This window comes from Streptomyces sp. AC550_RSS872 (genome assembly GCF_019049285.1).
Lineage (GTDB): Bacteria > Actinomycetota > Actinomycetes > Streptomycetales > Streptomycetaceae > Streptomyces.
Window position 1 is genome coordinate 113,346 of record NZ_JAGMUL010000128.1, and the last position, 57,671, is coordinate 171,016.

Genomic DNA, 57,671 nt, shown 5'->3' on the forward strand with positions numbered 1-57,671 from the left:
ACGCCAGTTCGACCGGCTGGGACATCTTCAGGTCGGCGGGGTGGAGATCTTCCGTACCTCGACGCCGGAGCCGTCACCCGACGGGATCGAGTGGACCGTCGAGAAGGACGTCACGCGGTACAGCGACACCTTCCGCCGCGACCAGGACGTCGAGATGCTCATCGGGAACGTCGTCGACGACACCTACACCGGCATCATCGACGTCAAGGTCACGCTGACGTTCTACGCCGGCCGCCCCGCCATGAACTCCACCCGCCTCGCCATGAACTCCACCCAGCCCGCCATGACCACCGCCCGCTCCGCCGCCACGCCCGACCGTGTCCTCACCCTCCGGGACGGCACCGTCACCACCCCGCGCAACAGCGAACGCATCGTCGCCGAGGTGTACGCCACCGGATCCGGCGGCGGCTGTGAGGAGTTCTGGTATCTGGCGGCGCCCGACCCGGCGCCCTACTCCTGCAAGGCCGGCGACGGACCCTACCGCGAGGTGCAGATCGAGGTCGACGGCCGACTGGCCGGAATCGCCGCGCCGTTCCCGCACGTCTGGACAGGCGGCTGGTCCAACCCCTTCCTCTGGTACGTCACTCCGGGACCGCGCGCCTTCGACGTCAAGCCGATCGAATACGACCTGACTCCGTTCGCAGGCCTCCTCAACGACGGCCGCCCGCATCGCGTCGAGGTCTCCGTCGTCGGCGTCCCGCAGGGGCAGAGCGGGTGGAGCGCACCCGTGAACGTCCTCGTCTGGCAGGACGCGAAGAGCGTGCACGTCACCGGTCGGCTCACCGAGCACAAGATCGGAGACCTGGCCAACTCCTCGACGTACACGCCCGGTTCGGAGCATCGGGTGGACACCGAGGGTGGTCACCGGCTGGCCGTCGGCGGATACGTCGACACCTCGCACGGCCGGGTGACGACCACCGTGAGGCGATCGCTCACCAACACCTCCGCGCACCGTTGGACCGACGGCGAGAACCTGGACGCACTCGACGCCGTCTGGAAGGACGACCAGTCGGTCACCGTCGACGGACGGGGACCCGTCCGCACGACCCGTACTCAGCGGACGTACACGATGGACGGCTCGATCACGATCGGCGCGGACGACCGGCTGCGTACCGTGCTGACCCTCGGTGACCGGGTCACGGTCGGGACGACCCGGGGCGGACGGCGGATCGCGTGGTCGTGGCTCGACGACACCGTCGAGGGCGACGCCTCATGGACGTTGAACGTGCCGCGCGACCAGCGGCACGCGGTCGGCACGACGAGCGAGCGCTATCGGCTGTATGGCTCGGAGGGCTGTTACGACCGCTTCCTCAGCAGCGTGCAGGGGGTGCTCACGGAGGATCGCAGGGGCTGCTGACGCGAGCGATGTGCGATGCGTCACTCGGGGAGTGATTTACACGGATGCAACACAGGGGTCTTGTGCGGGACCAACATCACCCGCAAAGTATCGGCACGGAATCCGCTTTCCGTATGGCAGAAGTCCCCCGTCCCCCATGGCTTCTGTGTGCCGCCGTCCCCAAGGAGTGCCCGTGCCGCCGTCCGTACCGTCACCGTCCCTGTCGCGACGCGTCGCACGCATGCTGCGTACCTCTCTGTTCGCGCAGGTCGCCTGCGCGCTCGTGCTCGGAATCGTCGTCGGGAAGCTGTGGCCCGGCTTCGCCGCGGATCTCCAGCCGCTCGGCGACGGTTTCATCCGGCTTATCAAGACGATTATCTCCCCGCTCGTGTTCTGCGTGGTCGTCGTCGGTATCGCCAAGGCCGGTGACCTGAAGGCGTTCGGCCGGATCGGGTTGAAGGCCCTGATCTGGTTCGAGGTCGCGAGCACGCTCGCGCTGCTCATCGGCCTCCTCGCGGCCAACGTCGTCCAGCCCGGATCGGGGATGAACGTAGACCCGTCCACGCTCGACGCCTCGGCGGTCGACGCGAAGACCGGCGGGGGTCACCTGCCCTCGACGACCCAGTTCGCCCTCGAGGCGATTCCCACCTCTTTCATCGGCGCTTTCGCCGAGAACTCCCTGCTCCAGGTGCTCGTCCTGGCCTGTCTGGTGGGTGCCGCGCTGTTGCATCTCGGCCACACCAAGGTGCCGAAGGTGCTGCCGGCCATCGAGCAGGCCCAGGAGATCATCTTCGCGATCGTCGGCTTCGTCATGCGGCTGGCCCCGATCGCCGTGTTCGGTGCGATGGCCGTCCTGATCGGCAACTACGGCCTCGGTGTCATCGAGACGTACGGCAAGCTGATCATCCTGTGCTACGCGGCCGCCGCGCTCTTCATCGCGCTGCTGGCCGTCGCGCTGAAGGTCGTCACCGGACTCAGCCTCTGGAAGTTCCTGCGCTACATCCGTGAGGAGATGCTGCTCGCGCTCGGCACCGCCTCCACCGAGTCCGTCCTGCCGCGCGTGATGCAGAAGCTGCGCAAGGCGGGTGCCCGCGACGACGCCGTGGGTCTGGTGCTGCCGACGGGCTACTCCTTCAACCTCGACGGCGCCTCGCTCTACCTGTCCATCGGCACGCTGTTCATCGCCCAGGCCGTGGGCGTGGACCTCAGCCTCAGCCAGCAGATCACCGTCATCCTGGTGCTGATGCTCACCAGCAAGGGCATGGCGGGCATCCCCGGCTCGGCGTTCCTCGCCCTGTCCGCGACCGCCTCCTCGCTGGGCGCGATCCCGGCCGGAGCCGTCGCGCTGCTGCTCGGCGTGGACCGCATCATGGACTCGATGCGCGTCGTCACCAACCTGCTCGGCAACTGCGTCGCCGTCTTCGCGGTGTCGCGCTGGGAGGGCGCGCTGGACAAGGAGCGGGCGAGGAAGGTCCTGGACGGCGAGATCGTGGTCCACCTGGAGGACGACGAGCCGCAGGCGGAGCCCAAGGGGGCGAAGGCGGAGCTCAGGAAGCCCGAGGCCCCGCAGTCGGAGGCCCCGGTCGTGGTACCCGTCCAGACGGGCAAGGAGACGGCCGAGGTGGCCTCCGAGAACGGTTGACGTCCACTCGGTTCAGCAGCACGGGCCGCGGCCATCGCTCCAGCAGTACGGAGCGATGGCCGCGGTCTCTTGTGCTCGGCACCCTCGGGTCCGGCGCCTGCCGGCTCGGCATCCTCGTGCCCGGCACCTTCCCGTCCAGCACCCCGCGTGTCCGGCACCCTCCCGCTCCGTGCCGTCCCGCTCAGCACGCGCGCGGCGCGGTCCCGTCGATCAGCGTGTCCAGCAGCTCGCCCAGCACCGACCGCTGTTCGTCCGTCAGCGGCGCCAGGATCTCCTCCGCGGCCGACCGGCGCGCACCGTGCAGCTCCCGCAGGGCCCCCCTGCCGTCGTCGGTGAGCTCGATCCGGATCACCCGCCGGTTCGTCGGATCCGGCACCCGGCGTACCTTCCCGCTCGCCTCCAGCCCGTCGACGAGCGTCGTCACCGCACGCGGAACAACCTCGAGGCGCTCGGCGAGGTCGGCCATCCGGGGCGGCGAGTCGTAGTGCGCGAGGGTGCGCAGCAGGCGTGACTGGGCCGGGGTGACCCCCAGGTCGCGCTCCAGCAGGTGGCGTTTCTGGATCCGGTGCACCCGGCGGGTGAAGCGCAGCAACTGCTCGGCGAGCGGGCCGTCGGGATCGGGGCTGGTCATGCGGGAACAATATCAGGACGACATTCATTGTGAGCATAGGTAACAATGAGCTAAGCTCCGTCAGTCCCGCATCACCACACCTCCCGAAGGAGCCCATGCACCCCGACAACGAACCCTCCTGGACGCCACCGGCCGCCGACAGCAAGCACACCGCGGGCCGCGCGGGCAGCCCGGGCAACGCGGGGCGCGCGGACAGCGCGGACAAGCCGCAGCCCCGGCAGGTGCGCCGCATCCTGAAACTCTTCCGTCCCTACCGCGGACGCCTGGCCGTCGTCGGCCTCCTCGTCGGCGCCTCGTCGCTCGTCGGCGTCGCCACGCCCTTCCTTCTCAAGGCGATCCTCGACGTCGCCATCCCCGAGGGCCGCATCGGTCTGCTCAGCCTGCTCGCGCTCGGCATGATCCTCAGCGCCATGCTGAGCGGCGTCTTCGGCGTCCTCCAGACCCTGATCTCCACGACGGTCGGCCAGCGCGTCATGCACGACCTGCGCACCGCCGTCTACGGCCGCCTCCAGCGCATGTCGCTCGCCTTCTTCACCCGCACCCGCACCGGCGAGGTCCAGTCCCGCATCGCCAACGACATCGGCGGTATGCAGGCCACCGTCACCTCGACCGCGACCTCCCTGGTCTCCAACCTCACCAGCGTGGTCGCCACGATCGTCGCGATGATCGCCCTCGACTGGCGGCTGACCGCCGTCTCGCTGCTCCTGCTTCCGGTCTTCGTCTGGATCAGCCGCCGCGTCGGCAAGGAGCGCAAGAAGATCACCACCCAGCGGCAGAAGCAGATGGCCGCGATGGCCGCCACCGTCACCGAGTCGCTCTCGGTCAGCGGCATCCTGCTCGGCCGTACGATGGGCCGCTCCGACTCGTTGACCACGGCGTTCTCCGACGAGTCCGAGCGGCTGGTCGACCTCGAAGTGCGGTCGAACATGGCCGGCCGCTGGCGCATGGCCGTTATCGGCATCGTCATGGCCGCGATGCCCGCCGTCATCTACTGGGCCGCGGGCACCGCCCTCCAGCTCGGCGGCCCACAGGTCTCGATCGGCACGATCGTCGCCTTCGTCTCGCTCCAGCAGGGGCTGTTCCGCCCGGCCGTCAGCCTGCTGTCGACCGGCGTCCAGATCCAGGCCTCGCTCGCGCTGTTCCAGCGCATCTTCGAGTACCTCGACCTGCCCATCGACATCACCGAGCGGAAGGACCCCGTCCATCTCGACGCCGTCAAGGGCGAGGTCCGCTTCGAGAACGTCGAGTTCCGCTACGACGGCGACGAAGGCAAGAGCGGCGGCCCGATACTCGACGGCATCGACCTCACCGTCCCGGCCGGCGGCAGCCTCGCGGTCGTCGGCCCGACCGGCGCCGGAAAGTCGACGCTGGGCCACCTCGTGCCGCGGCTGTACGACGTGACCGGCGGCCGGGTCACCCTCGACGGGGTCGACGTGCGCGACCTCGACTTCGACACCCTCGCCCGCGCGGTCGGCGTCGTCTCGCAGGAGACGTACCTCTTTCACGCCTCGGTAGCCGACAACCTGCGCTTCGCCAAGCCGGACGCCACCGACGAGGAACTGCGCGGGGCGGCGAAGGCGGCCCAGATCCACGACCACATCGCGGCCCTGCCCGACGGTTACGACACGGTCGTCGGCGAGCGCGGCCACCGTTTCTCGGGCGGTGAGAAACAGCGCCTGGCCATCGCCCGCACCATCCTGCGCGACCCGCCGGTACTGATCCTCGACGAGGCGACGAGCGCGCTGGACACCCGTACCGAACACGCGGTCCAGGAAGCCATCGACGCGCTGTCGGCCAACCGCACCACAGTCACCATCGCCCACCGTCTGTCCACCGTTCGGGGTGCCGACCAGATCGTGGTGCTCGACGCGGGGAGCGTGGCGGAGCGGGGTACGCACGAGGAGTTGCTGGAGCGGGACGGGCCGTATGCGGCGCTGGTCCGCCGTGACGCCCAACTGGAGCCGACGGTGTGACGTTATGCCAGGTTTGTGAGCATGTGCGGGTTACCGTGCCCGCATGCACATGAACACTCCGTCACGGAGCACGATTCGACTGACGCGCCGGGGTCGTATCGCCCTGATCGCCGCCGGCGCCGTCGTGGCCGGCACCGCCGTGGCGGTGCCGCTGCTGAGTCTGGGCGAGGACGAGGAGGCGAAGCCGACCTCGCTGGTGATCCCGGAGGGCTGGCGCGCGAGCCAGGTCTACGAGGCCATCGACAAGGCCCTCACCCTGCCGCCCGGGTCCACCAAGAAGTCCCTCGGGAAGCTCGACCTCAAACTGCCGAACGACGCCGACGGCAACCCCGAGGGCTATCTCTTCCCGGCGACGTATCCGCTGGAGCGCGCGGGCAAGAAGGCGACGCCGGACTCCCTGCTGTCGGCCATGGTCGACGCCGCCAACCAGAAGTTCAGCGGCGCCCCGATCGCCGCCGGTGCGCAGCGCAACGCGATGAACCTTTATCAGGCGGTCACCATCGCGAGCATCGTCCAGGCCGAGGCCGACACGAAGGCCGACATGGGCAAGGTGGCCCGGGTCATCTACAACCGGCTCGAACGCGGCATGCCGTTGCAGATGGACTCCACCGTCAACTACGCCCTGAACCGCCGCACGCTCAGGACGAGCGACACCGACACGCGGATCGAGAGCCCCTACAACTCGTACCAGCGCATGGGCCTGCCGCCCACGCCGATCGCCAACCCGGGCGAGGACGCGATGCGCGCCGCGATCAACCCGGCCGCGGGCGACTGGCTCTACTTCGTCACGGTCAAGCCCGGTGACACCCGCTTCACCGCCGACTACTCGGAACACCAGCGCAATGTCGCCGACTTCACCAAAGCCCAACGGAAGGCGTCCCCGAAACCGACGAAGTGAGCCATGGGGACGACATCCCCGCGGTGCGCGGCAGTCGGCCGTCGCTGGGCGCGGCCGGGTACCGGCCAGGAGCCCGGCGGGTGGTAGGCGGCAGGCAGGCAGGCGGCAGGCAGGCGGCCGCACGGCGATCGACATGCGGTCGGACGCGGGACGGGGTGGCCGGTGCGACCGGGTTGCTCGCGGGGGCGACTCGGGGCGTGGCGTGTATGCGTGCGAGGGCGGGCGCGGCCGTCACACGTGGACCAGCTTGCCCGGCGGCCGAGCCCGGCCGCCTCGGCGGGGCAGCACTTGCCCGGCGTCTCACCCCCGACGGGACGTCATGCGGCGACCGATTCGGCCCCCGACTCCTCCCGCAGCAATCGCCTGATGTCCCGTACGGCCGCGCGGCCGGCTCGGTTGGCGCCGATCGTGCTGGCGGACGGGCCGTAGCCGACCAGGTGGACGCGGGGGTCGGCGACCGCGCGCGTTCCCTCGAGGCGGATGCCGCCGCCCGGTTCGCGTAGGCGCAGGGGGGACAGATGGTCAATGGCGGCTCGGAAGCCGGTCGCCCACAGGATGACGTCGGCGTCCAGGCGCCGCCCGTCGTGCCACTCGACGCCGTTCGGGGTGATCCGGTCGAACATGGGATGCCGGTCAAGGATCCCGTCCGCGAGGCCCTGCCGGATCGCGTCGTTCAGGGGCAGTCCCGTGACCGAGACGACGCTCTTCGGTGGCAGCCCCTGACGGACCCGCTCCTCGACGAGAGCGACCGCCGCGCGGCCCACGTCCTCGGTGAAGGGACCCTCGCGGAACACGGGCGGGCGCCGTGTGACCCATGTCGTGGCGGCCGCGTACCGGGCGATCTCCAGGAGGTGCTGGGTGCCGGAGGCCCCGCCGCCGACCACGACGACCCGCTGTCCGGCGAACTCCTCCGGGCCGGGGTACTGGGCGGTGTGCAACTGCCTCCCCCGGAACGTCTCCTGGCCCGGGTAGCGCGGCCAGAACGGCCGGTCCCAGGTGCCGGTCGCGTTGATCAGCGCCCGCGTCGACCAGGTCCCCGCCGAGGTCTCGACGAGCAGCCGCCCGTCCGGGCCCTCGCGCACGGCACGCACGTCGACGGGGCGCCGGACGCGCAGGTCGAAGGTCCGCTCGTAACGGTCGAAGTACTCCGAGATGACCTCGGACGACGGCCGCTCGGAGTCGGCGTCGGTCAGTTCCATGCCGGGCAGCGCGTGCATCCCGTGCACCTTGCCGTACGTCAACGACGGCCACCGGAACTGCCAGGCGCCACCCGGCCCGGGGGAGTGGTCGAGCACGACGACGTCACGGCCCGGCTCGAAGCCGTTGCGCCGCAGGTGATGGGCGCTGGAGAGGCCTGCCTGACCAGCGCCTACGACGACCACGTCGACGGACTCGACCGTCTCGGTATTGTTCACGCTTCTACTAACAGCCTCGGAGGTGAGGATCTTCCCCGCCCCGGGCCCCGGCCTCGGCGCCCACTCGCGAACGCCACCAGGCAGGAAACCAGTCAAGACGGGCCGTCAGGTCACGAACCCTCCGAGGGGCGGGGCGCGGTGGTCGACGGCGGGAGGCCACCGTTGAACCGGGTGTCGGTGAAGCCGCCGAAGTCGACCTTGTTCGGGATCAGCTTCAGATCGGCGAAGGCGTCGACGATCTCCTGCTCGGAGGCGATGAGCGGCTTGTCGACGGCCACCGCGATCCGGGTGGCGTACGTCCGCTTCACGGCGGCCAGCGCCACGTCCTCGGGCAGCCCGGTCTCCTTCGACCAGACCTTGGCCCACTCGTCCTCATGGGTGTAGACCCACTGGTAGGCCCGCCGCAGTCGCTCCAGGTAGTCCTTGATCGCGGCGGCCTTCTTCTGGCCCTTCAGCGCACCCGGCGCCGCCACCTGGAAGGTCAGCCCGTTGGTGACGCCGTCACCGGTGGTCAGCACGCGGCCCTGCTTCCCCTTGAGCACCTGCGAGGTGTACGGGTCCCACACGGCCCACGCGTCGACCTTGCCGGAGGTGAACGCGGCCAGTGCGTCGGCGGGCTGGAGGTACTTGACCTTCACGTCGCTCAGGCTCAGCCCCGCCTCCTTCAGGGAGGCGACCAGCTGATAGTGGGCGGAGGAGCCCTGTGCCACGGCGACCGACTTGCCCTTGAGCTGCCCGGTCCCGCTCAGCTTCGAGCCGTTCGGCACGAGGATGGTGTCGCCCTTGGACGTGCCGTGCCAGGCGGCCACCACCGTGATCTTCGAACCGGCGCCCGCCGCGAAGACCGGCGGCGTGTTGCCGACCCCGCCGATGTCGACGGCCTTGGCGTTGACGGCCTCCAGCAACGGCGGGCCCGAGGTGAAGGTGGACCACTTGATCTTGTAGTCAAGGCCCTTGAGCTCCCCGGCGGCCCGCAGGATGGCCTCCGAACCACCCTTCTGGTCACCGACGTCGAGGGTCAGTGAGCCCGAGCCGTCGGTGTCGCCGCCGGTCGAGGCCGACGAACTGCCTCCGCAGGCGGACAGGAGCAGGGCCAGGGGGAGGAGCAGTGTGGCGGGGACGTGGCGACGTCGCATGACGGATCCGTTCTGTGGAACTGGGTTCGGTGGAACCGAGGGATGGGGTTTCTGTTCTGCGCGTGAGGGAGCTCAGGCGGCTTCCGCGGCGGTGTCGACGCCCAGGCGCTCCAGTAGCCCGGCGCGCAGTTCTGCGAACCGCGGGTCGGTGATGTCGCGGGGTCGGTCGAGGTCGATGTGCTGCTCGTGCGCGATGACCCCGTCGTCCATCACGAGCACGCGGTCGGCCAGGAGCACGGCCTCCTCCACGTCGTGCGTGACGAGCAGCACCGCGCAGCCGCGCCGCTGCCACAACTCGCCCACCAGACGCTGGGCCTTGATCCGGGTGAGCGCGTCGAGCGCGCCGAACGGCTCGTCGAGCAGCAGCAGATCGGGCTCGCGGACCAACGCCCGTGCGAGCGAGGCCCGTTGTGCCTCGCCACCGGAGAGCGTCTTGGGCCAGGCGTCCGTACGGTGGTCCAGCCCGACCTCATGCAGCGCCCGCTCGGCCACGGCAGGGTCCGGCTTGCCCGGGAGACCGAGCAGCACGTTGCGCCACACCTTCTTCCAGGGCATCAGCCGCGGCGCCTGGAAGGCGACGGCCTTGCGGCGCGGCACCAGCACGGTGCCCTCGATGTCCCGGTCGAGGCCGGCCAGGACGCGCAACAGGGTGGACTTGCCGCAGCCGCTGCGACCGAGGAGGGCGACGAATTCACCGGGGCGGACGTCGAGTTGCAGTCGGTCGAGGACGGCGCGGCCGTCGAACGAGCGGGTCAGTCCGTCGACGTGCACGGACTGGGGGACGGGCAGGGCCTGCGTGGTCTGCCCGGCCTGTGTGGGCCGGGGACTCACCGGCCGGTGAACGTCGGTCGCCATTGCAGCAGCAGCCTTTCGAGGGAGCGGACGATGAAGTCGGCGAGCAGGCCGAGGAAGGCGTAGACGATCAGGCAGACCACGATCACGTCGGTCCGCAGGAAGTCCCGCGCCTGCACCATCAGGAACCCGATGCCGGAGTCGGCGTTGACCTGCTCGGCGAAGACGAGCGCGAGCCAGGCGATGCCGAGCGAGTAGCGCAGACCGGTCAGGGCGCCTGGCAGCGCGCCGGGCAGCACCACGTGTCGCACGAGACCCCACCTGGACAGCCCGAGGGACTCCCCGGCCTCGATCAACTGGGCGTCCACGCCACGGATACCGGCGTAGACATTGAGGTACAACGGGAACGTCACGCCGAGCGTGATGATGGCGACCTTGGGTGCCTCGCCGATACCGAACCAGATGATGAACAGCGGGATGAGCCCGACGAAGGGCACGGTCCGCAGCATCTGCACGGGTGCGTCCACGAGGTCCTCGCCGACCCGGAACAGGCCCGAGACAAGCGCGAGTCCGGTCCCGACGAGCGTGCCGAGCGCCAGCCCGGCGGCGACGCGCTGGAGGGACGTCCCCATGGCCGAGGTCAGCGAACCGTCGGCGATCAGATCGCCGCCGACCTGGGCGATACGGCCCGGCGAGGCGAGTACGTCGGCGGTCAACGCGCCTGTGCTGCTGAGAAGTTGCCACAGGAGGAGGAGCAGGACGGGGCCGGTGGTGCGGCGCAGCCAGCGGGGGACGCGGGTGCGGCGGGAGGAGGCGGGTAGGAGGGGGACGACATCGACGGGCGGCGGCTCCTCAAAACTGGATTTGAGGGGAATATCCGCATTGTCAGCGCTGGGTGGGGCATGGCTGATGCTCATGGGTACTCCAGGGGGCGATGGGTGTGCGAGGGAGACACGTGTCATGCCACCGGGTCAGGTTCGATCAGGGCACGACGGGCCGGAGCAGGTCACGTCAGCCGGGGCAGGTCATGGCCCGGCAGGACAGATCTGGACCCGACAGGACAGATCTGGACCCGGCCGGACAGGTCAGGACCGGCCCGGTGCACGGAGAAAGCGTGGGTGAGGAGAGGAAGGGGGCGTCAGCGGCCGCGGCGACACGCGGCGGAGGCCACCCGCAGCAGGTCGATGTGACCGCGCGTGGTGAGCAGGGCTGAACGCAACATGCCGCAGAACGTAGCCAGATGACGAGGCCATGGTCAACGCTGTCTCGCGAAGTGGACCTCGTGTATCACGGCTCGGCCGTATCGTCGGAGTCTCCTCGCGCGTGAACTCCGGTGCATGGGCGAGGATGGAGTACATGTCAGACGCCTTCACCACCCGAGTTCTGAACGTCGCCTCCGGCTCCTCGGAGCGGGTCGTGGATCTCACCCGCGACTGCGAGGCCTTCCTGCGGGAGGCGGCCGCGGGCCGCGACGGCCTGCTGAACGTCTTCGTCCCGCACGCCACGGCCGGCGTCGCCGTCATCGAGACGGGCGCCGGTAGCGACGACGACCTCCTCGCCGCCCTGCACACCCTCCTGCCCGCCGACGACCGCTGGCAGCACCGCCACGGCAGCCCCGGCCACGGCCGCGACCATGTCCTCCCGGCCATCGTCCCGCCCCACGCGACGCTGCCGGTGCTGAACGGGCGGCTGGAGCTCGGGACGTGGCAGTCGGTGTGCCTCGTCGATACCAACCGGGACAATCCGGACCGGCAGGTGCGGCTCAGCTTCCTGGGCTGAGCAAAATCGTCCTGGGGCGGCCGCGAAATTTCGTGCCGGGAGACGGCGACTGATCAATTCCGGTCACTTCCGGCGGTGCTCGTCCGCGGTCCTGAGAGCCGCCACCGTTCCCCGGACGGTCGGGTGGCGGTACAGCTCCCGCAGCCGCAGGGACGGCAGACCGCGGGCCCGCAGGGCGGCACCGATCCGGACGGCGAACAGGGAGTTGCCGCCGAGCTCGAAGAAGTCGTCGTCGGGGGCCACGGGCACGCCCAGCACCTCGCTCCAGATCTCGGTCAGGATCGCGGTGAGGCCGTCGTCGGCGGCGGCCGGGGCCGTGTCCCGCCGTGACGAGCGCGGGACCGCCGGGGCGGGAAGCTTCGCTGCGTCGAGTTTGCCGTTGGGGGTCAGCGGGAGGGCGTCCAGCGCGGTGACGGTGGCGGGGAGCATGTAGTCGGGAAGGATGCCGGCGGCCCGCTCGCGGATCCCGGCGGCATCGCCTCCGGACGACAGGACCACGTAGGCGTCGATCCTGGCCGTGGCGGCGTCGGACGGGTCGTCGTGGCGCACCAGGACCGCCGCGGTGCGCACGTCGGGGTCCTCCAGCAGAACCGAGCGGATCTCGTCGAGCTCGATGCGGAAGCCACGGATCTTCACCTGGCTGTCGATCCGCCCGAGGTGGTCGAGCCGCCCGTCCGGGCGCAGGCGTCCGAGGTCGCCGCTGCGGTACATCGTGCCGCCGGTGAACGGGTCCGGTACGAACCGCCGGCGGGTCAGCTCCTCCTGACCCAGATAGCCGAGCGCCACACCGGCACCACCGACGCATATCTCGCCCGCCACCCCCGGCGGCAGCAGCTGTCCGGCCGGGTCCGTCACGTACAGGTGCCAGCCGGGCAGGGCACGCCCGACGGAGCGGGTGGCGGCGAGCGCCAGTTTCCGGGTGAGGGTCTGTTCGGTGACATGGACGGTCGTCTCCGTGATGCCGAACATGTTCACCAGCCGGCAGGACCGCTCGGGGTGCCGGTCGAACCAGGGCAGCAGCATCCGCGTGTCCAGCGGCTCACCGCCGAAGACGACGAGCCGGACGGACGCTTCGCAGTGGTCGACGCCCAGGAGCTGGGCGAAGGCCGACGGGGTCTGGCTGAGCACGGTGACCTGCTCGGCGACGAGCAGGTCACGGAAGCGGTCCGGTTCACGGGAGACGAAGTACGGTACGACGACGAGGCGTCCGCCGGTCAGCAGGCAGCCCCAGATCTCCCACACCGAGAAGTCGAAGGCGCTGGAGTGGAACCAGGTCCACACGTCCGCCTCGCCGAGCCCGTACTCGTCGCGGGTCGCGTCGACCAGGGCGATCACGTTCCGGTGCGGTACGACGACGCCCTTGGGCCGGCCGGTGGAGCCGGAGGTGTAGATGACGTAGGCGGCGTCATCGGGTGCGGGAGGCGGAGGGCTCGCGTCATGCTCCGGCGACGGCCGCCCGCCTCGCGGTTCGTCCATCAGTTCGTCCGGCGTCACCCGCACGCAGTCCGCTACGGCCGGGAACTGAGGGAGCCGGGTGATCACCACGCCCAGACCCGCGTCCCGTGCCGTGTGGGCGAGCCGGTCCGCCGGGTGGGCGGGGTCGACGGGCACATAGGCCGCGCCGGCCTTCAGTACGGCGAGCAGGGCGACGACGAGTTCGGCGGAGCGCTCCAGACACACGCCCACCCGATCGCCGGCCCTGACCCCGCGTGCTCGGAGGCCGGCTGCCGACCGGGCCGCCCTCTCGTCGAGTTCGCGGTAGGTCAGGCCCGTGTCGCCGTCGGTCACGGCGATGCGGTCCGGTGCCGCCGCCACGATCCGGGCGAGCGCTCCGGGCACGCTCACCGGCCGGCCGGCCAGGGGACGGGGCGGGCGGCCGAGCGACGCCGTGTGCGCTCGCTCCGCCGCGTCGAGGAGTTCGACGTCGGCCGGGGGAGTCCGGGGGAGGTCCAGGACCTGCCGGTGTACGTGCACGAGGTGCCGTACGAACTGGGCCGCGATCTCCGCGGAGAAGTGACTGCTCAGGTGGTCGCAGCGCAGCCGCAGACCGCCCGAGTCCCGCAGGACGGAGACGGTGAGCGGGAACGGGGGCGCGAGGCAGGGCACGTACTCGGTCTCGTCCGCACCGGGAAGTGCGGTGTCGTCGGGAAGGGCGGTGTTGTCGGTGAAGAGCAGGCCCGTGAGCGCGGGGCCGGTCGCTGAGGAGGGCTTCGACTCGCCGAGCGTGGCGGCCTCTTCGACGGTGAAGCTGCCATGGTCGGTGCCGATGACCGGCGGGGTTTCGGGGTCGTAGCGGCGCAGGGTGACGGCGAGTGCCGTGAGCCAGCTCGCCTCGTCGCCGCCGTCGTCGTCCAGGGCGACGACATGTGGGTCGCTGGGACCGTCGCCCCCTAGCCCCCAGGCGGGAGGGGACGGGGCCGAGGAGGCCTCGGGAGCCGGGCGTGCGTCGTTCGGCGCCACGGATTGTCCGGCTGCCAGCCGGTTGAGGGCCGTACGGTCCCAGCGGCCGCGCGAGGCGACGACGATCAGGTCGGACAGGCCGTCGGCGTAGCGCAGCAGGACTTGGCGCGGATCGCGGCTGGGCCGTGCGAGTTCGACGGCGCGTCGGCGCTCTGCAAGGGGGGCCGTCGCCGGCACGGGGACGTCCTCGATCCACAGCCCGGGTCGGCGGGCGGGGTCCGGGGAGTGTCCCGACCGGACGCGCAGCGCATGGCAGTGGGTCGCGTGGAGGTGGGGATCGGACAGCGACGCGGACACGGGCCGTACTCCTTGTTGTTCTGGTTGTTCTGGTTGTTCTCGTTGCTTCCCTCGGCCGGGGCAGGGGGCTCAGCGGACGCTGAACCCGCCGTCCACGGTCAGGACCGACCCGGTGATCTGCCGGGACTCGTCCGAGGCCAGGAAGACGATCGCGGCAGCCACGTCGGCGGGTTCGATCAGCGCGTTCATGGGCTGCGCCTCGACGAAGGTCTTCTCGTGCTCGTGGACGGGCACGTCCAGCGCCCTGGCGATCTCGGCGAGCATCCTGCCCTCGGCCCATGCGTCGTCGCGCACGGATCCCGGGCAGACCGCGTTCACCCGCACCTTCGTCGGCGCGAAGTCGAGTGCGGCGGCTTTGGTGAGACCGACGACGGCGTGTTTGGCGGCGACATAACCGGCGAAATGCCGGTAGCCGACGAGCCCGGCGGTGGAGGCGACGTTGATGATGCTGCCGGCGCGCCGGGCGCTCATCGCCCCGCCGACCTCGCGGATCAGCCGCCAGGCCCCGGAGAGGTCCACGTCGATCATCAGGGACCATTCGTCCTCCTCGATCTCGTGCACCGGTCTGCCCGAGGGTGCGGCGATGCCCGCGTTGTTGACGGCGACGTCGATCCGGCCGAACCGGTCCTCGGAACGGGCCACCGCCTCCCGTATGCCACGGGTGTCGCGGATGTCGGCCACCGCGGTGAGGACGGCCGCGCCGGCGTCCCGGCACAGCGCGGCGGTGTGCTCCAACTGCCCCACGGTGCCCAGCGGGTAGGGCACGCCCGGCAGGTCGGCGCAGATGTCCAGCAGGGTGAGGTCGGCGCCCTCGGCCGCACAGGCGACCGCGGCGGCCCTGCCGAGTCCGCGGGCGGCGCCGGTGATGAAGACCGACTTGCCGTGCAGACGCATCGGATACTCCCTGGGAGTCGTAGTCGTGAAGGGGGGCGGGGGAAGGAAGTGAGGGGGAAGGAAGTGAGGGGGAAGGAAATGAGGGGGAAGGAAATGAGAGGGACGGCTAGCGCAGCTTCGAGGCGATCAGGCCGACCAGATCGGGAGCGGACTCGGTCAGATACATGTGGCCGCCGGGGATCTCGACGTACGCGAAGTCGCGGCCGGACGCCTTGTTCCAGGACGCGGCGGCGTCGTGGCCGACCAGGGTGTCGTCCTCGCCCCGGACGACCGTGAGGGGAACGTCCAGCGGAAGGAGGGTGCTCGGTACGTAGGCCTCGTGCATCTCGACGTCCGCGCGCAGGGTGGGCAGGAGCATCTCGCGCATCTCCGGGTCGTCGAACGCGGGGTGTCGGTAGCCCGCGAACTCGCCGACGCGGGCGAGGAAGTCGTCGTCGGACAGGCCGGTGGCCCGTTGTTCACGGCTGCGGCCGGGATGCGGCGACCCGCTGACGAACAGGTGGGCGAGCTCGATGCCGGGCTCGGTGACCAGGCGGTGTGCCAGTTCGTAGGCGAGCACGGCGCCGAGGCTGTGCCCGAAGAGGGCCACCTTGTGGTCGCCGTCACCGAGCCGTTCCCACAGCTGGGGCAGGAGGTCGTCGAGGGCCTGGTGCACGTCCCGGTGGGGCGGCTCGTCGATCAGCCTTTCCCGGCCGGGCAGTTGGAGCGGGACGATCTCCAGCGCGGCCCCGGCCAGAGCGGCCCAGGGGCGGTAGAACGAGGCACCCGCTCCGGCGTACGGGAGGCACACCAGCTTGGTCGTGTCGGTCGGGTCGGTCGTATCGGTCGGGTCATCCGTGGGCATGGCTGCCGGTCTCTCCTTGCGGCGGGCGGGCGTTCGGGTGGTCGGTGGGTTTACCGGGCCGGTGGCTCTTCGCCCATAGCCCTGATCAGGCTCTTGGGGCGCATGTCGGTCCAGTGCTCGTCGACGTGGTCCACGCAGGACTGGCGGCTCGCAGGGCCGTGGACCACGGTCCAGCCGGCCGGGATCTCGGCGAAGACGGGCCAGAGGGAGTGCTGGCTCTCGTCGTTCACCAGGACCAGGTGCTCGATGCTGTCGTCGTCGAAGGGGTTGGTGCTCATAGCGGTTCCTCCTGTCGGGTGCGGTGGTGTCCGATGCGGTCGGACTGCTTCCGATGCCGTCGGACTAGTTGCGAAGCCGGTCGTCCAGAACCGGGCCGATGTGGTCCAGCGACCCGGGCCGCGTCATCTCTCCGTGCGTGCAGGCGACGTCGTGGTTGTCGATGCGGCCTTCGACGTACGGCTGCCAGGAGCGGTGACGGCCCTGGACCGCGTCCGGATCCTGTGCGGCGGTGAAGAACAGCAGGTCCCCGCGGTACGGCCGGGGGGCGAACTCGTCCATCAGGCGCCGGTTGTTCGCCGTCACGTCGACCAGGGCCGCCAGTTCGGCGTCGTCGAGACTGCCGGGCATGTCGGGTACGCGGCGGACCAGCTCCGCGAACCTGCTCTCGTCCAGCGGCTCCGTCTCGTCCTCGGGCACCGGCCGGCCGAGGATGGTGAGGAGGCTGCGCAGCAGCGCCGGGCGGTCGTACCGGGCGGGGCCCTGCCGGATCCAGGAGCCGGGGAAGGAGTCGAGCAGCGCGAGGAGTGCGACCTGCTCTCCGGCCGCCTGGAGGCCGACGGCGACGTCGTACGCGACGAGGCCGCCCATGGAGTAGCCGAGCAGGTGATACGGGCCGCGCGGCTGCGTCCGGCGGATGAGGGCGGTGTGTTCGGCGACCGCCTCGGCCAGGCTGCCGGCCCGGTCCTGACCCGGGATCAGGCCACGGGACTGTAGGCCGTACAGCGGGCGGCCGGGGCCGATGTGGCGGGCCAGCCCGGCGAAGCCCCAGGACAGGCCCGAGGCCGGAGGAAGGCAGAAGAGAGGTTCGAGATCGCCTCGGGTGCGGAGCGGGAGCAGGGGGCCCACCGGAGCCGTACTCGACTCAGGGGCCGTACTCGACTCAGGCGCCGTGCCCGGCTCATGGGCGGGGCCGGAGAGTCGGTCGGGCGTCCGGGGGCGGTCGCCTTCGGCCAGACGCCGGGCCAGCGCCGCCACGCTCGGGGTCTGGAAGAGGGCGCGCAGCGGCAGTTCGACGCCGAATTCGGCCCTGATGCGCGAGGTCAGGCGGGGAGCCAGCAGGGAATGGCCGCCGAGATCGAGGAAGCCGTCGTCGACCCCGACCCGGTCCGGGGCGAGGCCGAGAACCTCGGCGAAGATCGCGCGCAGGGTCTCCTCCCGCTCGGTACGGGGAGCGGTCTTCGCGGCGAGCGGCGCGTCGGGCGCGGGCAGCGCCTTGCGGTCGAGCTTGCCACTGGCGGTGTACGGGAGCGCTTCGAGGGTGACGAACGCCGAGGGGATCATGTGGGCGGGGAGGATGCGGGCGAGGTGATCGCGCAGGCCGTCCGCGCCCGCGAGCGCGCCTTGAGCGGATACGACGTAGGCGACCAGTCGTTTATCGCCGTTCCGTTCCTCCCTTACCGTGGCCGCCGCCTTGGCGACGGCCGGATGGGCGGTGAGTGCGGCTTCGATCTCGCCCAGTTCGATCCGGAAGCCGCGGAGCTTGACCTGCTGGTCGGCCCGGCCCAGGAAACGCAGGTGCCCGTCGGAGCCGCGCATCGCGAGGTCGCCCGTGCGGTACATGCGCTCCCCCGGTCCGCCGAAGGGGTCGGCGACGAACCGCCCGGCGGTCAGCCCCGGCCTGCCCAGGTAGCCGCGGGCCGGACCGCCGCCCGCCACGTACACCTCGCCGACGGCCCCGTCGGGCACGGGATGCAGGGCGTGGTCGAGGAGGTGGACGATGTTGCGGGCGAGGGGGCGGCCGATGGGCGGCCCGGATTTGTCGTCGGGGCCGGAGCCGGACTGCCAGGCGGTGGCGTAGATGGTCGCTTCGGTGGGCCCGTAGAAGTTGACGAGCCGCGCCCCGGGGAAGGCGGCCTCGACGTCGGCGCGCAGCTGTGCGGGGATCGGTTCGCCGCCGAGGGCCACAGTGTGGGGTGAGACGGCCGGTCGCTCGGCGAGCACGCCGGCCATGACCGTGGGCACGCCGCTGATCAGGCCGACGTCGCGGGGGGTGCCGTCGGTGAGCGAGAGGAGGTTCTCGACGATCTCGATCCGGCCGCCGCACAGCAGCGGCGAGAAGATCTCGAATACCGACACGTCGAAGTTGAGCGAGGTCGAGAACAGCACCTTGGCCAGCCGCTCGGGACCGAACTCGGCGTGCGTCCACTCCACGAACTCGACGGCGTTGCGGTGCGTGGCCAGCACACCCTTGGGGCGGCCGGTGGAGCCGGAGGTGTAGGTGATGTAGGCGAGGCTGTCCGGCACCGAACGGCCTGCGGGACAGTGCTCGTGACGCCCCATCAGGTAATCGTGACGCCCCGTCACCTCACTGCCCGGATCGAGCAGCGGTGTGCCCTGCGGCAACGCCCCCGCCGTCTGCGCGGTGGCGAGGACGACCACCGGGCGGGCGTCGGCGACGATGTACGCCAGCCGGTCGGCCGGGTAGGCGGGGTCGAGCGGCAGATAGGCGGCACCGGACTTCAGCACGGCGAGGACGGCGACGACCAGCTCCGCCGTGCGGGGCAGCGCGATGCCGACGACCCGCTCGGGGCCTGCCCCGAGGGCGGTGAGGCGACCGGCCAACCGCTCGGCGCGGGCGTCCAGTTCGCGGTAGGTGAGACGGGTGCCGCGGTCCAGTACGGCGTCGGCGTCCGGGGTGGCCGCGACCTGGGCCGACCAGAGGTCGCCGAGGGTACGGGCCGCGGGCGGCGCGAGCCGGGTCCGCACGGGAACTTCCCGGGGCCCCAGGAGCCCCAGGCGGCCCTGGGGAAGTTCCGGATCGGCCGCCATGGCTTCGAGGACGCGTACCAGGCGCGCGAGCGTGGCGTCGGCCCAGCCGGCGTCGAACAGCCCCGGGTGGTAGGCCAGCCGGAAGCGGGGCCGGGCGGCGGGGACCGCCACCAGGGTCACGGGGTAGTGGGTGGCGTCGCGACCGCTCGATCCGACGACACGGAGCCCGCCGCCGTCCTCGCCGGTGTCCCGCCCGTCGCCCATGGCCTCCGGGTCCACCGGGTAGTTCTCGAAGACGACGAGGCTGTCGAAGAGCTCCGGGACGCCCACGGTCCGCTGGATGTCGGCCAGACCGAGATGGTGGTGGTCGAGGAGGCGGACGTAACCGTCCTGAACCTGGCGTAGCAGAGCGCCCAGGCTCTCCTCGGGCCGCAGCCTGACCCGCGTCGGGATGGTGTTGATGAACAGGCCGACCATCGACTCGACGCCGGGTAGTTCGGGCGGGCGGCCGGAGACGGTGGCGCCGAAGACGACGTCGTCGCGGCCCGTCAGGCGGCCGAGCAGGAGCGCCCAGGCGCCCTGGACGAGGGTGTTCACGGTCACGCCGAGGCTCCGGGCGCGTGCCGTGAGGGCGGCTCCGAGCTCCGCCGACAGCTCGGTCCGCGCCTGTGCCGGTTCGGTGGCGCCGGGCACGCCCGCCGGAGCCAGCCGGGTCGGTTCCGTCACGTCGGCCAGCGCGTCCCGCCAGGCGGCCTCGGCGGCGGTGCGGTCCCCGCGGTCCAGCCACGTGAGGAAGGTGCGGTAGGGCGGGACGGGTGTGAGCACGGCCGGGTCGCTGTCGGCGGCGTACAGGGCGAGCAGTTCCCGTAGGAGCACGGAGACCGACCATCCGTCGAGCAGGATGTGGTGGTGGGTGACGAGCAGCCGGTGGCGGCGTTCGCCGGTGCGGACCAGAGTGCAGCGCAGGAGGGGCGGGGTGGCGGGGTCGAACCCGAGGGCCCGGTCCTCGTCCAGCAGTTCGGTCCACGCCTTGTCGGGGTCGGTGCCGGCCGCTCGCTCGATGAGATCGGCCTCGGCCCACGGCAGCGTCGCCCGCCGCGGGACGACCTGCACCGGCTGGCCGCCGCGGCGCCGCCGGAAGGCCGCCCGCAGGTTCGGGTGGCGGTCCAGCAGTGCCTGAGCGGCGGCGCGGAGGCGGGCGGCGTCCACCGGGCCTTCGAGTTCGAAGACCAGCTGCACGACGTACACGTCCGGGGCGTCCCGTTCGCGCTCGTACAGTGCGTGGAAGAGCAGACCCTCCTGGAGCGGGGTCAGGGGCAGTACGTCGACCGGCCCGGGCTGCGTCATGTCGTCTCGTCTCGCTGTTCGTCTCGCTGTGTTCCGGCTCAGCTGGAACCGCTGGGTCTGGTCGGAGGGCCGACTGTCGGAGGGCCGGCTAGTCGAGGCCCGCGCTCAGTTCGTCGAGCTCGTCCGGCGACAGGCCCGCGACCGACGGGCCGGTACCGTCGCCGGCCCGGGACACGAGTGCGGTGAGCGCGGTGAACCAGGACTCGGCCAGCGCCCGCACCTCCGGCTCGGTCAGCACGCCCTCGGGCCACGCCCAGTCGGCCACCAGCCGCGGTCCGGCGGCCGTGTCGTGGACGACAGCGTTGATGTCGAGGACGTGGGCAGCGGCGAGGCCGGGGTCGCGGCCGGCGCCGAGTGCCGACGACTCGGGGGCGAAGGCCCACGGCTCGGTGGCCGTGGTGCCGGGAGCACTGAACCGGCCGAGGTAGTTGAAGCCGATCGCCGGCGTGGGCGCCTTGGCCAACTCGGGTGCCGTGTCCGGGTTGAGGTGGCGCAGCAGACCGTGTCCCACACCGTGGTCGGGCAGTTCGCGCAGCCGCTCCGCGACCCGGGCGGCGGCGAGCTCGGCGGCCGGCCCGGCGGCCAGGGCGTCGCCCACGTCCACGCCCGCCAGATCCAGGTGGACCGGGTAGAGCGAGGTGAACCAGCCGACGGTGCGGGACGGTTCGCGTCCCGGCACCAGCTCCTCGCGGCCGTGCCCCTCGACGTCGAGCACGACGTCCGGGGAGCCCTGCCGGTCGGCGACGGCCAGGGCGAGGCCGGTGAGCAGGACGTCCTGGACGCCGAGGCGGAGGTGGGCCGGGACGCCGGTGAGCAGCGGTCCCGTGATCTCGGGCGGCAGGGTGAGCCGCAGTGAGCTCGTGGTGGCGGCGGTGTCCCGGTCGGGGGCGAGCGGGCGCCTGCCCAGCCGGGCGCGCGGGGCCTCGGCGATACAGCGCCACAGCTCGGCCTCGGCGACCCGCGACGGCATACGCGCCTGCCGGCCCAGCTCCAGCGACCAGCGACGGAACGACATGCCGACGGGCGGCAGTTCGGGGCTCCGTCCGGCGGCGACGGCCTCCCAGGCGGCTTTCAGATCGGGTACGAGGATGCGCCACGACACGCCGTCCACGGCCAGATGGTGGACGGTCAGCAGCAGCCGCCCGGCCCTGTCCGGTCCGGCGTCGAACCACACGGCCCGGACCATCGCCCCGGCCGCCGGATCGAGCAGTCCCACGGCCCGGTCGAACTCCTCGGCCACGCAGGCGTGGAGGTCGTCCGTGCCGGACACACCGGAGATGTCCCGGCGGTCGAGCAGGGCCGCGGCGCTGACGCCGCCGACCGGGCCGACCTCCAGTTCCGGGGTCGGGGAGAGCCGGGAACGCAGCATGTCGTGGTGGTCGAGCACCGCCTGGAGGGCCCCGGCCAGCCGCGGCAGACCGGCGCCCGCCGGGACCGTCAGCAGGACGGACTGGCTGAACCGCTGAATCGGGCCACCGCGTTCGAGCAGCCACCGCATGACGGGAGTGAGCGGGACCGCGCCCACTCCGTCGGCGTCATGGACGCCGGACGCGCCGCCCGCACCGTCGACGCGGTCATCGGCCGGCCCACGAGCCACCGCCGCCAGCTCCTTCACCGTCTGGTACTTGAAGACGTCCCGGGCGCTGATCACGACTCCGGCCTCGGCTGCCCGGCTCACCAGCCGGATCGAGGAGATGCTGTCGCCGCCGAGGGCGAAGAAGTCCTCGTCGAGGGGGACTTCGGACAGCCCGAGCAGCTCGCCGAAGAGTCCGGCGAGGATGCGCTCGGCCGAAGTCGCCGGTTCCTGTCCACCGGCGGGCCCGGCGGGCGCGTCGGCCCCGGGCGCCCGCGCGGCCCCGGGCGCCCGCGCGGGCACGGAAGCAGGCACCGGCACGGAAGCAGGCACGGGCACGGAAGCAGGCGCGGGCGACGCCTCGCGGTCCGGCTGTCCGCCGGGCGGCGGCGCCGACGCGTCGGGTCGCCGACGCCCGGCGTCCTCCGGGAGCTCCACGTCCTCGATCCGCAGGCCGGGGTCGGCGGCGACGGCGGCCAGGAAGCGGACGAGCCGCCTGTTGAGCCACTGGGCCGTGGCCGGGTCGAACAGGTCGGTGCTGTACTCGGTGATGCCGTCGATGCCCGCCGGGGTCCCGTCGCCGTGGCGGCGCTCGCTCAGGTAGAGGCAGAGGTCGAAGCGGGCCGCGCCGGTCTCGACGGGCTCGCGCACGACGCACAGGCCGGGCAGGGACAGGGGGACGTCCGAGGCGTGAGCGGTGAAGGCCAGCATGACCTGGAACAACGGGTGCCGGGCGAGGGTGCGCCGCGGACTGAGGGCGTCCACGAGGAGGTCGAACGGCACGTCCTGGTGGGCGTAGGCGGCGAGGTCGAAGTCCCGGACCCGGTCCAGGAGTTCACGGAAGGTGGGGCTGCCCGAGGTGTCGGTGCGCAGCGTGAGGCTGTTGACGAAGAAGCCGACCAGGTCGTCCAGCCTGGCGTCGGCGCGTCCGGCGACCGGCGTGCCCATGGTGATGTCGGTGCCCGAACCGAGCCGGGTCAGCGTCGCGGCGAGCCCGGCCTGGAGCACCATGAACAGGGTGCTCCGGGAGGCGGAGGCGAGGTCGGCGAGTGCGGCGTGCAGTTCCGCGTCGATGGTGAGTCCGGCACGGTCGCCGTGTCCGGTGGGCTCGGCGGGCCTGGGACGGTCGGCCGGCAGCGGCAACTCCTCCGGGGCACCTGCCAGCGCCTTACGCCAGAAGGCCGTCTGACGTTCCCGCAGACTCCCCGTCCCGTCCGCCGCCGCGCCGAGTAGTTCGCGCTGCCAGTGCGCGAAGTCGGCGTACTGGACCGGCAGCGGCCGCCACTGCGGGGCGCATCCGGTGATCCGGGCCGTGTACGCCGTCTCCAGATCGCGCATCAGGGGTGCCATGGACCAGCCGTCGACGGCGATGTGGTGGGCGAGCAGGAGCAGGACGTGTGTGTCGGCGTCGAGCTCGAACAGGGTGGCCCGAAGCGGCGTTTCGGCGGACAGGTCGAAGCGGTGCCCGGCGGCGGTGGTGAGCAGCGCGGGGAGTTCGGACTCGGTGACCGGTACGACGGTGAGGGTCGGCCGTCCCGCCTCCGGGTCCAGGATCCGCTGGTACGGAGTGCCCTGGAAGTCGGGGTGGAGGGTGCGCAGCGGCTCGTGGCGGGTCACGATGTCGGCGAGCGCCGCCTCCAGCCCCGTACGGTCGACAGGGCCGGTCAGGCGCAGGGCCCAGGGAACGGTGTAGGAGTTGCCGCCGTCGAGGCGGCTCAGGAACCACAGCCGCTGCTGCGCGTACGACAGCGGAATCGGGGCGTGCCCGCGTTCGCGCACCGTGAGTTCCGGACGACGCGGGCCCCCTTCGCTTTCGGCGATCCGCACGGCCAGCCCGGCGGGGGTCGCCGCCTCGAACACCGCCCGTACGGGCAGCGCGGCGCCCAGCGCGCTCCTGACACGGTCGGTGAGGCGCATGGCGAGCAGGGAGTCGCCGCCGAGGTCGAAGAAGCCGTCGTCCGCGCCGAACCGGTGCGGATCCAGGCCGAGGACGTCGGCGAAGAGCCCGCACAGGATCTCCTCCTGCGGGGTGCGCGGGGCGCGTCCTTCGCTCCGCACGGACGGCGCCGGCAGCGCGGCGCGGTCCAGCTTGCCGTTGCCGGTCAGGGGCAGCCGGTCGAGGACGACCACGGCGGAGGGGACCATGTGGTCCGGCAGCGTCTCTCCCACGTGGCGCCGCAGAGCGTCCGCGTCGAGGTCCCGTCCGACGGCGTAGCCGATCAGCCGCTCGTCCCGTACGAGGACGACCGCCTGCGCCACGTCGGGGTGGCCGGCGAGCGCCGCCTCCACCTCACCGAGTTCGATGCGGAAGCCCCGGATCTTGACCTGGTCGTCGGCCCGGCCCAGGTACTCCAGCGCACCGTCGGCCGACTGCCGCACCACGTCGCCCGTGCGGTACATGCGGTCACCGCGGCCGGTGGCGAACGGGTCCGCGACGAAACGCCCGGCCGTCAGCCCCGGTCGTCCCAGGTACCCGCGCGCCAGACCCGCTCCCGCCACGTACAACTCCCCGGCCACTCCCGGCGGCACCAGCCGCAGTCCCGCGTCCAGGACGTAGGCGCGCAGGTCGGGGATGGCGGGTCCGATGCCGCCGGCCTGCGACTGGTCGCGTACCGCGGCCTCGGTCAGCGGCAGCGCCGTGACATGGACCGTCGTCTCGGTGATGCCGTACATGTTGACCAGTACGGGGGCGTCCTGCGAGTGCCGGGTGTACCACTCGGCGACCCGCGTGAAGTCGAGCGCCTCACCGCCGAAGACCACGTACCGCAGGGCCAGTGCGCGCCCGACGTCCGGCAGGGCGGCGTCCGCGCGCAGCAGTTCACCGAAGGCCGAGGGCGTCTGGTTCAGCACGGTGACGCGCTCGCGGGCCAGCAGCCGCAGGAACTCCTCAGGGTCACGGCTCACCGCGTACGGGACGACCGCGAGCGTGCCGCCGTGCAGCAGCGCGCCCCACAGCTCCCACACCGAGAAGTCGAAGGCGTAGGAGTGGAACAGCGTCCACACGTCGTCCGGGCCGAAGCCGAACCAGTGCCGGGTGGCCGTGAAGAGCCGTACGACGTTGCGGTGCGGCACCGCGACGCCCTTCGGCCGTCCCGTGGAGCCCGAGGTGTAGATGACGTAGGCGAGGTGGTCGCCGGTCAGGGGCGGCGTCGTGGGTGCCGTGCCGGGGTACGTCCGCGACTCGTCCGGCGTGACCACGGGGACCGCGCACGCGGGCAGTGCCGGCGCCACGTCCGCCGTGGTGACCAGCAGCACCGGATCGGCGTCGGCGAGCATGAACGCCAGCCGGTCCGCCGGGTATTCCGGGTCCATCGGCACGTATGCGGCACCGGTCTTCAGTACCGCCAGCACGGCCACCACCAGCTCCGCCGAGCGCGGCAGCGCGAGGGCCACCAGCCGCTCCGGACCCGCGCCGCGTGCCGTCAGCAGGTGCGCCAGACGGTTGGCCCGCGCGTCCAGTTCGGCGTACGTGAGGCGGGTGCCCTCGTGCACCACGGCCGTGGCGTCGGGGGTGCGGGCCGCTTGGTCCGAGAACAGCTCGGTCAGGGTGGCCGAAGACGGTACGGCGGTGCCCGCGGCTCCGACCGGCAGCCCCTCCCGCTCCACCGGCAGCAGGATCTCGACCTCACGCACGCGACGTGCCGGATGCGCCACGAAGGCCTCCAGGACGGCGGCGAACCGGTCCAGGAGCCGTCGGGCGCCCGGCTCGTCGTACAGGTCGGGCCGGTACGACAGGCGCAGCGCGAGGCGGCGGCCGGGCAGGACGGCGAGGGTGAGGGGGTAGTGGGTGGCGTCGCGGCCGGTGAGCTGGGTGACCCGGGAGGCTCCCGGGCCATCGGCGGCCGGGTGGTTCTCGAAGGCCAGCAGGGTGTCGAAGAGTTCGCCACCACCGCCGACGGCGCGCTTGATGTCGGCGAGTCCCAGGTGCTGGTGCGGCAGCAGGGCCGCCTGCCGCCGGTGGAGCATGGTGAGCAGGTCCGTGACGGTGCCGTCCTCGTCCCAGCGGACGCGAGTGGGAACGGTGTTGATGCAGAAGCCGACCATGGAGGCGATGTTCGGCAGTTCGGGCGGGCGCACGGTCACCGTCTGGCCGAAGACGATGTCGGTGCGGCCGGTGAGCCGGCCCAGCAGCACGCCCCAGGCACCCTGCACGAGCGAGTTGAGGGTGATCCCGAGCGACCGGGCGGTGGCCTCGCCGGCACTGGTGAGCCGCTCGGGCAGTTCGACGACCAGCTCGTGGGGCAGGACGGTGTCGGCGCCGGTCCGGCCGGGGGCGAGCAGGGCGGGCTCGCCCCTGTCCGCGAGGGCGTCGCGCCAGGCGGTCTCGGCGGCGGTCCGGTCCTGTCGTTCCAGCCAGGCGAGATAGTCGCGGTAGGCGGGCGTGGGCGGCAGCGCGGTGGGGTGTTCGCCCGCGTGCAGGGCGGTGAACTCGCGGACCAGCAGCTGCTTCGACCAGCCGTCCAGCAGGATGTGATGGTTGGTGACGAGCAGGCGGTAGCGGTCCTGGTCCCACCGGACCAGGAGATACCGCAGCAGCGGGGGCCTGGCGAGGTCGAAGCGGCGGGCACGCTCCTCGTCCAGCAGCCGCTCCCACTCCTTGTCGCGCTCGTCCTCGCCGAGGGCGGACAAGTCGGCCTCCGCCCAGGGCAGTTCGATGTCCGTGGGCACGATCTGCAACGGCCGTCCGGCGTCCCGGCGGCGGAAGCAGGCGCGCAGGTTGGGGTGCCGGTCGAGCAGGGACTGGCCCGCGGCGCGCACGCGTGCGGGGTCGACGGGGCCCGCCAGCTCCAGGATCTGCTGGGTGGTGTAGAGGTCGGGGGACCGCTCGTCGTCGTACAGGGTGTGGAAGAGCAGGCCTTCCTGCAACGGCGACAGGGGCAGGATGTCGGCGATTCCGGAACCGGACCGAGTCACCGTGGGTTACCTCCACTCATTGCCGAACTCGGCTTCGAGCTCGTCGATCTCTGCTTGGGACAGGGACACCAGGGGCAGATCGGACGGGGTGTGCCCGCCCGCCGTGCCGCTGTCGCCCTCGGCCTGCGCGGCCAACTCCTCGAACCAGCGGTCCGCGAGGGTGCTCACGTCGTCCTCGGACCAGATGCCGGGGGCCCACGACCAGGTGGTGTCGAGCCGGCCGTCCTCGGTGGTCACGGCGGTGATCTCCAGACCGTGGGCCACGGGCATGGCGGGGTCGTGCACGGCACCCAGGTCGCGCAGCCCCTCCGGCGCGGGCGAGAAGTCGCCGTCGTCCGAACGGGCTGTACGGCCCAGGTAGTTGAAGCCGACCTCCGGGGCCGGGAGGGACGCGAGGAGCGGGCCGTTGTCCGGGTCGAGGTGGCGCAGCAGGCCGTGTCCGATGCCGCGGTCGGGGACGGACCGCAGCTGTTCCTTGACGGTCTTCAGGACCTGCGCCGGGTCCTCGGCGTCCACTCCGGACAGGTCGAGCCGTGCCGGTACGACGCTGGTGAACCAGCCGACGGTACGGGACAGATCGATGCCGTCGGCGATCTCCTCGCGGCCGTGCCGCTCGATGTCCAGCAGCAGGGACGGGTGCCGCCGCCATCGGGTGAAGGCTGCCGCCAGCGCGGCGATCAGGACGTCTTCGGGACCGGCGTGGAATGCCGTGGCAGCGGTGGTGAGCAGGTCGGCGGTGACCTCGGCGGGGAGGACGCGGGTGAGGTGGCGCATCGCGCCGACGACATCGCGCCGGGGATCGGGCAGCCGCGCGCCGAGCCGGGGCCCGGGGTTCTCCGACACCGTTCGCCAGATGTCCAGTTCGGCCTGACGTGCCGGCGTGCGGGCCTCTCGCTCCAGCAGACGGGCCCAGTGCCGGAAGGACGTACCCCGCGCGGGCAGCTCGTACTGGCGCCAGGCGGTGGCCAGGTCGGAGCACAGGATGCGCCAGGACACGCTGTCCACCGCAAGGTGATGGACCGTCAGCAGCAGTCGGCCGGCGACGCGGGGGCCCGCGTCGAACCACACCGCGCGCAGCAACTCGCCCCTTTCCGGGCGGAGTCGTGACGCGGACTTGTTCAACAGATCGCCGAGGTCCGTCGCCGGTCCGGTGACGCGCTCCAGCACCGTGGCCGCGTCGACGGTCCCGGGCGGCGGCACCTGCGCCGTCCGTCCGTCGGGCGCCAGGCACAGTCGTAGCGTGTCGTGATGGTCGAGGACCGCTTGCAGCGCGGCCGTCAGCCGCATCTCGTCCGCGCCCGCGGGGGTGACGAGCAGGACGGACTGGCTGAACATCCCGATCGAACCGCCTCGTTCGAGCAGCCGGCGCATGGCCGGAGTGAGGGGCAGCGTGCCGGTCGGCGCGTCCTGTTCCTGATCAGGACCGGTGGCCGGCCGTCCTGCCGCCGTGGCGGCGAGACCGGCGACCGTACGCTGCTCGAACACGTCACGCGGGGTCAGCCGCAGACCGGCGGCGAGCGCGCGGCTCACCAGGTGGATGGAGGTGATGCTGTCGCCGCCGAGGTCGAAGAAGCCGTCGTCGACGCCGATGTCGTCGGCGGGGATCTGGAGGACCTCGGCGAACAGGTCTCTGAGTGCCCGCTCCTGGACGGTGCCCGGAGCCCGGCCCGGCGTCGGCCCGGAGGCGGCCGGTGCGGGCAGCGCGGCCCGGTCCAGCTTGCCGTTGGGCGTCATCGGCAGGGCGTCCAGCGCCACGAGTGCCTCGGGGACCATGTGGGCGGGCAGCTGCCGGGCGGCGTGCGTGAGCAGGGCGGGGCGGTCGGCCTCGGCCGCCCCGACGACGTATCCGACCAGACGCCGTACGCCGGCCCGGTCCTCGGCCACCACCACCGCCGCCTGGGAGACGGCGGGATGGGAGGTGAGCACGCCCTCGATCTCGCCGGGCTCGATCCGCAGGCCGCGGATCTTCAGCTGGCCGTCGGCCCGCCCGCGCAGCTCCAGGATGCCGTCGGCCCGCCACACGGCCAGGTCACCGGTCCGGTACATGCGCCCGCCGGACGACCCGAAGGGGTCGGCGACGAACCGCTCGGCGGTCAGTCCCGGCAGCCTCCAGTAGCCGCGGGCCACGTGGTCGCCGGCGACGTACAACTCGCCCTCGACGCCGACCGGTACGGGGTTCAGGCGGGCGTCGAGCACGTACGCCTGGGTGTTCCACATGGGGCGGCCGACGGGCACCGGACCGGTCGGCAGGTCGTCGCCGGGTTCGATGCGGTGGTCGGTGCAGCCGACGGTGAGCTCGGTCGGGCCGTAGTGGTTGATCAGACGCACGTCGGGGTGGTTCCGGCGCCAGTCGCGCAGGGACTCGCCGACCAGCGCCTCACCGCCGAGCATGAACTCCTCACCGGGCGACAGGTCGTGCGGCAGGGCGGGCAGCAACGGGAGATGGCTGGGGGTCGCCTTGAGGAAGGTGTAGCCGCCGTCCGCCGGCCGCGCGCCCGCCTCGTGGAAGCCGGCGATGTGCACCCGGCCGCCCGCTGCGAGCGCCCCGTGCAGGGTGGTCACGGTGGCGTCGAAGGACATCGTGGCGTGCAGCAGCGAGGTGCCGCGCAGGCTGGGATAGGCCTCGACGCAACGGGCCAGGTAGGTGGTGAGGTTGCGGTGCTCGACGACGACGCCCTTGGGGCGGCCGGTGGTGCCGGAGGTGTAGATCAGGTAGGCGCAGTCGGCGGGCCGGGCCTCGGGGAAAGGCATGTCCGCGGCGTCCGGGACCGCGTCGGCATCCACCACGGGACAGTCGGCACGGAGGCCGAGTCGGTCCCTGGCGATCAGGCACACGGGGTCCGCGTCGGCGAGCAGGGAGGCGGTGCGCTCGGCCGGGTGCTCCGGGTCCAGCGGCAGATAGGCGGCGCCCGCCTTGAGGACGGCGAGCACGGCGACGGCGAGGTCGACCGACCGGGGCAGCGCGAACGCGACGATCCGCCCCGGACCGGCACCGTGAGAGGTCAGGACGCGCGCCAGCCGGTCGGCCCGTACGTCCAGTTGACGGTACGTCAGAACAGTCCACGCGTCCTCGACCGCGACGGCGTCCGGCGCCTTTGCGGCGCGCGCTTCGAACAGCCGGGGAAAGGTGGTGTCCGGCACGTCACGTGCCGTGTCGTTGAACTCGGCCAGCAGACGGCGGCGTTCGCCGTCGTCAAGGATGCCGAGGGTGCCGATGGGCCGGTCGGGCTCGTCCACGGCCGCCCGCAGCAGGCGCTCCAGCCGGGCGGCGAGTTCCTCGGCGGTGTTGCGGTCGAAGAGATCGGCGCTGTACTGGAGGGTGCCTTCGATACCGCCCGGGGAGCCGTCGGCGGTGCGGTGTTCGCCCAGGTTGAAGGTCAGGTCGATCTTGGTGGCGCCGGTCTCGACGGGCAGTGTGCGGGAGTTCAGGCCGGGCAGGTCGAGGCGGGTTCCGGAGGTGGGGCGGAAGGCGAGCATCACCTGGAAGAGCGGGTGCCGGGCGAGCGAGCGGGGCGGGTTGAGGGCCTCCACCAGGTGCTCGAACGGCAGCTCCTGGTGGGCGTAGGCCGCCAGATCCGTCTCCCGGACCCGGTCGAGCAGTTCCCGGAAGGCGGGCTCCCGCGAGGTGTCGGTGCGCAGCACGAGGGTGTTGACGAAGCAGCCGACCACGTCGTCCAGGACCTCGTCGGCGCGGCCGGCCACGGGCGTGCCGAGCGGGATGTCGGTGCCCGCGCCCAGCCGGGTGAGCAGGGCGGCGAGGCCCGCCTGGACGGTCATGAACACCGTCGTACCGGTCTCGGCGGCCAGCGCGCGCAGCCGCAGGTGCAGGTCCGCGTCCAGCCGGACAGGGATGTCGCCGCCCCGGTGGGTGGCGCGGGCGGGGCGTGGACGGTCGGTGGGCAGCGGGAGTTCGTCGGGGAGCCCGGCGAGCGCCTCGCGCCAGTGGTCGAGCTGACGGTCCCGCTCGTCGCCGAGCACCTGATGCTGCCAGACGCTGTAGTCGGCGTACTGAACGGGCAGCGGTGCCCGGTCCGGCTCGCGTCCCTCCAGGCGTGCCCGGTAGGCGGTCGCCAGGTCGCGCAGCAGAGGGTCCAGGGACCAGCCGTCGCAGGCGATGTGGTGCAGTACGAGCAGGAGCACATGGTCCTCGGGGCCGAGCACGAGGAGGTGCGCGCGCAGCGGGGCCTCCTCGTCGATCCGGAAGCCCACTGCGGCCGACTGCCCCAGCCGGTACGGCAGGTCGGCCTCGGTCACGGCATCGAGGACGTGCAGGTCCGGCGTGAACGGCTCCAGCAGCCGCTGGAGCGGCAGACCGTCGGCCTCCGGGTAGACGGTACGCAGGATCTCGTGCCGGGCGACCAGGTCGGCGAGGGCCGCGCGCAGGGCGTCCAGGTCGAGGCGACCGCCGGTCAGCCGTACGGCGAGCGGGATGTTGTAGGCCGCGTTCGGGCCCTCCAGACGGTGCAGGAACCACAGCCGCCGCTGGGCGGACGACAACGGGACCTCGCCCGGGCCCGTGCGGGGAGTCGGCCGCGGGGCGGGCCGTGCGGCCTTGCCGGCTCCGGCCAGCAGCCTGGCCAGCCCGGTCGCCGTGGGAGCCTGGAAGACGTCCCGCAGGGTCGGTTCGACGCCGAGGACGGTGCGGATGCGGCCCAGCAGACGCAGGGCGAGCAGCGAGTGACCGCCGAGCGCGAAGAAGTCGTCGCGGGGGCCGACGTCCGGCAGCCCGAGCACGTCGGCGAAGAGGGCGCACAGGACCTGTTCGTGCGGGGTGCGCGGGGCGCCGTGCGGTTGCGGGGCGGCAGCGGCGGGGGCCGCGGGCAGCGCGGCCCGGTCGAGCTTGCCGTTGGGGGTCAGCGGCAGCCGGTCGAGGACCACGACGGCCGAGGGGACCATGACGTCGGGCAGGCGGGCGGCGAGATGGCCGCGCAGGACGTCCGGGGCCGGGGCGGTGCCCTGCGGGCACACCGCGTACGCGACCAGCCGCCGGTCGCCGGGCCGGTCCTCCCGGAGGACGGCCACCGCCTGGGTGACCTCCGGGTGGGCGGCGAGGGCCGTTTCGATCTCGCCGGGTTCGACGCGGAAGCCGCGGAGCTTGATCTGTCCGTCGGCGCGGCCGTGGAACTCCAGCTCCCCGTCGGCCGTCACGCGCGCCCGGTCGCCGGTGCGGTACATACGGGCGCCGGGCGGGCCGTGGAGGTCGGCGACGAAACGTTCGGCGCTCGCGCCCGGCCGGCCCAGATAGCCGCGGGCCACGCCCGGACCGGCGACGTACAACTCCCCGACCGTGCCGGGGGGAAGCGGCTGAAGGGCCGAGTCGAGCACGTACGCCCGCATGCCGTCCATCGGGCGGCCGATCGGCAGCGGGTCGGGCACCGGCGCATCCGCCCTGCACGGCCGGCAGGTGGCGAACGTGGTGGTCTCGGTCGGGCCGTAGCCGTCGGTGACCGTCAGCCCCGGGCAGGCCGCCAGGACCCGGCGCACGGCGTCGGCGGGGACGGCCTCACCGCCGGTCCACACCTGGCGCAGCCCCGCGAAACAGCCCGCGTCCTGCTCCGCGGCGAGGCGGAACAGCCCCGCCGTGAGCCACAGCGCGGTCAGCCCGTGCCGCTTGGTCAGGCGGGCGACGGCGGCGGCGTCCACGTCCTCGTCCGGCCCGGCGACCACGGCGGTGCCGCCGTTCAGCAGCGGTACCCACATCTCGTACGTGGAGGCGTCGAAGGCGGTCGGCGAGTGCACCAGCACGCGCGTGTGCGCACCGTCGCCGAACGCGGAGTCGGCGGCCAGGGCGGTGACATCGAGGTGGGTGACGGCGACACCCTTGGGGACACCGGTGGAGCCGGAGGTGTGGCTGACGTAGGCGAGCTGGGCCGGATGCACGAGCACGGCCGGATCCGTGTCGGGTTCGTCGGCGAGTGTCGGATCGTCGGCAGCGACCACGACCGGGACGGCGTACGACTCGGTGGGCGTGGTGGGCGTGGTGGGCGTGGTGGGCGCGGTGGGTATGGTGTCGGTCAGCAGGACGCTCGCGCCGGCCCCGGCCAGGATCTGCCGGGTGCGGGCGGCCGGTGCGCGCGGGTCGAGGCCGACGTAGGCGCCGCCGGCCTTGAGCACGGCCAGCAGTGCGGCGAGGAGGCCGTCGGACCGTCCCATCAGCACCGCGACACGGTTCTCCGGCCGGACGCCGAGGGCGATCAGCCGGTGCGCGAGCCGGTTGGCCCGGGCGTTCAACTCCCGGTAGCTGACGGTACGTTCGCCCTGGACGACCGCGGTGGCGTCCGGGGCGGCCAGCACGTGGGACGCGAACATCCCGGGTACGGTCGTTCCGTCCCCGGGCGCGGTGGTACCGGCGAGCTGCGCCAGCCCCCGCTCCTCCGGCAGCGTCACCTCGATCCGCCCCACCGGGGCGCCGATCACGGCCGCCGCGGCGAACTGCTCGACGAAGCGGGCGAAACGCCGCTGGTGGGCGGTGAGTTCGGCCTCCGTGTAGTGGGCGGGGCCGGCGTCCAGGTCGATGCGGATGCCGTGGCCGTCCGACCGGTCGTACACGTTGAAGGCGAGGTCCTCGACGGGCCCCGTGGACAGGTTGTGCCGCGTGGTGGCGTGCCCGGCGAACCGCAACTCGGGCCCGAAGGCCATGATGTTGACGACGGGGCCGAAGAACCGCCGCTCACCGTGCGGCCAGGCCGGCTCCCGGCGCAGGTCCTCGCCCCGGTAGCGCTGGTGCGCCAGCAGGTCCCGGGTGGCCGAGGCCGCCTGGCGTACGAGGTCGTGGGCGGCGGTGTCGGGCCGTACGGACAGCCGCAGCGGAAGCACGTTGGACGCCATGCCCGGCGTGGCGAGTTCGGTCTCGCTCTCGCGGGCGGTGACGGCGAGGCCCAGGACGATGTCCCGGGCTCCGGTGAGCCGGTGCAGGTACGCGGCGGTAGCCGCGAGCACGACGCGCGACCAGCGGGTGCCGGACTGTTCGGCGGCCTCGAGCACCCGGTCCCCCGCGGTCTTCGGGAGATGACCGGTGCGGCGCAGGAAGCGCCCGGCGATGTGCGGCGCCCGGGCGGACAGGCTGACCGGCTCGGGGCGGTCGGCGAGCGCCGTCGTCCAGAACTCCCGGTCCGACGCGATCCGTTCGCCGGTGCGGTAGGCCTCGTCCGACTCGGCCAGCGGAGCGAGGGGCGCCCGGGGCGGGGTGTGGGGCGTGCCCGCCACGAGAGCGGTGTAGGCGTCGGCGACCCGGCTCGCGATGAGGGAGCAGCTGTAGCCGTCGACGGCGATGTGGTGGTAGGGCTGGTACCAGATCCAGTGGGCGTCCGAGAGCTTCAGCAGCGCGTATCGGAAGAGCGGGGACCGTTCGAGGTCGAAGGGTGTCGCGAAGTCGGCGGCCATCCAGGCCTCGGCGGCCGAGAGGGGGTCGGGTTCGTCCGTGAGGTCGACGACGGGCAGGTCCCAGGCGGGGCCGGCGTCGACGAGCTGGCGGACGGCGCCGTCGACGACGGTGAACCGGGCCCGCAGCGTCTCGGTGGCGGCCACCACCTGCGCGACGGCCGCCCGGAAGCTGACGGGATCGACGGGGCCGTGGATCTCGGTGTACTCGCCCACGTTGTAGGCGGGCCCGGCGGGATCGAGTCGCTGTCCGAACCACATCGAGCGCTGGGCGGCGGACACTTCCAGGTCTCGGGAGACGGTCATCGGGCCGCCTCCGTGGCGGCCGTGAGGCCGGTCGAGTGTTCTGCCACGAGTTCGGCGACAGCCCGGGGACCTGCCTCGCGGCCGGGCCAGGGAACCCGCAGCCAGGGCTCGGCGGGTATCAGTGCCAGGTCGCGGGCCTGGCGGGCCCGGCCGCCTCCGGTGATGTTGAGCAGGACGAGTTCGTCGCGACGGACCCGGCCGTCGTGGACCGCCTGTGCGAGGGCGGCCAGGGCCACACCGGCGCCCGGTTCGATGTCGATGCCCTCGACCTCCTCGAAGAGGGCCATGGCGTCGAGCGCGGCAACGTTGTCGGTGCACAGGACGTCGCCGCCGCTCTCGGTGAGCACGCCGCGGACCCCGCCGCGGACGGTGAACGGAGGCCGCCGGTTGGTCAGTTCACGGGCCAGCGGTTCGTGTTCGAGGCCGGTGTCGGCCGGGCCGGCGGATCGCCAGGCTTGGTACAGGGGCGCGAACGGCGCGTTCTGGCACATCAGCAGGCGGGGCAGCGCGTCGCCGGCGGAGCGCAGCCGGTGTGCCGCCTCGTGACAGCCGATCGCTCCGGTGCCGCTGCCGACGGCCTGTACATAGGCCTCCGGCAGGCCGCCGAGGGCGTCGGCGGCTTCCAGCATGACGGTGCCCAGTCCGTCCCGGCGGCCGACGTTGCGGGCGCCGCCCTCGGCGTGGTGGCCGGGCAGGGCGGAGATCAGGTCGGCGGCGGCGATGGCGTCGCTGTACGTGGCGGTGCCGTCGAGGACGACGATGCGGACGCAGGGGTCGAGCGGGGCGGGGAAGCGCATCCGCTCCAGGGCCGGGGCGGGCACGACCAGCAGGCAGGGCACCTGGTGGCAGGTGGCGGCCCAGGCGAAGGCCGCGGCGGTGTTGCCCGCCGAGGGAATCACCAGGACGGGCGGGTCGGCGGGCAGCCGGCCGAGCACGGTGTAGGCCTCAAGGTCCTTGAATGTGCAGGTCGGCAGGTACGCCCCGCGTTCCGGCCAGTAGCCGTTGAAGGCGACCCACAGCCTGTCGAGGCCGATCCGGTGGCCGAGCCGCGCGGCGTGGTGGACCACGGGACCGGGGGCTTCGGGGAAGGTGCGCACGACCGGCAGCAGCGGGGCGTGCCGGAACAGGCCGGTGCTTTCCCTTGTATGGGTTCCGGTTCTGTCGTACTCGGTGTGCAGGAATGCCGGCTCGTGCCGCCGGGAGCAGTCCAGGAGGAGGCCGTCGTCTTCGTATCGGGTTCCGCATGAGGAACAGACAACGGCGTAGTGGCGTGTTCCCGGACGTACTCCGGACATGTTTCCTTGCCTTCCGCAGTTCCGTGCTTCGCTGATCCATTGGACAGGTGTTCAGGGAAGGGCGGGCGTCCTGCAAATTGCTGTTGTCTGACGCGCAGTTGGCCAGGAGGAAGCGCTTACTGTGTTGCTTCTGTGAAGAAGTAACGATCGGCGGACTGTTCAGTTCCGCTTCATCTGGGCTTATCCGCCCGGCGATTGAGTAAGCGCTCACCGCGGAGAGCATCCGAGATGCTCAAGCCATCACGAAAGGGCGGTCGAAACATGCTCGATATGCCGGGGCATACGGCTGCGGAGAACAGAGCGGAGCCTTCCATCTGGCTTCCGTCTCATGTTCCGGTTTCCATTCTGCCATTGAATGGTAAAGGGCGGAATATCGACGCGGCCCAGGGGCAGGAGGAGTCGCCGTACGCCGAGCCGTCGCCCGGGTCGCTGCTCACGGCGTACCGGAAGATGGTGCTCGGGCGACGCTTCGACGAGCAGGCGACGGCGCTCGCCAGACAGGGCAGGCTCGCGGTCCACCCCTCCAGCCTCGGCCAGGAAGCCTGCCAGGTGGCCGCCGCGCTCGCGCTGCGCGCCACGGACTGGCTGTTTCCCACCTACCGTGACTGCGTCGCGCTCGTCAGCCGCGGGATCGACCCCGTCGAGGCCCTTACCTTGCTGCGCGGTGACGCCCACTGTGGCTACGACCCGGTACGGCACCGCACGGCACCGCAGTGCACCCCGCTCGCGACGCACGCCGCCCACGCCACGGGGCTGGCCCATGGCGAGCGCCTCAAGGGCGCGGACACGGTCGCCCTCGCGCTCGTCGGCGACGGTGCCACCAGTGAAGGCGACTTCCATGAAGCCCTCAATCTGGCGGGCGTGTTGCGGGCTCCGGTCGTCTTCCTGGTGCAGAACAACGGGTACGCGATCTCCGTCCCGTTCTCCGAGCAGTGCGCGGCACCGGGCCTGGCGTACAAGGGAGTCGGCTACGGCGTCCGCTCGGAGCACGTGGACGGCAACGACGCCGCGGCCGTGCTCGCCGTACTGACCACGGCCGTCGAGGACGCGCGGGCGGGCGGCGGACCGTGGCTGGTGGAGGCGCACACCTACCGGATGGCCCCGCACACCAGCGCCGACGACCCCTCCCGCTACCGCACGGCCGCCGAGGCCGACCGCTGGCGCGACCGTGACCCGGTGGCGCGACTGGAGTCGGCGCTGCGCGAGCGCGGCCTGCTGACCGACGAGGACGTGAAGGCCGCCGCCGCCGAGGCGGAGGCGTACGCGGCGGACGTACGCGAACGTCTGTCCGTGGACCCGGACCTGGACCCGGCGTCGCTCCTCGACCACGTCTTCGGCGCGCCGCCCGCACATCTGATGGAGCAACAGTCCTCTTTGCGGGCTGGGCTGGAGGACTGCTGACATGACCGCACGCGACACGACGATGGCCCAGGCCCTCAACTCCGCCCTGCGGGACGCACTGAGCGCCGACGAGCGCGTCGTCGTCTTCGGTGAGGACGTCGGGCGGCTCGGCGGCGTCTTCCGGGTGACCGACGGGCTGAGAGACGCCTATGGCGACCAGCGCTGCTTCGACACACCGGTGAGCGAGGCCGGTATCGCGGGCCTCGCGGTCGGCCTGGCGATGGCCGGGTGGCGGCCGGTGGTGGAGATGCAGTTCGACGCGTTCGCCTACCCGGCGTTCGAGCAGATCGCCTCCCACATGGCCAAGATGCGCAACCGCACGCGGGGTGCCCTCGCGCTGCCGGTGGTCGTGCGCATCCCCTATGGCGGCGACATCGGCGGAGTGGAGCACCACAGCGACTCCAGCGAGGCGTACTACGCCCACACCGCGGGCCTGAAAGTCGTGACCCCGGCGACGGCGGCGGACGCGTACTCGCTGCTGCGCGAGGCGATCGACGACCCCGACCCGGTGATCTTCCTGGAGCCGAAAAGCCGCTACTGGACCAAGGAATCCCTCGAACTCCCCGTCCGCACCGAGCCGTTCGGCACGGCCGCGCTACGCCGCCCGGGCCGTGACGTCACGCTCGTGGCGTACGGCCCGTCGGTCACGGTCGCCCTGGAGGCGGCCCGTCGTGCGGCGGACGAGGGGATGGACGTGGAGGTACTGGACCTGCGTACCCTTGTGCCGCTCGACGACCATGCCCTCACCGCGTCGGTACGGCGCACCGGCCGCTGCCTGGTGGTGCACGAGGCGCAGGGCTTCGCCGGGGTGGGCGCCGAGATCGCGGCACGGGTACAGGAACGCTGCTTCGACGAGTTGCGCGCACCGGTGCTGCGTGTCACAGGCCTCGACATCCCCTATCCGCCTCCCCTGCTGGAGAGCGCCCATCTGCCGGGTGTCGGCCGGGTCCTGGACGGACTGCGCCGCCTGCTGCCCGCCGGCGGGCCGGGCCGGGGCGTACGACGGGAGGCGGCTGCCACCGACGTGAGCGCGGGGGCTGATGGGACCGCGCGCATGGCGGCCGTCTCCGTCGGGACCTTCCATCTGCCGGACCTGGGAGAAGGGCTTGCGGAGGCCGAGGTGCTGGAGTGGCAGGTCGCGGTGGGCGACGAGGTCACGCATGACCAGACCGTCGTCGAGGTCGAGACCGCCAAGTCCGTCGTGACCCTGCCGAGTCCCTTCGCCGGGACGGTGACGGCCCTGCACTGCGACTCCGGCGAGATCGTCAAGGTCGGAGCGCCGCTGCTGTCGGTGTCCCGGGCACCGTCGGAGAACAGCGCGGCCGAGGAATCGGAGAACAGCTCGGCCGAGGAACCCACCGGGCGTTCGGGCGCGGTGCTCACCGGATACGGGACGGGGTCAGGGGTCGGCCTCGGACGGACCGCGACACCCGGTTCGCATCCGAGGACGGGCGGGAGCACGGCCCCCCGGTGGCCGGAACCGCGCCAACCGGGGACCCGCATACCCATGGACGCCGCCGCCGAAAAGTTCCTCCGCGCCCACCGCGACACACCCGCCGTCACCATATGGGCGGACGCCGACGCCACCGGTCTGCTCGCCGCCCGCGCGGCCCAGGGCACGGGCGTACTGCCGCTGCTGGCCCGTGCCTGCCTCGGCGGCCTCGCCGCGTTCCCCGAACTGAACGCCAGGGTGGACGCCGACCGCGCGGAGATCGTACGCATGCCGCAGGTACACCTCGGCTTCGCCGCGCAGACGGATCACGGGCTGGTCGTTCCCGTGCTGCGGGACGCCGACCGGCTGCCGTTCGACGGCCTCGCGGTCGAACTGCGACGGCTCACCGGCCTGGCCCGGCGCGGCGCGCTCCCCGCCGAACACCGCACCGGCGGCACCTTCACCCTCAACAACTACGGCGTCCTCGATGTCGACGGCGCCACCCCGATCCTCAACCACCCCCAGACGGCGATGCTCGGCGCCGGCCGTCTCCTCGACCGCCCCTGGGCGGTGAACGGCCGTGTGGAGGTGCGCAAGGTCGTCCAGCTGTCACTGACCTTCGACCACCGCGTCTGCGACGGCGGCACCGCGGCCGGATTCCTCCGCCACGTCGTCGAGGACATCACATCCGGGCGTTGCGGTGGCGCAACCGAATGCGGCGAGGGCTGAGGGGCACCGACCCTCCCTCTTCCGCGACCAAGGACGGAACCACCAGGTCAGATGTCTCACCGCGTGAGAAGGAGAGGCCCCGACAGCACTGAAAGACACGGACACGCTGGTCAGGGCCCGTCCTCTCAGTACTCGATGATGTTCACCGCCGGCCCGCCCCGTGCCGTCTGCTTGTACTCACCGACATGGGGGAGCCCTGCGCGACCAGCCCCTTGGCCTGCGGGTTCGGGGGATTTTCTTGGTCCATTCAGCCAGCAGGGACTTCTCAGGGACTTTCGGCTGGTGGCGGTCCTCCAGCCAGGCGTCCATGGCGGCAAGGCTGCGCTGACCTGCGGCGGGCATGAAGTGAGCGGAGGGGGCGAGGGTGGCCTTCGCGTAGACGGGGACGCGGCGAATGCGGTCTCCGTCGCGCCGCACCTGCTTCCCGGCGTGATCGGTTTTCACTGGCGTTCTTCCAGGGCGGTGGTTAGTGGCTCTGGATTGCGCTAGTGCAGAGTGCGCGGTGGAGCTGCCCGAACGGCGGCGACAATCTCGCGAGTCCAGGCCGCCGCCAGAGGAGTCACAGTCTGATCGACACCGCCCCAACCTCGACCGACTCTGAGCCCAACAGGGGCGTTGCCTCTGACTGGCTCCGAGCAGCTGCCCAGGTCGAACCGGGGACGAATCAGAGCGGTTTCCTCCGACTGCCTCTGATCGCCGCTGCAACCCGTCCTAGCAGGTCACAGGCGGTCCGGTCCCAGCTGACTCTCAGCGGTCGGGTGTCTTCCTCGCATGACTACGATTGAGGTTGCCCTAACGGGGTTTGGCGGATACGAACAAGGACAATCCTCGTCGGCAGGTGCGGTTGTCGTTCCTTGCGTGACGAGGGTGCCGGCTGTAGGTCTGAAGTCCGGCCGTACCAAACGAGTGCGGCTTGCCCTTGCTTTGTAGCGGCGGACTCATAATCCGTCCCCTTCGTCTGCCACCCCGATCGGTGCGCGCTCGCCGTCCGAGGACGCACGCACATCCCGGTCGCGCGTGGCCTGTCGGCGGCTGGATGCGCGGCGCTGGTCAACTGCGGCGGCGCGGTTGTCGCCACTGAAGACCGGCTCGTTCGAAACGCGCGCGAGCCGGGTGTGGCTGACCGGTGGCCCGATCGGCGTGGTGCTGCTAGGAGCGATCGGCACGGATGCCAGTGGCATCGGGCCGGGAGGATTCGCCGACCGGAGTGTGGCATCGGCTCAGGTTTCTTCGGCGCTGGGTGCGGCGCTTCGCTCTGCCGTGACGCCGGCCAAACCGTTGGGCGCGGTCGCGCAGTTGGAGCTTCTCCAGGATGCGTGAGAGGCTCCCGGTTCGCCTCGGCAGCCGATCCGCCGCCGGAGGCCGTTACCGGTTCACCAAGGGCAATGGGGCGAAGGTGTGCCGCTCCCACAGCCGTCGCGAGGCCTCCTCGGGATATGCGGCGACCTTCGGGGCGGCGTCGAGGATCTGCACGAGGCGCTCTTCGGTGTCGTAGGTGGTCCAGCCCGGGTCTCCTGTCGTTGCAAAGGCGGCCCAGGCGGAGCGGAAGCGAGTGGAAAGCGCCTCGGTCTCGGGTGACGGCGTGGGGCCGATCAGCATGCCGCCGAGGCCGCCGTAGATGCCAAAGGTCAGGGGCACGTCCAAGCCGTGGCAGGCTCCGAGGGCTCCGCCGTTGGCGGGAGCGGGCCAGGTGAGCTCGTACACGTGTGCCCGACCGCCCCCGGCCACGTGCGCCTCGGCCAGATGCAGCGAGGGCATGCGGAACAGCCAGTCGGACTGGACGAGTTCGAACAGGTACTCCGAGGAGGCATCCGGGAACGCGGCGCGGTACGCCTGCTCGGCGTCCGCTGTCGGACCGAACAAACCGAGGGTCAGCGAGGCGAGGCCGTCGTCCACGCGGCCCAGCAGCCCGCCCAGCAGGAGAAAGAGCCGGAACTCGTCCCGGTTGTGTCCGACGATCAGGTCCACGTCCCGCGCTGCGCCGCTCGCCAGCGCCTCCCACGGCGTGGAGGCCAGGACGTCGCCGTCGACGACGGGTGAGAACGGGGTGGGGGTGAAGGCCACAGGGCCCCAGCGGTGCGCGTACTCACGCATCCTGGAGCCAAGTGCGGCCCCGGCCTCGGTCAGCTTGCGCGGGTCCACAGCCGACAGATCGTCCACCGTCGGGCGCAGCCCGAGTGCGCCGGTCATGACCTCGGCAATGTCCGCTGCCAACGCGTCGGAGAAGAACGTGCCCGGCACGCTCTGCGCGATGGCCCGCTGGAACAGCCCTCGCGCCCGGGGCATCGCCATGAGGGCGGCGATGGACCCGGCGCCGGCCGACTCGCCGAAGACGGTGACCTGTTCCGGATCGCCTCCGAAGGCAGCGATGTTCTCGCGCACCCACTCCAAGCCGGCGACCTGGTCGAGCAGACCACGATTGGCGGGCGCGCCCTCGATCCGCAGGAAACCCTCGATTCCGACGCGGTAGTTCAACGTGACCACGACCATCGCGCCCTCCCGGGCGAGGCGGCCGGCATCGTAGGCCGGGTCGTCGGCGGAGCCGAACTTGTAGGCACCGCCGTAGATCCACACCATGACGGGGCGTCGTGCGGCCGGATCCGTGTCCGGTGTCCACACGTTGACGGTCAGCCAGTCGTCCCCTGCCGGCGCGTTTCCGGAGGGAGCCGCGTCGGGGCCGAACGGCTCCTGCGGGGGCGGCGGACCAAACGTCAGAGCATCCCTGACGCCGTCCCAACGGTCCACCACTCGCGGCGCACCGAAGCGCAGCGAACCCACCGGTGGCTGGGCGAACGGGATGCCACGGAAGACCGCGAGGCCCTCCTCGTGGTGCCCACGCACCGCGCCCGCCACGGTCGTGACCTCGGGATATCCGTCAATGCTCATGTGTCTCCTCATTCGACCGCCATTCGGCTGGCGGTCCGCACAGGGGAAGGGCGGCGGCCATCCTGCATCAGGGTTCTTGAAAGATCAATCGATTGATGCGAGAACACGAACCCCAGAGAATGCCGGACGCGACGCCATTGACACGCACCCGACCCGGGCCGACACTCAGAGCCAGCCCGTGGTGAACAACATTTCACCAGGCGAACAGTCCTGTTCGGGCCCCACCCATCTCCAAGGACGAAGATGCGTACCTCCGCTGTGTCCCGTCCCCCGCGGCACACGTTCCGCACGGTCTTCCCAGTGCTGTCCCTCTGCTGGATGGCCGTGTTCTTCGACGGCATGGACGTCAACATCTACGGCGCCGTCATGCCCCACATGCTCGACGACCCACAGCTCGGCCTGACCCCGGCCACCGCCGGAACCATCGGCAGCTGGACCACGTTCGGCATGCTCATCGGCGCGCTCACCGCTGGAAATCTCACCGACTGGCTTGGCCGACGCCTGATGCTCGTCGCCAGCGTGACGCTGTTTTCCCTCGGCTCGGCCATCTGTGCCGTGGCCCCCGGCGTCGGTCTGTTCGGCGCCGGGCGGTTCGTGTCCGGTCTCGGCCTGGGCGGACTCATGCCGCTGTGCCTGGCCATGGTGATGGAGTTCGCACCACCACGCCGGGCTGCCCTCACGACCGGCCTACTGATGACCTCGTACCACTTCGGAGGGATGGCGGCGACCGGCCTGGGCCTGACCCTGGCGCCGGCTGCGGGCTGGCGCTGGGTGTTCTGGGCGGGCGTGCTCCCGGCCGTGATCGCCGTACCACTGCTGCTCAAGCTGCTGCCGGAATCACCGGGTGTACTGCTGGCACGCGGCAAGCGCGAAGAGGCCGACGCAGTCGCGGACCGCTACGGCATCCCCCGCCCCGCCATCGTCGCCGCCCCGGCGGCCGGTGCGGCGGGCCGCCTCGCCGCCGTGCAGGCACTGTTCCGGCCACAGTCCCGCTGGGCCACCCCGCTGCTGTGGCTGGCGTCCTTCAGCGGACTGCTCCTCGTCTACGGCGTGAGCACCTGGCTGCCGCAGATGATGCGCGCCGAAGGCTACGGCCTCTCCTCATCCGTGAGCTTCCTTCTCGTCATCAATGCCGGAGGCATCGTCGGCCTGCTGATCGCCGGCCGCACTGCCGACAAGTTCGGCGCGGTGCGCGTGTCGGCCATCTGGTTCGTGCTCACCGCCGCCGGCGCTCTGCTCCTCAAATCCCATCTCCCGCTGGGAGTCACCTACATCGTTGTCGCCATCACCGGAGTGTGGCTGTTCAGCGCACAGGTCATGGTCTACGCAGCCACCAACACCGTCTACCGCGACAGCGAACGCGCCGCGGGCCTCGGCTGGGTCACCGGCATCGGCCGCACCGGCGCGGTCGTCGGCCCCTGGCTGATCGGCCACCTCGCCACGAGCGGCAACCAGAGCTGGGGCTTCACCACCTTCGCGTTGACCGGACTGATCGGCGCCGCCGCGATCTCCCTCGTACCACTGGCACAACGGGCCGGCAGGGGAGACGCCTCCGCCCCGGCTTCCCGTACGGTGGCCACGGCCGCTGCCGGTACCGCGGACAGTTGACGCTCGGCCTCTCCTCCTCCAGCACCGCCTCACTCCCACCCCCCGACTCTCGAAGGAGTCGGCATGCATCACGCATTCGGATACCCCTGGGGCACCTGCCCCGAGCCTTGGCGGCGGCTGCCGTGGCCGTGGCCCTGATCACGGCCACGGCAGCCACCAGTACCTCTCCCGCGCGGGCCGCCACGGATGTCGAGGTCACCAAAACCTTGCCTGCGCCCCCGCCCAGCCATCCGGCACCCAGGGCCACCTGCTCGACCTGTACGTCCCGCGCTCCGACCGTCCGCTTCCCTTGGTGATCTTCACCAGCGGCTCGGGCTGGCTGGCGGACAGCGGCCGCACGGGCGCCGACAAGGTCGCCGCCGAGCTCAACCCGCATGGGTACGCCGTCACCGGTGTCGCGATCCGCTCCGGCGGACAAGCGCAGTTCCCGGCCCAGTTGTACGACATCAAGGGCGCCATCCGCTGGCTGCATGCGAACGCGACGACGTACCACCTCGACCCCCACCGCGTCGCGATCATGGGTGACTCATCGGGTGGCTGGACCACAGCGGTGGCCGCCGTCACCGGGAACATCCCGGCACTGGAGGGCGGCGTCGGGCCGCTCGGCCCGTCCAGTGCCATCCAGGCGGCCGTGCCGTTCTACCCGCCAACGGACTTCCTACAGATGGACGCGCACATGCCGGACAACTGCCGGGCGTTCAACTCGGCCTTCGGACTGGCGAACTGCCACTCCGACGCCCGATCCCCTGAGTCACGACTGCTCGGCTGCACCATCACGGCCTGCCCCGCCAAGGTCGCCGTCCCGGTCGGTGTGGGCGAAGCGCCGCGGTTTCGCGGGTCGACAAGTGAGGCGACGCCATCTCCGAGGAGCATGGCGCCCACACCGGTGACGAAGCCGGCGGAACACCGCCCCACCACGGCCCCGGCCGGCGGCCCGGCCGTCCTGGCCTGCGGCGGCGTCCAGCGAGCAGAGCACCAGGCGGCCACCGTGCCCGAGCTGCTGTCCCCGCAGCGTCGGCAGACCGTCGACGAGTTCAACCGAGCCTTCTCGGGCCGTCGGCCAGCGGATATGTGGCCCCCTTCCACATCACTACGGCCGCCGGCAGGGACAGTGCCAGGACCTGGGACCCGTCGAGTCACCAGGGGGCGTACCGGAAGATCTGGGCAGGGGACAGCGGGGTTCGGGTTCGGAGAGCCTGCTGCCTCACGGCGGCGGGCCGGAGCCGGCGTGTGCGGACGCCGGCTTTGTCGCCGTCTGCGGTGGCGGGGCGTACTCGGTGAGCAGGAGGGCGATGTCGTCCGCCCTGTCGGCGGACCGGCGGGCGTTCCGCAGCAGCGCGTCGGCCAGATCCTCCAGGCGGCCCCCGCCCATGCGGGCCAGTGACGCGCGGAGCCGGTCGATGTCGGAATCGATGTCCGAGTCACGCCTCTCGATCAGTCCGTCCGTGTACAGGGCCAGGACCGACCCGGGTACGAGGCGCAGCTCCGACTCCGGAAAGTGCGCCGCTGTGTCGATGCCGAGCAGCGGGCCGCCGGGCACATCCAGGACTTCGGCCCGGCCGTCGGGCAGGCGCAGCAAGGGCAGGGGGTGGCCGGCACGGACGATGCGCACGACCCCCGAGCGAGGACGGAGGCGGGCGTAGCAGCAGCTTGCGAGGAGCGCCGGGTCGAGGTCCATGTGGAGCCGGTTGGTGTTGGCGACGACGTCGCTCGGCCGGTGGCCGGCGGTGGCGAAGGCCCGCACCGCGCTTCGCAGCTGGCCCATGGCGGCCGCGGCGGCGACGTTGTGCCCCTCGACGTCCCCGACGATCAGCGCGACCTCGTCGCCGGTGGGGATGACGTCGTACCAGTCACCGCCGATGTCCATCCCTCGGGTGCCCGGAAGATAGCGCCCGGTGACCTCAAGGCCCGGCAGTGCGGGCAGCCGGTGCGGCAGCAGCGCGTTCTGCAGGCCGCGGGCGAGGGCGAATTCCGCGTCGTAGAGCCTGGCTCGTTCCAGGGCTTGGGCGATCAGGCCGCCCAGTGCGGTGAGGACGCCGCGCTCCTCGTCGGGAAATCGGTGGACGTCGTTGAAGCCGAGCAGGCAGACGCCGACCGGGCGGTTCGAGGCGATCAAGGGCAGGAACGCCCAGGAGTTGGACTGACTGACCATGATCCCGGGGTACGTCTCGAGAAGCTCCTCACGGGACTCGACGAACAGCGGGGCCCCGGAGGTCAGCGCGTCCGTCACGGGCAGCCGGGCATGCAGCGGAGTGCCTTCGAACCGGGCGAGAAAGCGCTTCGAGTAGCCGCGCTGGTCGAGCAGGCGCAGGCGCCGCTCCTCCACCACGGCAATCGCCAGCTTCTGACCGCCGAACGCGGGCAGCAGCTGCTCGGCGACGGCCTCGAACACCTCGTGCGCGGTGACCGCCTCGGTGAGCGCGCTGCCCAGCGTGAGCACCCGGTAGAGGGAACCCACGCGCGGGGCCGCGGGCGGAGGCGACCAGGAGACGGGCGGCCCCCCTTCCGCGAGGGTTGCCCCGGGTCCGGTGTCGGCCGGTACGGGCTGTCGCACGGGTGCCGCCCACCCCGTCATGCCCTGAGCGCCCGGGTGGAGGGAGAAGACCAGCCATGTGGCCGGTGGGCGGCGGACCAGGAAGGAGACCGGTTGCTGGGAGACCAGGGCGGCCCGGTAGCGGTCCTCGTACATGGGATCGGCCAGCCAGGGCAGGACGTCCCAGGGGCGTTGGCCGAGCAGTTCGTCCTGGCGGACCCGCAGCAGATCCTCCATGCTGTGGTTGGCGTAGGCGACGCGTCCGTCGGGCGAGAGCGCGAAGAAGCCGTCCGCGAGCCGCTCGATCGCCGCCACGGCGGCCATGCGGCTCCCGGAGTCGAGTACGGCGCCGACCAGATGGGCCGAGGCCTCAAGGTCGTCAGGGCTCTCGGGCACCCTGCCCCACAGCTCGACGGTGTGGTGGCCTCCGCGGCCGTCCCGGATGCGCAGGCAGTGTGCCAGCACCTGGCGTTCCTGGACCGCGGCACGGGCGGCGGACCGGAAGCCGGGCAGATCCGCGGGCTCGATCATGGCCGCCAGGGTGGCTGCCCGTCCGTCGAACTCGCCGGGCGGCATTCCGAAGATCGCGCACAGCTCGTCGTCGGCCGTGAGGGCTCCGGTGCCGAGATTCCAGTCGAACAGACCCACCCGGATCACCGGAGCGGATGGCAGCGGGACTACTACGGGAGCCGTCCGTTCGTCGTACACACCGAGCGCGCCACGGGCCCGCAGTCCGGCGAGGGTGGCGCCCAGTCGGTCGGCGGCGGAGCGCAGCTTCCGGCGCTGCGCCCTCGACAGCCCTGTCCCGTCCGGCCTGGCCGTCCATACCACGGCCATGGTGCCGAACGTCCGCTCGCCCGCCCGTACGGGGACCGATGCGGAACCGAACGGGTAGGGCAGGGCGACCGAGAGCTGCGGGAAGCGCCGCATCGTCTCCTCCGCGCCGGCCAGATGGACCATGCGCCCGGAGCGGTACGCCTCCGCCACCGGCAGACCGCTGTTCACCGGGATCCGACGCCAGCCGCTGAGCAGGGAGGGCGGCGACCCGCACGACGCGGCCACTACCAGCGAGCGGTGGTCGCCGGAGAGCAGAAACACGCTTCCGGTATGCGCTCCGGTCAGCTCCACGGCACCGACGATGGCACTGACCAGCGCGTCGTCGCGCTCGGGCGCTTCGCCGGCACTCGCGGCGCCGAACGGGTACAGGTTCGATGCCACACCGTTGGCCGACACGTTGCCCTCGATCATCGATGGGTAATTTGTTCCATTTTAGGACGGTCTGTAGCTCCCCGTGGGCAGGTGCCGGGCCGCGGACGCGGCGATCAGTGCGCGCTTCCTGGGCTGAGCAAGATCGTCCTGGGAGTGGCCGCCAAATCTCCGTACCTTGCGTGTTCGAAACCGAGAAGTCCTGCGCGGTACGGACCTGAACATGATCGAAGTCCCTACGGCGGATGCGGGAAGTGCCTGCTCGGCGTGCGACGGCTGTCGCGGATGAAACTCACCACGTCGTCACCGGAGCGGCAACGCGAGGGCGTGCTGACCGCCACCGCGTCGGTCGGGGGCCACATCATCGGCTGGGCCGACGACTGGGAAGTGTCGGGCGCCACCGACCCGATGACCCGGCCGAAACTGGGCCCGTGGCTTCGCGATGAGAGGGGTCCGTACGGCGGGTTGGTGGCCGCAGCCGTGGACCGGCTCGGTCGCAATGTCGTGGACTGCCTGAACACTGGCTACAAGATAAGTGACGACGTATCCGGAGGTGCGCTCTGTGCGACGCCTTTCAGTGACCAAAGCTGGTCTGCATCTGGCTGCCTGAGGGAGCGATGGGGGTTGACGGGACATAGAGGCTTCATAGGATTCGAAGCCTCGACTCACCGGCAAGGGAGCCTTGTTGGTTTTCTGCGGCGATCTGGTCGCCCAGGAGGATCGGGAAGACGCAGCGGCCGACCGGCGCGGAACGAGTACGGTGGCGCTGGGGGAGAGGGTCACGAAAACGGCTCGAGTCACTTCGGGGTCAACACCGTCAACCATCAGTAGCCTCCGGCCACATCCTCACCGGTTATGAGGTCTTCTCATTTGAACAAGGAGGGGGCGTGCGCCGACATGATGACGGCAAGTGTTGGCTGCGATCGTATTCGCGGCTACCTCGAGCCGCACGTGGCAGCAATTGCCGTGCGCCTCGTTCGGGCCCTCGGGAGCCATGGCCCCCGTCGTTTCACGGAGTGGTTGCCACTGTTTGTGGGTGGGAGTCCGCTGCCGAGGTAGCGGACTCCCACCCACAAACGTCGCTCAAACCTTGTCCGGAGTGGATACCAACAGGTCCTCCAGGTCAAACAGCGCCAACGAGTCGAGGCGGCGGTCCGCAAGGGAGAAGTCGTGTGAGCGTGACAGTACGTGTGGTACTGCCACACAGAACGCACCGGCAGCCTTGGCCGCCTGTACTCCTCGGTTGGAGTCCTCGAAGGCCACGACGGCCGACGGTTCCACGCCGAGCCGCCGAGCCGCGAGGAGGTAGAGGTCGGGGGCCGGCTTGGTGCGGGTCACGTCCTCCTTGGTGACGACCACGTCGAACGCCTCGCGCAGCCCGAACCGCTGAAGGTGGGGCACCACCGAGGTCGCCCGGGAACTGGAGGCGACCGCAAGTGGCAGGCCGCGCCGCTTGGCGTCCGCCACCAGCCGCCGAACGCCGGGCAGCGGTGCCTCGTACGCCATCCAGTTCCGGAACAGGCTCTCCCCGCGCTGTTCCAGTTCCGTCGCACTGATCGTGCCGCACCGGGCGGCGAGGTCGCCGAACGGATCGAAGTCGTGCAGCGTGCCGCCGATGGCTTCGACGTATCGGTCGTACGGCAGTTCCTGGGAGAACGCCCTGTAGAGCTTCGTGAGCACCGCCAACCACAGCACCTCGGTATCGGCGATCAACCCGTCGAAGTCGAACACCAGCGCCCGGTCCTGCCCACTCACGACGTGGCCACCGTGTCCGGTCGGCCCCGCTGCGCAATGAGCCGGACGTCCGCCTGGTAGGACATGTGCCTGCCGAACGTGCAGATGGCGGCGACCGCGTAGAGTGCGGCGATCGCGCCGAACAACAGCAGTGGTCGTGACTCGAAGATCACCGCTGCCAGGTACCCGGTCGGGATGGACACCACCGCGGTGAAGGTCTGCACGGCCGCGAAGAACGTGGCCCGCTCGTCCGGGTGCACACAGCCCACCACGATGGCGTCGCGGTAGGACTCCACGAGGAACGGGCCCGCGGAGGTGAGCACCGTGCAGATGAAGAGCAGTGTGAGATTGCCCGGTCCGAGCGCAAGGAACAGCAGCCAGCCGGCGCAGCTGGTCACGAGCGACCACCGAGCCATGGCACCCTCCGACACCCGACCGGCCGCCCAGGGCATGACGACCGCGTACGAGAACAGCGCGGTGACCGCACCGACGGCCGGGACCGTGCCCACGACGACAGCGCTGTACTCCAGCCTCTTCGTCAGGTATACGGCCAGGAAGATGTTGAGCTGGAAGGCGACGAAGCTCAACATGTACATGAAGATCAAGCGGCGCAGTGCTGTGTGCCGCCCGGCCGCCCACAGCAGCTTCCCGCTGTCGAGCACGCTCCGCAGCATGCGCGTACCGGCATGGCGTTCCATGGCCTCGACGCCCGCCTGCGTCTCCACGGTGTACCAGTGACGCAGGCAGTTGTGGAGCAGCATGGCGAGACCGCCGACGAAGAACAGCACGCGCAGCGTCGGCACCGTTCCGTACCGGTCCATGAAGAACCCGACGATCGGCACCAGCAGGCCCGCGAACATGATCACCACCTTGATGGCGGCGAAGATGCGCGGTCGGTCCCTCTCCGGGCTGTCCTCCGTCGCGAGCAGCCAGAACGACACGTTGACGATCTTGGACGAGGCGTTGAGCAGATAGCCGAGGAGAAACATCCAGAAGTTGTTGCTGAACGCCCACACGAACATCGGGATGACCCAGGAGGTGACGTCGAACCAGAAGGTGGCCCGGCGCCTGCCCATCCGGTCGGTCACCGCGCCCGCCACGAGCTGGAACATGAACGCGACGTACAGGTTGGCCGAGACGATGGCGCCGATGGCCACCGTGCTCAGGCCGACGCTCTCCATGTACAGCGTCGCGTAGTACAGCGCCGCCGTGCCGAAGATCGCCCAGAACGGTTCGGTGTAGATGCAGTACCGGGCGTTGCGGTGCAGGTTCGCCACGAAACTTCTGCGCTTCATGAGCGGATCACGGCCTTGACGGCCTTGACCTCGGCCTTCTGCCCGGTCGCCAGGTCGACGCCCATGGTCGCCTCGAAGGCGTCGCGGAAATCGGCCATCTCGACTTCGGTGGTCACCAGCTTCGCCAGCTCCGGCATGTCGGAGGCGAAGTCGATGGCCGGGCCGATGGCATCGTGCAGCGGGACGGCCGCGATGATGCTCAGTCCGTCGTCGATGAGAGTGGTGGGCGCGACCTCGACCCGGTAGGTGTCGTCATAGCCCATCGGCACCACCCGGCCGCCCTTGGCGACGACCTCCAACGCGGTGGACAGCTGGTTGCCGACAGCATCGATCACCACGTCGAACTTCTTGCCGCCCGTGAGCTCCGCGACGGTCTGGGGCGTGAGTTCGTCGGGGTGCAGTGCGTAGTTGGCGACGCCGGCCGCGAACTCACGGCGGTACGCGTTCGGTTCCGTGGCGACGGTGAGCCGGCTCAGCCTGCGGGTGATGCTCTGGCACAGCAGGCCGATGGCGCCGGAGCCGATCACCAGAACGGACTCGTGCGGTTGCAAGCCGGCCTTGAGAACGCTGTTCAGTGAGCAGCCCAGCGGCTCGATCAGGCTCGCGACCTGCCAGCTCATCCCGTCCGGTATCGGGTAGAGGTATTGGGCGCTGCCCACGTAGTACTCGGCGAACGTGCCCGCGAGGGTGAAGCCCACCTGGTGGTCGTCGAAGTTGAAGCAGTAGCAGTACGCTCCCAGCCGGCAGTTGCGGCATGTGCCACACGACTGGGTGGGGTTGATGATGACACGGTCACCGACCGCGAGATGCGTCACGGCGTCGCCGACCTCGACCACCGTGCCGACGCCCTCGTGCCCCAGCACGGTGCCCTCCTCGGCCACCGCCAGTTTGCCCGCGAGGATCTTGTGGTCCGTGCCGCAGATCCCGGTCATCTCGACCCGGACCTTCACGTCGTTCGACGTCCGCAGAACGGGTTCTTCGACATCGACGAGGTCCATCCGGCCCTTGCCGGCGTAAATGAGTGCTCGCATTCCTGGCCTCCGTTGGAGTGTGGTGTCAGAAGCTGGTCAGGGCGGCGTCGATCGCGCGTTCCACCCTGTCCAACTGGGCCGGCGTGTGCCGGTCCGAGAAGACGAAGTAGCCCTTGGTGAAGATCTGCCGGTCCGCGAGGGTCGCCAGCACATGGGTGCGGAACGGGTCGGTCCAGAAGTCCCGCGCCCCGGGGGAGCCGAGGGAGAAGCTCGAGTAGTCGCCCCGTACCTCGACACGGCCGGCCAGGCCCAGTTCGGTGATGCGGGAGCGCAGGGCGGTCATCATCGTGAGGGTCCGCTCGCGCCACGAAGGCCACACCGGTGCGGTGTCCAGCAGTTCCTCGCATGCCAGAGCGGCGGCGAAGGCCAGTGACTCGCTGGAGTGGGCGTTGCTCATTCGTACGCCTTCGCCGCGCATCACCAGCCGACGGTCGCCCAGCATCGCCGCGAGCGGGAGGCCATTGGCCATGCCTTTGGAGATGCACAGCAGGTCCGGCCACACGCCGACCTCGCCACAGGTGGCCCGTCTGCCCATGCGCATGCCTGAGGTGACCTCGTCGAAGACCACCACCGCGCCGTGCGAGCGGGCCTCCGCCACGACTGCGCGGAGGTGGTCGGCCGACCAGCGGTTCGGGCACAGCACCACCGCCGCGATCGTCCCCGGGTGCTTGCGCAGCAGGTCGACGAGCCGCTCCGGATCGCCCGGCGGGCAGGTCAGCGTCAGAGCCGCCACCGCGTGCGGGATGCCGAGCTCCGTGTGATGCGCCGAATAGTGCGACGGTGCGGCCCAGTCGTGCCACCCGTGGTACTCGGTCGCCACGACGAGGTCGCGTCCGGTGGCCGCACGGGCGATGCGCACTGCTCCGCTCACCGCATCGGCGCCGCTTTTGGCGAACTTCACGGACTCGTAGACCCCGAACCGGGACAGGAGCCGCTGCGCCAGTTCCAGTTCGAGGGGGTCGGCGACCGAGAAGGACGTACCACGCTTCAGCTGCGCAACGACGGCTTCCTCGACCTCGGGCCGGGCATGACCCCAGGTCGCCGTCCCCATGGCCATTTCGCAGTCCAGCCAGGTACGGCCGTCGACATCGGTGAACTCAGCGTCCTTGGCTCGCGCCGCGGCGATCGCACCGCGGCCTGGCAGCAGTCGCTGCGGCGTCTTGGCCAGAGTGCTGCATCCCGCCGGGATGACCTCGCTGACCTCGGCGAGCCAAGTGAGGCTCGGTACTTCAGGTGTGGCGTCAATTCGCACGTGCGTCACCGGACCTTGACCCCGGGCCAGCAGCTCGCGTTCAGGTCCGCGAGTCCCATGGTGTTGCCGTGCAGGTCGACGACGATGTCGTCCGACTGCGTCTCCAGGCGCTGCGCCAGCCACATCCGGTTGTCCAGCAGACGGACGAAGTTCTCGACCAGGATCAACAAGGGCCGGGGCTCGGTGAGCAGTTGGGCCGGCAGGATCTGGGGCAGCAGGATGGACTGCTCGCCGTCCACCGTGGTCGAGTAGTCGAGCACGTTGTGCCGGTCGATCGTCGACCCGTCGCACAGCGCCTGCCAGAAGTCCGCTGCCTCGGTGCGGGTCTCCGCCAGGTCGAGCGGCAGGTAGTGGCTGACGTCGGCGGCGCGGCCACGCAATCCCTCGAGCAACCGGGGCGTGATGTCGTTTTCGATGTGGGCGCCCCAGGACTTCCAGAACCGCGCGAGATTGGTCTTCCGGTTGCCCGCCCGGTGCACGCCGTTGCGCCGTTCCCAGTGGTATGACGTGACCCTGGGGTCGATGACCGTGCGGTAGCCGAGCATCCTGGCCCGCATCTGGTAGTCGAAGTCCTCGTACCCGTTGAAGTACCGCTCGTCCAGCAGACCGACTGCCTCCCTGACCTCCCTGGTCATCGCGAACAGCGCGAAGGCGGCGAGTTGCACTGTGTACGGGGAATCGGGCAGGTCCGATGTCCTCGCGTTCAGGTACAGGTGCCTGCCGAGCGTCTCGCTGAACGAGATGCCGCAGTGCTGGACACCACCCGTCTGCGGGTACAGCAGGACTCCGGCGGTCATCCCGGCGTCCGGGTGGTCGCTCAGGGTCCGCAGCATCCCGGACTGCCAGCCGGACTCGAGGATCAGATCGGAGTCGACGAAGAAGACGTGTTCCCCGTCGGCGACGGCCAGGCCCTGGTTGAGGGCTTGACCGCAGCCATGGGGCTTCTGGTTGTGCACGGTCGTCACGGTGACGTCGGCGGCCCGCTCCGCCTTGATCTTCCGGGCGAACTCCTCGATTAGCTCGCTCACCTCGGTCCCGGAACCGTCGTTGACCAGGATCAGCTGTGTGTCCGGCTCGACGGTCAGCCTCAGCGACTGCAGGAAGAGCGACAGCACGCTCTGTGTCTGAAATATGGGCACAATGACACTGCTACGCACGAAAACCCCTATTTTTTCGCACAGCGCGGTTCCGGGCGCAGCATGAACCACGCCCCGGCAACGCTATTTCGAGTGCGGTGCGGATATCGGATCGAGCATTCTTGGAATGCTCCCGTACCGAATTGCCGCGTGCCCCGTCAGAAGGGACGCACGGCGACGCCGATGCGAAGTACGGAAGAAAACTGGAGTCGGCGAAACCAGAGGAAGAAGGATGCGGCCAGGCGGAAACTCAAGGAGTCGGCCGGCCGGCGTACGGCCGAGTGAACCGGGCGGCACACGACGGCGCCGCGTTCAGCTACCGGACTTGTCGGCGACCGGCCAGTCAGCTGCCGTCGCGAAGCTGGGTGAGGGTCTCCGGGCGGAAACTGATGTTGTCGAAGACGGCGGTGCATCCCGCACCGAACGGCGACTGGGCGAGGAATCCGACCTTCAGATCGGTCGAGTCGGGCAGCGCGCCGAAGGAGAAGTGTCGGATCAGCCGCCACCATTCGCCGTCATGGGAGGCATGAAGGGCGAAGGCCCGCCCCATCCGGGAGATACGCAGCCAGGTGCGGTTTCCACTCACCTCGTCAGCATTGGCGTCGTCCGAGTCCCCTCGCGTGACCACTGATACGACGCTGGGCCGACCCTGCGGAGTGTACTCGAAACACAGTTTCGCCCAGGTCTGCTCGGCCGCGCGAATGAACAGAACACCGGCATCGAAGGTGTCCTTGAAGTCCACCTCGACGCGGGCCGTCAACTGGAAGTCGCCGCTGACGTCCCCAACGAGCCGCAGAAGGTCAGCGCCCGTGGCGGGATCCTCGCGCGACGGATCGAGGAACAGGTCTGTTCGCGGACCTGCCGTAATGACGAGAGTCTCATTCTCGACACGCCATGTGGTGCCGACGTCCGGCCCTTCCGGCGCGATATCGAAGGGAAGACCGGGCACAGTCAATGAATGGTTCACGAATCCCCTTGTGCTGGCGTTGCGTACCCCTGCGAACCAAGAGCCTCGTGGGGCCGCTGTTGGCTGTCCATTCGCCGCCGTCTGGAATGAGAGCAGATGCCCTCGGCGCCGGACGTGATGCGGCCCTTGCTCCGCAGGGCGTTGAAATGATTACCCGTTGCGAGGGCGCTGTGTAGAGGCATAAACATGTCGAACACGGACATATATGTCAAATGGCGAGGATGCGGTCGACTATTTGAAGCGATCAAGCCGCCGTGGATAAGTATCGCCAAATTTGGACAAACGGTCCGGACTGGAAAGCGTTTTCTCTCGCAATGCCGGAGCGGTGCGACCGGTAAGTCCTGTTTTGGCGGGCTATCTTGAGTCGTTCGAGATTGACTGGTTCTCGCCTCCCGGAAACGTAAGACACCACTCGACTGAGCTGACCCGGATTGTGTGGCGGCCCTGAAGCCAGGCATGATCGCCTCGGTAGATGGGAGAACACACAGGGAAGCCTTGCGGCAATGGGTCCGTCAGGCCGAGGGCCGCCCGGGGCGAGCGGCCTGACCGGTCGCCGCGCTGAAAGACCTCAGTGGCTGCGGGCGACCCGGATGGCGGTGCGCAGCAATGCACTCACCGTCACCCCGGACGGAGACTTCCGACGATCACGTCGCATACCAGTTGCGATGCGCCGCACCTACCCGACAGATCGAGATCACCTACCTGGCGCTCCGTCACACCCAGCTCAATGGGCGCGTTCGCCGTTCGAAGGACCTGGTGGGCCTCAACCAGGAGATATGGGGGACTGCTCGCCCTCTCCCGGGCCCTGCGCTCGGTCATGGTGACCGCGGTGGAGACACTGCCCGGCTGCGATCCCGACCGGGCCGGCTTCACCGTCGCCCTGGAAGCCGCCCGTGACACCGTGGTCAGCCGCTCCGACCTGGTGGAACACATCGGCGCCCGCGATCTGCACGCCCTGCCGCCCGGGCGCCGGATGGGACGGTCCGCCCGCATCGTGAAGTACGGAAGCTCCCGTTACACCCTCTGGAACCGCGACGGCCGTCCGCGCGACAGCACCTCTGTCACCGCCGTTGAGATCGCCCGGCACCCGACAGTCCTGCCCAGCACGCAGGACCCGAGCCGGGCCTCTCCGGCCGTTGGGGCCAGGTCTGCCGGCTCTTGGCCGCGAACTCCCGCCCAGTCCATGCCCGCACGGGACATCGCACGGGATCTCGGGCTGCCCGCCTCTGCCCTGGAGCCAGGCCGGCACCGGCAGCAGCGGCCGGGCCTGGACCACTTCGGCTGAACCCGGGGTAGGTGCGGGCCGCCGCAGTAACGTCACCGCAGGAACCCCCGTACGTCCTCCCAGCCTGCGGCGACATCCGCCTCAAGCTGGTTGAGTCGTGCCGTGACCACTTGGTCGAACCCGTCCATGAAGAACTCGTCACCGGCGTGCGGCGATATCCGGAGGTCGTCGTTCACGAACCGCTCGACGACCTCCGCCAGGGAGGTGCCCGGTCCCACCCGGCCTGCGATGTAGCGGTCCGCTCCGTTGAGACTCGGGAACCCCGCCTCTCGGTACAGGTAGACGTCACCCAGCAGGTCGACCTGGACCGACACCTGGGGATGCACGGACGGGCGCATTGTCCGGGGCCTGATCCTCAGCAGTTCGGCGTCTGCGCCGGTCTTCAGGCTGTGCAGCGCGTAGCCGTAGTCGACGTTCAGCGTGGGGGCCCGCCGGCTTACCCGCTCCTCGAAGGCGAACAGCCCTTCCTGGAGCTCAGTGCGTTCGGCCTCGGACAACCTACCGTCTGCCCGCCCGCTGTAGTCTTCGCGTACGTTCAGGAAGTCCACCGGTCGGTCTGGCGCCGCCTCGTTCAGTTCGGCGATGAAGTCCGCAAGGTCGAGCAGGCGGTGGACGCGCCCGGGCAGCACGATGTAGCTGAATCCGACCCGTATCGGATTCTCCCGCTCGGACCGTAGCTGCTGGAAACGGAGCAGATTGGCGCGGACCCTTCTGAAGGAGGCGCGCTTGCCCGTGGTCTCCTCGTACTCCTCGTCATTGAGCCCGTACAGCGATGTGCGCACCGCGTACAGATCCCACACCCCGGATTGCGTGGCCAGTGTCCGCTCGGTGAGTGCGAACGAGTTGGTGTACATGGTCGGACGCAGGCCTCGGACCGCCGCACGACTGCTGAGCGCGCCCAACCCCGGGTTCGTCAGAGGCTCCAGGCCCCCGGAGAAGTACATGGCATACGGGTTGTCGGCCGGTATCTCGTCGATGACGGACTCGAACATCTTGTTGCCGGACTCCAGCTCCGACGAATCGTAGCGAGCGCCGGTGACACGGACGCAGAAGTGGCAACGGAACATGCAGCTCGGCCCCGGGTACAGGCCCACGCTGTAAGGGAAGACCGGCTTGCGGGCCAGGACCGAGTCGAAGACTCCCCGCTGTTCCAGAGGTAGCAGGGTGTTCTGCCAGTACTTGCCGGCCGGCCCGGTCTCCACAGCGTGACGCAGCTCCGGGACGAGGCCGAAGAGGTCGAGGAGTCGGCTGAAGGAAGCCCGGTTGACGTCCAGCA

Annotated in this window: 34 protein-coding genes and 1 pseudogene (2 of these 35 cut by a window edge); 12 read left to right on the forward strand and 23 right to left on the reverse strand. The window is 70.9% G+C overall.

Going from position 1 to position 57,671, the window contains the following annotated elements:
* Positions 1–1,357 carry the 3' portion of a peptide-N4-asparagine amidase gene (locus tag KUM44_RS35615; protein ID WP_217213890.1) on the forward strand. It extends 296 nt beyond the left edge of the window, so the window shows 1,357 of its 1,653 coding nt (coding positions 297–1,653); its start codon lies beyond the left edge, outside the window; its stop codon occupies positions 1,355–1,357.
* A gap of 172 nt (positions 1,358–1,529) precedes the next feature.
* Positions 1,530–2,978, forward strand: coding sequence for a cation:dicarboxylate symporter family transporter (locus KUM44_RS35620; RefSeq protein ID WP_217213891.1), 1,449 nt, complete (start codon positions 1,530–1,532; stop codon positions 2,976–2,978).
* Positions 2,979–3,159: 181 nt separating this feature from the next.
* On the opposite strand, the gene KUM44_RS35625 is transcribed toward KUM44_RS35620, so the two are convergent.
* A complete protein-coding gene (locus tag KUM44_RS35625; RefSeq protein ID WP_217213892.1) occupies positions 3,160–3,609 on the reverse strand; it encodes a MarR family winged helix-turn-helix transcriptional regulator in 450 nt (149 codons plus the stop codon).
* A 95-nt stretch (positions 3,610–3,704) separates the two neighbouring features.
* Between KUM44_RS35625 and KUM44_RS35630 the strand changes: the two genes are divergently transcribed.
* Positions 3,705–5,582 carry an ABC transporter ATP-binding protein gene (locus KUM44_RS35630; protein ID WP_217213893.1) on the forward strand — a complete coding sequence of 626 codons (1,878 nt, stop codon included), beginning with the start codon at positions 3,705–3,707 and terminating at the stop codon, positions 5,580–5,582.
* 43 nt (positions 5,583–5,625) lie between these two features.
* A complete protein-coding gene (mltG, locus tag KUM44_RS35635; RefSeq protein ID WP_217213894.1) occupies positions 5,626–6,480 on the forward strand; it encodes an endolytic transglycosylase MltG in 855 nt (284 codons plus the stop codon).
* 317 nt (positions 6,481–6,797) lie between these two features.
* Here mltG and KUM44_RS35640 read toward each other — a convergent pair whose 3' ends face one another.
* From KUM44_RS35640 to KUM44_RS47790, 5 genes are all read right to left on the reverse strand, one after another.
* Positions 6,798–7,925 carry an FAD-dependent oxidoreductase gene (locus tag KUM44_RS35640; protein WP_308402804.1) on the reverse strand — a complete coding sequence of 376 codons (1,128 nt, stop codon included), beginning with the start codon at positions 7,923–7,925 and terminating at the stop codon, positions 6,798–6,800.
* Between the two features lie 80 nt (positions 7,926–8,005).
* Complete coding sequence (locus KUM44_RS35645; protein WP_217213896.1) at positions 8,006–9,031, reverse strand: ABC transporter substrate-binding protein; 1,026 nt, start codon at positions 9,029–9,031, stop codon at positions 8,006–8,008.
* 72 nt (positions 9,032–9,103) lie between these two features.
* Complete coding sequence (locus KUM44_RS35650; RefSeq protein ID WP_217213897.1) at positions 9,104–9,886, reverse strand: ABC transporter ATP-binding protein; 783 nt, start codon at positions 9,884–9,886, stop codon at positions 9,104–9,106.
* Positions 9,859–10,740, reverse strand: coding sequence for an ABC transporter permease (locus KUM44_RS35655; protein ID WP_217213898.1), 882 nt, complete (start codon positions 10,738–10,740; stop codon positions 9,859–9,861). Before KUM44_RS35655 ends, KUM44_RS35650 begins: the two co-directional genes overlap by 28 nt.
* 221 nt (positions 10,741–10,961) lie before the next feature.
* Positions 10,962–11,045, reverse strand: a complete 84-nt coding sequence (locus KUM44_RS47790) for a putative leader peptide (protein WP_313884353.1) — start codon at positions 11,043–11,045, stop codon at positions 10,962–10,964.
* Between the two features lie 134 nt (positions 11,046–11,179).
* Here KUM44_RS47790 and KUM44_RS35660 point away from each other — a divergent pair, with 134 nt between their 5' ends.
* Positions 11,180–11,602 carry a secondary thiamine-phosphate synthase enzyme YjbQ gene (locus KUM44_RS35660; RefSeq protein WP_217213899.1) on the forward strand — a complete coding sequence of 141 codons (423 nt, stop codon included), beginning with the start codon at positions 11,180–11,182 and terminating at the stop codon, positions 11,600–11,602.
* Between the two features lie 63 nt (positions 11,603–11,665).
* On the opposite strand, the gene KUM44_RS35665 is transcribed toward KUM44_RS35660, so the two are convergent.
* From KUM44_RS35665 to KUM44_RS35700, 8 genes are all read right to left on the reverse strand, one after another.
* Positions 11,666–14,359 (reverse strand): amino acid adenylation domain-containing protein, encoded by a 2,694-nt coding sequence (locus KUM44_RS35665; RefSeq protein ID WP_308402800.1) that lies wholly within the window; start codon positions 14,357–14,359, stop codon positions 11,666–11,668.
* A gap of 69 nt (positions 14,360–14,428) precedes the next feature.
* The gene (locus KUM44_RS35670; RefSeq protein WP_217213900.1) at positions 14,429–15,253 is read right to left on the reverse strand and encodes an SDR family oxidoreductase; all 825 of its coding nucleotides are present in this window, start codon (positions 15,251–15,253) and stop codon (positions 14,429–14,431) included.
* A gap of 106 nt (positions 15,254–15,359) precedes the next feature.
* Entirely contained in the window at positions 15,360–16,097 is a 738-nt protein-coding gene (locus KUM44_RS35675) for a thioesterase II family protein (RefSeq protein WP_217213901.1), read from the reverse strand.
* A 50-nt stretch (positions 16,098–16,147) separates the two neighbouring features.
* Positions 16,148–16,375 carry an MbtH family protein gene (locus tag KUM44_RS35680; RefSeq protein WP_217213902.1) on the reverse strand — a complete coding sequence of 76 codons (228 nt, stop codon included), beginning with the start codon at positions 16,373–16,375 and terminating at the stop codon, positions 16,148–16,150.
* Between the two features lie 64 nt (positions 16,376–16,439).
* Positions 16,440–20,432 (reverse strand): non-ribosomal peptide synthetase, encoded by a 3,993-nt coding sequence (locus tag KUM44_RS35685; RefSeq protein ID WP_217213903.1) that lies wholly within the window; start codon positions 20,430–20,432, stop codon positions 16,440–16,442.
* Positions 20,433–20,520: 88 nt separating this feature from the next.
* On the reverse strand, positions 20,521–26,919 hold the full coding sequence (locus KUM44_RS35690) for a non-ribosomal peptide synthetase (RefSeq protein ID WP_217213904.1): 6,399 nt from the start codon (positions 26,917–26,919) through the stop codon (positions 20,521–20,523).
* Positions 26,920–26,925: 6 nt separating this feature from the next.
* On the reverse strand, positions 26,926–34,605 hold the full coding sequence (locus tag KUM44_RS35695) for a non-ribosomal peptide synthetase (RefSeq protein ID WP_217213905.1): 7,680 nt from the start codon (positions 34,603–34,605) through the stop codon (positions 26,926–26,928).
* Positions 34,602–35,900, reverse strand: coding sequence for a cysteate synthase (locus KUM44_RS35700; protein ID WP_217213906.1), 1,299 nt, complete (start codon positions 35,898–35,900; stop codon positions 34,602–34,604). Before KUM44_RS35700 ends, KUM44_RS35695 begins: the two co-directional genes overlap by 4 nt.
* 270 nt (positions 35,901–36,170) lie before the next feature.
* On the opposite strand from KUM44_RS35700, the gene KUM44_RS35705 reads away from it, so the two are divergent.
* From KUM44_RS35705 to KUM44_RS35715, 3 genes are all read left to right on the forward strand, one after another.
* Positions 36,171–37,301, forward strand: coding sequence for a thiamine pyrophosphate-dependent enzyme (locus KUM44_RS35705; protein WP_217213941.1), 1,131 nt, complete (start codon positions 36,171–36,173; stop codon positions 37,299–37,301).
* Position 37,302: 1 nt separating this feature from the next.
* Entirely contained in the window at positions 37,303–39,462 is a 2,160-nt protein-coding gene (locus KUM44_RS47795; protein ID WP_217213907.1) for a 2-oxo acid dehydrogenase subunit E2, read from the forward strand.
* Between the two features lie 1,017 nt (positions 39,463–40,479).
* Positions 40,480–40,782: a hypothetical protein gene (locus tag KUM44_RS35715; protein WP_217213908.1), complete on the forward strand. Its 303-nt coding sequence runs from the start codon at positions 40,480–40,482 to the stop codon at positions 40,780–40,782.
* Between the two features lie 45 nt (positions 40,783–40,827).
* Here the strand turns inward: KUM44_RS35715 and KUM44_RS35720 are convergent, their stop codons facing one another.
* Complete coding sequence (locus KUM44_RS35720; RefSeq protein WP_217213909.1) at positions 40,828–42,348, reverse strand: carboxylesterase/lipase family protein; 1,521 nt, start codon at positions 42,346–42,348, stop codon at positions 40,828–40,830.
* Between the two features lie 243 nt (positions 42,349–42,591).
* On the opposite strand from KUM44_RS35720, the gene KUM44_RS35725 reads away from it, so the two are divergent.
* Together KUM44_RS35725 and KUM44_RS46225 are read left to right on the forward strand one after the other, a co-directional pair.
* Positions 42,592–43,956 carry an aromatic acid/H+ symport family MFS transporter gene (locus KUM44_RS35725; RefSeq protein WP_217213910.1) on the forward strand — a complete coding sequence of 455 codons (1,365 nt, stop codon included), beginning with the start codon at positions 42,592–42,594 and terminating at the stop codon, positions 43,954–43,956.
* Positions 43,957–44,212: 256 nt separating this feature from the next.
* A pseudogene (locus KUM44_RS46225) lies at positions 44,213–44,686 on the forward strand (alpha/beta hydrolase fold domain-containing protein); the annotation flags it as partial.
* A gap of 474 nt (positions 44,687–45,160) precedes the next feature.
* On the opposite strand, the gene KUM44_RS35735 reads toward KUM44_RS46225, so the two are convergent.
* A complete protein-coding gene (locus KUM44_RS35735; protein WP_217213911.1) occupies positions 45,161–47,737 on the reverse strand; it encodes a SpoIIE family protein phosphatase in 2,577 nt (858 codons plus the stop codon).
* A gap of 243 nt (positions 47,738–47,980) precedes the next feature.
* Here KUM44_RS35735 and KUM44_RS46235 point away from each other — a divergent pair, with 243 nt between their 5' ends.
* Positions 47,981–48,526, forward strand: coding sequence for a recombinase family protein (locus tag KUM44_RS46235; protein ID WP_254390589.1), 546 nt, complete (start codon positions 47,981–47,983; stop codon positions 48,524–48,526).
* 252 nt (positions 48,527–48,778) lie between these two features.
* Here the strand turns inward: KUM44_RS46235 and KUM44_RS35745 are convergent, their stop codons facing one another.
* The 6 genes from KUM44_RS35745 to KUM44_RS35770 form a co-directional block, all read right to left on the reverse strand.
* Positions 48,779–49,450 (reverse strand): HAD family phosphatase, encoded by a 672-nt coding sequence (locus tag KUM44_RS35745; protein ID WP_217213912.1) that lies wholly within the window; start codon positions 49,448–49,450, stop codon positions 48,779–48,781.
* On the reverse strand, positions 49,447–50,724 hold the full coding sequence (locus KUM44_RS35750; protein WP_217213913.1) for an MFS transporter: 1,278 nt from the start codon (positions 50,722–50,724) through the stop codon (positions 49,447–49,449). Before KUM44_RS35750 ends, KUM44_RS35745 begins: the two co-directional genes overlap by 4 nt.
* The gene (locus KUM44_RS35755) at positions 50,721–51,755 is read right to left on the reverse strand and encodes a zinc-binding dehydrogenase (protein WP_254390590.1); all 1,035 of its coding nucleotides are present in this window, start codon (positions 51,753–51,755) and stop codon (positions 50,721–50,723) included. Before KUM44_RS35755 ends, KUM44_RS35750 begins: the two co-directional genes overlap by 4 nt.
* Before the next feature lie 25 nt (positions 51,756–51,780).
* A complete protein-coding gene (locus tag KUM44_RS35760) occupies positions 51,781–53,007 on the reverse strand; it encodes an aminotransferase class III-fold pyridoxal phosphate-dependent enzyme (protein ID WP_308402801.1) in 1,227 nt (408 codons plus the stop codon).
* Positions 53,008–53,012: 5 nt separating this feature from the next.
* Positions 53,013–54,215 (reverse strand): glycosyltransferase, encoded by a 1,203-nt coding sequence (locus tag KUM44_RS35765; RefSeq protein WP_308402802.1) that lies wholly within the window; start codon positions 54,213–54,215, stop codon positions 53,013–53,015.
* 271 nt (positions 54,216–54,486) lie between these two features.
* The gene (locus KUM44_RS35770) at positions 54,487–55,110 is read right to left on the reverse strand and encodes a DUF1349 domain-containing protein (protein WP_308402803.1); all 624 of its coding nucleotides are present in this window, start codon (positions 55,108–55,110) and stop codon (positions 54,487–54,489) included.
* Positions 55,111–55,939: 829 nt separating this feature from the next.
* Between KUM44_RS35770 and KUM44_RS35775 the strand changes: the two genes are divergently transcribed.
* Positions 55,940–56,395, forward strand: a complete 456-nt coding sequence (locus tag KUM44_RS35775; protein WP_217213916.1) for a hypothetical protein — start codon at positions 55,940–55,942, stop codon at positions 56,393–56,395.
* 32 nt (positions 56,396–56,427) lie between these two features.
* Here the strand turns inward: KUM44_RS35775 and desII are convergent, their stop codons facing one another.
* Positions 56,428–57,671, reverse strand: partial view of a dTDP-4-amino-4,6-dideoxy-D-glucose ammonia-lyase gene (desII, locus tag KUM44_RS35780; RefSeq protein WP_217213917.1) — the 3' portion only. It continues 214 nt past the right edge of the window; only the last 1,244 of its 1,458 coding nucleotides appear in the window; its start codon lies beyond the right edge, outside the window; the stop codon is at positions 56,428–56,430.

Excerpts from the sequence above, each read along its gene's own strand:
- KUM44_RS35625 (WP_217213892.1), bottom strand. The coding sequence starts at position 3,609 with ATGACCAGCCCCGATCCCGACGGCCCGCTCGCCGAGCAGTTGCTGCGC.
- KUM44_RS35630 (WP_217213893.1), top strand. The coding sequence starts at position 3,705 with ATGCACCCCGACAACGAACCCTCCTGGACGCCACCGGCCGCCGACAGC.
- mltG (WP_217213894.1), top strand. The coding sequence starts at position 5,626 with ATGCACATGAACACTCCGTCACGGAGCACGATTCGACTGACGCGCCGG.
- KUM44_RS35645 (WP_217213896.1), bottom strand. The coding sequence starts at position 9,031 with ATGCGACGTCGCCACGTCCCCGCCACACTGCTCCTCCCCCTGGCCCTG.
- KUM44_RS35650 (WP_217213897.1), bottom strand. The coding sequence starts at position 9,886 with ATGGCGACCGACGTTCACCGGCCGGTGAGTCCCCGGCCCACACAGGCC.
- KUM44_RS35655 (WP_217213898.1), bottom strand. The coding sequence starts at position 10,740 with ATGAGCATCAGCCATGCCCCACCCAGCGCTGACAATGCGGATATTCCC.
- KUM44_RS47790 (WP_313884353.1), bottom strand. The coding sequence starts at position 11,045 with ATGTTGCGTTCAGCCCTGCTCACCACGCGCGGTCACATCGACCTGCTG.
- KUM44_RS35660 (WP_217213899.1), top strand. The coding sequence starts at position 11,180 with ATGTCAGACGCCTTCACCACCCGAGTTCTGAACGTCGCCTCCGGCTCC.
- KUM44_RS35670 (WP_217213900.1), bottom strand. The coding sequence starts at position 15,253 with ATGCGTCTGCACGGCAAGTCGGTCTTCATCACCGGCGCCGCCCGCGGA.
- KUM44_RS35675 (WP_217213901.1), bottom strand. The coding sequence starts at position 16,097 with ATGCCCACGGATGACCCGACCGATACGACCGACCCGACCGACACGACC.
- KUM44_RS35680 (WP_217213902.1), bottom strand. The coding sequence starts at position 16,375 with ATGAGCACCAACCCCTTCGACGACGACAGCATCGAGCACCTGGTCCTG.
- KUM44_RS35685 (WP_217213903.1), bottom strand. The coding sequence starts at position 20,432 with ATGACGCAGCCCGGGCCGGTCGACGTACTGCCCCTGACCCCGCTCCAG.
- KUM44_RS35695 (WP_217213905.1), bottom strand. The coding sequence starts at position 34,605 with ATGACCGTCTCCCGAGACCTGGAAGTGTCCGCCGCCCAGCGCTCGATG.
- KUM44_RS35700 (WP_217213906.1), bottom strand. The coding sequence starts at position 35,900 with ATGTCCGGAGTACGTCCGGGAACACGCCACTACGCCGTTGTCTGTTCC.
- KUM44_RS35705 (WP_217213941.1), top strand. The coding sequence starts at position 36,171 with ATGCCGGGGCATACGGCTGCGGAGAACAGAGCGGAGCCTTCCATCTGG.
- KUM44_RS47795 (WP_217213907.1), top strand. The coding sequence starts at position 37,303 with ATGACCGCACGCGACACGACGATGGCCCAGGCCCTCAACTCCGCCCTG.
- KUM44_RS35720 (WP_217213909.1), bottom strand. The coding sequence starts at position 42,348 with ATGAGCATTGACGGATATCCCGAGGTCACGACCGTGGCGGGCGCGGTG.
- KUM44_RS35725 (WP_217213910.1), top strand. The coding sequence starts at position 42,592 with ATGCGTACCTCCGCTGTGTCCCGTCCCCCGCGGCACACGTTCCGCACG.
- KUM44_RS35735 (WP_217213911.1), bottom strand. The coding sequence starts at position 47,737 with ATGATCGAGGGCAACGTGTCGGCCAACGGTGTGGCATCGAACCTGTAC.
- KUM44_RS46235 (WP_254390589.1), top strand. The coding sequence starts at position 47,981 with ATGAAACTCACCACGTCGTCACCGGAGCGGCAACGCGAGGGCGTGCTG.
- KUM44_RS35750 (WP_217213913.1), bottom strand. The coding sequence starts at position 50,724 with ATGAAGCGCAGAAGTTTCGTGGCGAACCTGCACCGCAACGCCCGGTAC.
- KUM44_RS35755 (WP_254390590.1), bottom strand. The coding sequence starts at position 51,755 with ATGCGAGCACTCATTTACGCCGGCAAGGGCCGGATGGACCTCGTCGAT.